The organism is Shinella sp. WSC3-e, from assembly GCF_945994535.1.
Classification (GTDB): Bacteria; Pseudomonadota; Alphaproteobacteria; order Rhizobiales; family Rhizobiaceae; genus Shinella; species Shinella yambaruensis.
The window spans coordinates 113024-168270 of the sequence record NZ_OZ000531.1 but is presented as its reverse complement, the minus strand read 5'-3'; the positions used below and the strand labels follow the sequence as shown (position 1 = coordinate 168270).

Genomic DNA, 55247 nt, shown 5'->3' with positions numbered 1-55247 from the left:
GCGGCGAGCACGACGAGAAGCGCGGCGGCAAGGGCGAGGGCGATGCCCGCCGCAAGGGGCTTGCGGCTGCGGCGGGGCAGGGTCGCGACCGGGCGGGCCGGCCACAGGTCGACATGGCGCGGCCGCACCTCGCCGAGGGCGTCCCATGCCTTCAGCGCGTCGCGCCAGGCGGCGCGGTTGATCTCCGCGCGCGCGAGCCAGTCCTCCACGTCCCGGGCGGCCTGCGGACAATCGGGATCGGCCTTCAGCCGCAGCAGCCAGTCCATGGCCTCTTCGATCGCGCGGCGCTTTTCGCTGTCGTCCTGAATCAAGTTCTTACCCGTGCCCCGGCTCCCCATGCCGCGCATGGCGTTCTAGCCGAATATCAGATTGCTGCGTAGGGACGATTTGCGCGCGGATTTTTTTCACGGGGCGTCATTGCCGAGCCGAAGCGCGATCTCCACCAGCGCGGCGCGGACATGGCGGTGGGCGGTGGCGACGGAGATGCCGAGATGGGCGGCGACTTCCTCCAGCGTATAGCCACCGAAACGGTGCATCTCGAGCGCCACGCGCACGTCCAGCGGAAACCGGTCGAGCACCTCGGCGATCGCCCGCACCTCGTCGGAGACGAGCATGGTCTCCTCCGGTGTCTCGACGGCGCGGGGCATGGACCAGAACGGCGGCTCGTTGTCCTGTTCCCTCATCTCGATCCTGCGCCGCTTGATGAGGTCGAGGCAGAGATTGCGCACGATGCGGTAGAGATAGGCGAGCGTCTGGCCGGCGGAGGCGCCATAGGTGTTGGCCGGCGAAAAGCGCAGGAAGGCATCCTGCACGATATCCTCCGCCGCCTCGCGCGAGCCGAGGATCCGCGTCGCATAACGGACGAGGGCAGGGCGGTGGGCGGCGTAGAGCAGCGAGGTGGCATCTCCCTCCTTCACGGCGCGGCCTCTTCGATGCGGCTCCAGCGGGAGGCGGTGGGCGGAACGCCGGCCCGGCGTGTCACGCTGCGCGCCAGAACCTCTCCCGTCCGCCTTCCGGCATCGCCGCGCGTCGCCGCCATTGCCAACCCTTCAGAATCGCCGCGCCCCGGGCGGCGGCCGTGTGTCCATGAGACATAGCTTAACTTGATTTATCAGGTCAAGTTTATCGCCGGCAAGCGGCCGCCCGTCACGCCCGCCGATGCTTCGGCGTTACGCCATAGGCCTTCTTGAAGGCGGTGGTGAAGCTCGATGGGTTGCGGTAGCCGGCAAGGTAGGCGGCCTGCGAGATCGGAATGCCGTCCCGCTCCAGCGCGGCGCGTGCCGTTTCCAGCCGCTCCTGGCGGATGAAGTCCGACACGGTCGTGCCGAAATGCTCCTTGAAATGGCGCTGGATGGAGGAGGTGCTGATGCCGACCTCCCGCGCGATGCGGTCGAGCGTCAGGTCCTCGCAGACATGGGCGAGGATATAGTCGCGCACCTTCTCGCCCTGCCGGCGACTGAGCGCCGTCGGCTGGTGCGGTTCGGTCGCATCGGCCTCGACGAGAACCGAGCAGGCCTGGCACATGATGTCGAAGGCGTGCGAATTGCGGTAGAGCGTCAGGAGTTCGCCCGCCATCGTGCCCGGCGGCTTGAGGATGTGCTCGGCGATCTGGATGAGGTGGCGGTTCGGGGCGAAGCTGAATTCGGCGAGATGCCGGGTGAAGAAGGCGCGCAGCTTCGGCATGCTCGTCGGCTGCGAGCGTATCAGCCGGTCGACCCACGGCAGCGGCGCGGAGATCATCACCTTGCGCAGCGGCGTCGTGCTTTCGTTGACGAACTGCAGCTTGCAGTCTCGCCCGACATTCAGCATGAAGACGGTCGGCTCCGGGTTTGCCGCATCGCCCGCATCGATGCGGAAATGTTCCCCGTCCATCACGAAATGCTGCCGGCCCTGCAGGAGGACCATGATCAGGAATTTCGGCCAGACGTCGTAGAGATTGTCGTCCGGCGTGCAGCTTGCCGGGCCATCCATGGCGCCGACGAACAGGTGCTGGGGAACTTCCGGTTTGATCCTGATGTTCAAGACGCCGCCCTCTTGCATCGCCTTTTTCCGCGCGAACTGACCCCGGCTGCCGCTTCCGCAAAGTTTTCTGCGGTCTCCGCGAAAGTCTTTGCGGTCGACAGCCGATCCAAGCTACTGGCATAGTTGACTTCGTTAATCAAGTTTAATCGCCGGCCGTCGCGCCGGCCTTGTCGTATGTGGGTTCAGGAAATGTGGGGCACTCTTTCGCCGTCGATCGGACAACGTCGTATCATGCTGCTTGCCGCGGCCAGCGTCCTGGCGCTGAACGCGGCCGTCGCGCAGGAACAAGGGACCGGCCAGGCGACAGGCCAGGGCAGCACGGCGCTGGAAGCGATCGTCGTTGAGGGCGGCGCCGGCGAGCGGGGCGACGGGCCGGTTGACGGCTACGTCGCGAAGAAGAGCCTTGCCGGCACCAAGACGGATACGCCGGTTTCCAAAACGCCGCAGACCGTCAGCGTCGTCTCCAGGGAGCAGATCGAGGACCAGAGCGCCCAGTCCGTCGCCGAGGCGCTGCGCTATACGCCGGGCGTCCTCACCGAGTACCGCGGCGCCTCCAACCTGCGCGACGAGCTTTTCGTGCGCGGCTTCTACTACGTGCCGAAATATCTCGACGGCCTGTTCCTCGGCGGCGACCTCTCGTATGCGAAGATCGATCCCTATCTCCTGGAGCGCGTGGAGCTGATCTCGGGCCCCGCCTCGGTCCTTTATGGCCAGGCCAATCCCGGCGGCATCGTCAACATGGTCAGCAAGAAGCCGACCGATACGCCGCTGCGCGCGGTGGAGCTTTCGGTCGGTACGGACAAGTACCTTTCCGCCGGCTTCGACATCTCCGACACGTTCGACGACGTCTTCGGCTACCGCATCGCGGCGAAGGGCCTCCGGCGCGACCTGCAGGAGGACCATGCGAAGAACCGCTCCTTCGCCGTCGCGCCGTCCTTCACCTGGTCGCCGGACGAGGGCACCTCGCTGACCATCCTCGGCGGCTACCAGAACGAACCGGATGCAGGCTACCGCAACTTCCTCGATGCGGCCGGCACCGTCACGCCGATCCCGGGCTTCGGCTTCGTGCCGCGTGACTTCTTCGTGTCCGATCCGGATTTCGAGCGTTCGGAACGCAAGCAGGCCTGGATCGGCTACGAGTTCAGGCACGAGTTCAACGACAATCTCACCTTCCGCCAGAATGCCCGCTACCACCATGTCGACTGGCTGCACCATACGCTGGTCTATGGCAGCGCCAGCCCCGATCCGGTGACCGGGAACAACACGATCGTCAGCCGCTCGGCGAGCGGCGGCACGGACACCTGGAACCAGTTCACCATCGACAACCAGATCGAGGCGACATTCTCGACGGGCGCCGCCGAGCACACGCTGCTCGGCGGCGTGGACTACCAGTATCGCACCCGTGATTACAAATGGGGCCGCGCCGCCGGGCCGAGCATCGACCTTGCCGACCCGCGCTACGGCGACTTCGACTTCTCGTCGCTGGTGCTGGCAACCACCGACCTTCAGGACCTGACGGCCCGCCAGGTGGGTGTCTACCTGCAGGACCAGGTGGAGATCGGCGCCTTGAACCTTCTCGCCGGTATCCGCTACGACCGGGCCAAGACCGAGATAGACGACCGGCTGGGCACCAACGACCAGTCCTATGACGACGGCGCCTTCACTTGGCGGGCCGGGGCGCTCTACGCCTTCGACAACGGCCTGTCGCCCTATGTCAGCTATGCGACCTCCTTCGAGCCGGCGCTCTACCTGCCGCCGGCCGGCAGCCCGGCCTTCTCGCCCACGACGGCCGGGCAGTTCGAGGTCGGCGTCAAATATGCCCCGGAAGGCTCCGGCCTGCTGCTGACGGCCGCCTATTACGACCTGAGGCAGAAGGACGTGGTGGCCGGCGCCTGGGACCCGGACCTCGGCCAGGTGGTCTATTCGCAGGTCGGCAAGATCCACAACCGCGGCATCGAGCTTTCCGCCCGGGCGGAGGTGACGAACAACCTCTCGCTGATCGCCGGCTACAGCTATATCGACTCGATCGTCAAGGAATCCGTCAATACGAGCGAAGTCGGCAAGATGCCGGCCCGCATTCCGCAGCATCAGGCCTCGCTCTGGGCGACCTACACGGCCGATGAGGGCGCGCTGGAGGGGCTGACCGTCGGCGGGGGCCTGCGTTATATCGGCACAAGCTGGGGCGATGGCGGCAATTCGTTCAAGGTCGGCGCCGTCACGCTGTTCGACGCCATGGCCTCCTACGATTTCGGCGCGAAGAGCCCGGAGCTGAAGGGCCTGTCCCTGCAGCTCAACGTCAAGAATATCGGCGACGAGCGCTACGTCGCCTCCTGCGCCAGCGCCTATGCCTGCTTCTATGGCGAAGGCCGCAGCATCGTCGCGACGCTGAAGAAGGAATGGTGATGCGCAGGATGATCGGATCGGGCGTCATGGCCTTGATCCTCTCGATGACGCCGGCGCCTGCGGCGGAGACGACGCAAGCCGTGCCGCTCGCCGCCGGCACGGCGGTGACGGGGAAGGCTGCGACGGCCGGGGCAAGGGAGGCCTTCGATCCCCGGACGGCCGTCGGCGACTACTTCAAGGGGGCGTTTCGCGTCGAGGCCGGCACCTTCGATCTTGATCTCGTGGACAGCGAGGGCCGGCACCTGCGCCGGCTCGCCGAAGGGGCGGGGGGCGTCGCGGAGTTCCAGTTCGTTGCCGAAGGCTCCGGCGAGCGGCTGGTCGTCACGGCCGCACGCGCGGGCGCCTATGTGCTCGGCATCGAGCGCAAGGTCGGCCTTGCCGAGCAGCGGCCGGCGCCGACCGCCTATCTGAGCCCCGCCATCGCCGGGATCGCCACCGCGGTCGCGGCGGGCGGAACGACGGAGGCCTTCTGGGCGATGGTCGCGGACCGCGGCACGCCGCTCGTCGAGGACGGGCCGGCGGGGCACAGGATCGTCACCTTCCTGGGGCGCGGCGCGAAGCGCAACATCCGCCTGTTCGGCGCACCGAGCGGCGACCACGAGGAATTGCAGCGTCTCGGCGATTCGGACATCTGGTTCAGGAGCTTTCAGGTGCCGGAAGGCACGCGGCTGTCCTATCAGCTGGCCTTCGACGTGCCCGACGTGCCCGGCACCGCGCGCGACCGGCGCGTCGCCATCCTTTCGACGGCCAGGGCCGATCCGCTCAACCGGCACCGCTGGCCGGCGGAGGCGGTGGACGCCTATAATCAGGAGTCCGTGCTGGAACTGGCCGGTGCGCCGCCGCAGCCGTTTCTGGCGGAGAAGGGCAATCCCCAGGGCCGGTTGAGCCGGCTGTCGATCGAAAGCCGGCTGCTCGGCAACCGCCGCGACATCACGCTCTACTACCCGCCCGGTTTCGACCCGGCGCGCAAGGACACGGTCCTGCTCTTCGTCTTCGACGCCGACCAGTATCTCGACCGCGTGCCGGTGCCGCGCATCCTCGACAACATGATCGCCGCCGGCGCGGTGCCGCCGGTGGTCGCCGTCTTCGTCGCCAATCCCGACCGGGCGGCGCGGGCGCGCGAACTTCCGGCCAATCCGGCCTTCGCGGATTTCATGGCCACGGAGCTTTATCCGCGGGTGGCAAGGGAAACGGGGCTGGCGATCCCGGCCACGCGCACGGTGCTGGCCGGCTCCAGCTATGGCGGCCTTGCCTCGGCCACCGTCGCCATGCGGCATCCGGAGGTCTTCGGCAACGTGCTCTCCATGTCCGGTTCCTTCTGGTGGAGCCCGCCGGGCACGCCGGAGGACCGGCAGGAGCATGTGGCGGGGCTGATTGCCGCAGGCCCGGCGCTGCCGCTGCGCTTCTTCCTCTCGGCCGGCCTCTTCGAAACGGGCGCGCAGGGCTCGGCCGGCATCCTCGAAACCAGCCGGCATTTGCGGGACGTGCTGCAGGCCAAGGGCATTCCCGTCACCTATCGCGACTATGCCGGCGGCCACGACTATCTCGTCTGGCAGGGCGTCATCTCGGACGGGCTGATCGCGCTGTTCGGTGGGGATCGGCCCTGACGGCCGGCTTCCCTTGTCGGGAAAACATGAGTAAGGACGTTATGTTTTCGGCGCTGCCGGCAGGCAAGCCGGCCGCCGGACAAGGATGAAAGGGAAGGCCATGCTCGAATCCGTCGCCTATCTGGAGACCGCCCACGGCCGGAAATACCTGGCGCAGCTGTGCAAGCATTTCGCGCACAAGATCGAGGTCACCGCTTCGGAAAACCACGGCGAATGTCACTTTGCCTGCGGCCTCGGCATTCTCGATGCCGATGACTATGGCCTGCGCATGACCGCCCGGGCCGAAAACGGCGAGGACCTCGCCCAGACCCAGTCGGTGATCGAATCGCATCTCGCGCGCTTCGCCTTCCGTGAGGAGCTTCAACCGCTCGACTGGCAGTGGCAGAACAAGGCCGGCTGAGCGTTCGCATCCATCCAGAATGACAGGTAGACCATGAAACAGTTCCGCCCGCTTGCGGCCTTCGCCGCCCTTGCCCTTTCCATCCTGCCCGCCAGCGCCATGGACGTGACGACGGCGCGGGGAACGGTCGCGGTGGACGGCGTGCCGAAGACCATCGCCGTCTACGACATGGCCGCGCTCGACACGCTCGACCGCCTCGGCATCCGCCCGGCAGGCGTGCCGGACAAGCTCTACGTTCCCGCGCTGGAGCCGATCAAGGCGGGCGCGACGGCGGTCGGCACGCTCTTCGAGCCCGACCTCGAGGCGCTGAGCGCGCTCGGTCCTGATCTCGTCATCGTCGGCAGCCGGTCCGCCGCCAAGGCGGACGTCACCGCCAAGGTCGCGCCGACCATCGACATGACGATCGATGGCGACGATCTCTTCGGGCAGGCCAAGCTGCGTCTTGAGACCTATGGCGAGCTGTTCGGCAAGGCGGCGGAGGCAAAGGCCATTGCCGGTGAGCTGGACGCGAAGCTCGCGGCCGCCAGGGCCGCCGTTGCCGGCAAGGGCAAGGCGCTGATCGTCATGACCAACGGGCCGAAGGTCTCCACCTATGGCCCCGGCTCGCGCTTCGGCTGGGTGCATGCGGCGCTCGACCTGCCGCCGGCGATCGCCGAGATCGAGACGGCGACGCATGGCGAGGCGGTGTCCTTCGAGTTCATCCGCGAGGCGAACCCCGACTGGCTTCTGGTGCTCGACCGCGCCGCTGCCGTCGGCTCCAACGAGCAGGCCGCCAGGGTGACGCTCGACAACGAGCTCGTGGCGGAAACGACGGCGTGGAAGAAGGGCCAGGTCGTCTACCTGCCGGCGCCGGATTTCTACATCGCCGCCGGCGGCGTGCAGTCGCTCGAACGCGTGCTGGCGACGATCACGGAGGCCTTCGCCGCCGCGAAATGAGCGCCCGCGCCCTGCACCCCTCCTTGCGGATCGGAACGATCGCGGGCCTCGGGCTCGCGGTCCTTTTTGTGCTGAGCCTTGCCGTCGGCGTCAGCCCGATGCCGCTTGGCCGGGTGCTGAGCGATCCCGAAGCGCTGCAGCTGCTCCTCGTCAGCCGCCTGCCGCGCACGCTTGCCGCGATCCTCAGCGGCGCCGGGCTGGCGATCGCCGGCCTCATCATGCAGACGCTGGCCCGCAACCGCTTCGTCGAGCCCGCGACCGCCGGCACGGCGCAGAGCGCCGAACTCGGCATCCTCCTCGTCACGCTGCTCTTTCCCGCCGCCGCCCTGCCGGTGAAGACGCTCGTCGCCGGCGGCGCGGCCCTGCTCGGCACCTCGATCTTCCTGGCGACCGCCCATCGCCTGCCGCCCGCCCAGCCGTTCCTCGTGCCGCTCTTCGGCATCGTCTATGGCGGGGTCATCGGCGCGGCCGCGACCTATGCGGCCTGGCAGGCGGATCTCCTGCAGTTCCTCGCCGTCTGGACCAACGGCGACTTCTCCGGCGTGCTGCGCGGGCGCTACGAACTCTTGTGGATCGCCGCCGTGATGGTCGCCATCGCCTGGTTCGTCGCCGACCGGCTGACCATCATGGCGCTGGGGCGCGAGGCGAGCATCGGGCTCGGCATCGACTACGCCCGCATGATGCAGATCGGCCTCGTCCTCGTCTCCGTCATCACGGCGCTGGCCGTCGCCGTCGTCGGCATGATCCCCTTCGTCGGCCTTGCCGTGCCCAACATCGTCTCGCGCCTGATGGGCGACAATGTGCGCGGCACGCTGGGCTGGGTCGCCGCCGGCGGGGCGGGGCTTGTGCTCGCCTGCGACATCGCCGGGCGCCTTATCCGCTATCCTTACGAGATCCCCGTCGGCACGGTGATGGGCGTGGTCGGCGGCGCGATCTTCCTCTGGCTGCTCTTCCGGCGTGGCGCCCATGCCTGACCGCCGTCTTCTCGGCCTTGCCGCCGCGGCCCTTGCTGCCGCCGTCGCGTTCCTGGCGATCGGCCTCAAGGGCAACATCGCCTTCGTGCTGGAACTGCGCCTCGTGAAGCTTGCGGCGCTGGTGCAGGTGGGCGTGGCGATCGCCATTTCCACCGTGATCTTCCAGACCGTCACCGGCAACCGCATCCTGACGCCGTCGATCATGGGGCTCGATGCGCTCTATCTCTTCGGCCAGATGCTGATGGTCTTCCTGCTCGGCGGGGTGGGCTACGTGGCGCTCGATCCGCAGCTGAAGTTCGGCCTGGAGGTGCTGGTGCTGATGGCGCTCGCCTCGGCGCTGCTGCTGCCCATGCTGAGGAGCCGCCTCGACATGGGCCTGATGCTGCTGGCCGGCGTGGTCTTCGGCGTCCTGTTCCGCAGCCTGCATTCGCTGCTCGCCCGCCTCATCGACCCAAACGAGTTCTCCGTCGTGCAATCGGCGAGCTTCGCCAATTTCAATGCCGTGCGCACCGACCTCCTGGTCTTCGCCGCCATCGTCACGGTCATCGCCGCCGTGATCGCCTGGCGGGCGCGCCACGTGCTCGATGTCATCTCGCTGGGGCCGGATACCGCGACGGGCCTCGGCGTCGGCTGGACGGGCACGGTGACGGGCCTGCTGCTGCTCGTCTCAGCGCTGGTCGCCGTCTCCACGGCGCTCGTCGGGCCGGTCGCCTTCTTCGGGCTTCTGGTGGCGGCGCTGGCCGAGCGCATCGTCGATACCCGCCGCCACGGCGTTCTGCTGCCGGCGGCCGCCCTTGCCGGCATCGTCGTGCTCGTCGGCGGGCAGACGCTGTTCCAGCATGCGCTCGGCAACGCGACGGCGCTCGGCGTCGTCATCGAATTCGTTGGCGGGCTCGTCTTCCTCCTGCTGCTGGTCCTCGGGAGCCGCAAATGATCCGGATAGAAAACGTCTCCTTCAAGCACCGGACGACGCCGATCCTCACGGATGTCAGCCTGACGATCCCGAAGGGCGGCGTCGTGGCGCTGATCGGGCCGAACGGCGCGGGAAAGTCCTCGCTTCTTTCGCTCGTCGCGCGGCTGCAGCCGCTCCAGACGGGCGCCATCGATATCGACGGCCTGCCGGTGGATAGCACGCCCGGCCGGGAGCTCGCCCGCGTCATTGCCATCCTGCGGCAGGACACCACGGTGGCAAGCCGCCTCAAGGTGCGCGAGCTCGTCGGCTTCGGCCGTTTTCCCCATGGCCGCGGCCGCCTCACCGCGGCCGACCACGCCATTATCGATGCGGCCATCGCCCGGTTCGATCTCGCCGACCTTGCCGACCGCTTCATCGAGACGCTCTCCGGCGGCCAGCGCCAGCGCGCGCTTGTCGCCATGGCCTTCGCGCAGGGCACGGATTACCTCTTGCTCGACGAGCCGCTGAACAATCTCGACATGTATTACGCCCGCGAACTGATGCGCTCGCTGCGCAGCATCGCCGACGGCAAGGGCAAGACGGTCGTCATCGTGCTGCACGACATCAACCAGGCAAGCGCCCACGCCGACCGCATCGTCGCGATGAAGGGCGGCCGTATCGTCGCGGACGGCACGCCGGCGGAAATCCTGACGCCGGAAACGCTGGAGGCCGTCTTCGGCTTTAACATGCGGGTGGAGACGATCGAGGGCAAGCCCTTCGTGCTGCATCAGCTCTAAGGCCGATTGACGAGCGGGGAGCGGATGCGCATCAGTCCACCCATCGCATGCCGAGGGGGAGCAGCATGGTCTATCCGGATACCTATTACCGCCGCACCATGACGGACCGGGCGGCGCGCCCCGCGCTCGCCGGCACCGTCGACTGCGACGCGGTGATCATCGGCGGCGGCCTTGCCGGCCTCTCGACGGCCCTTCAGCTCGCGCGGGCTGGCCGGAGCGTGGCGGTGCTGGAAGCGGAGAGCATCGGCTTCGGCGCCTCCGGGCGCAATGGCGGCTTCGTCAGCGCCGGCTATGCGACGGGGGAGGGCAATATCGCCCGCATGGCCGGCCCGGCGTCGGCGCACGAGTTGCATCTCCTGTCGATGGAGGGCGTCGAGTTCGTCCGCGACAACATCCGGACCCTTGGCCTTGAGGATGCAAAGCTCCGGCCGGGCCTGATGAGCGTGCTGCGCTACGATGACGGCGCGCGCCTCAAGGCCGACGTGGAGGACGCACGCCGGCGCTATGGCGAAGACGCCAGCTACATGGACCGCGATGCGGTGCGCGCGGTGCTGAAATCGGACCGCTACCATCAGGCGGTACGCCACGGGGATGCCTTCCACATGCACCCCTTGAATTATCTGTGCGGCATCGCCCGGGAAATCGAGCGCCTCGGCGGGTGCATCTTCGAGCAGTCCGCGGCAACGGGGACGGATCTGGAGGGCGCGGAGAAGCGGGTGAAGACGGCAGGCGGCACGGTGACGGCGCGGGACGTCGTCTTCGCCACCGGCGGGTACACCGGGGCGCTGAATGCGCGGCTCCGGCGCGCCTTCCTGCCGATCGCCACCTATGTGATGGTCAGCGAGGAGGCGCCTGACCTTCTCGCTGCGGCGATTGCCACGGGCGACGCCATCGGCGACAACCGCCGGGCGGGCGACTATTACCGCCTCGTCGATGATGGCCGGAGGCTGCTCTGGGGCGGGCGCATCACCACCCGCGCCGCCTCGGCCGAGCGGCTGGTGCGCGAACTGCGCGCTGAGATGGTCGGCACCTACCCGCAGCTTGCCGGCCTCAGGACGGAGCTCGCCTGGTCGGGCCTGATGTCCTATGCCCGCCACCTGATGCCCCAGATCGGGCGCATGGCCCCCGGCGTCTGGCACTGCACCGCCTTCGGCGGCCACGGCCTCAACACGACGGCGATCGGCGGCAAGGTCGTCGCCGAGGGCATCCTGGGGGAAAGCGAGCGCTACAGGCTCTTTGCGCCTTTCGGCCTGGTCTGGGCCGGCGGCCTCGCGGGGCTGGCGGTTGCGCAATTGACCTACTGGAAGCTGCAGGTGCAGGACCGGTGGCGCGAGCGCGCCGCCTGAGGCGGCCGCCACTGAGCGGTGGGTTGCCCGAACTGCGGTGTTGACTATCGCCGTCGCGCGCCATCCTTTTCATGAAAGGACATCGCATCGAGGCAGGGGAAACCATGACCGACCAGACCCGAGTAGCGCTCATTGCCGGCGGGGCCGGCGGCATGGGGACGGCGATCGCCGCGCGGCTTTCCGCCGATGGTTATGCCGTCGTCCTTGCCGACCTTGAATCCGAACGCCTGACGGCGGCGGTGGAGGCGGTACGAGCCAGGGGCGGTGCGGCGCTTGCGGTGCCGCTCGACATGCGCAAGGTCGCCTCCTGCGCTTCCGCCGTTGAGACGGCGCTCGCCTGGCATGGACGCCTCGACGCCGTCGTCAATGCCGCCGGCGTCTGGCGCGAGGGCGCGGCCGGGACGATGACGGAAGAGGACTGGGACATCGTCCTCGACGTCAACCTCAAGGGGGCGTTCTTCCTCATCCAGGCCGCCATCCCGCATCTTGGGAACGACGCCTCCATCGTCAACATCGCCTCGGATGCCGGTCTCGTCGGCAACAACGGCGCTTCGATCTACTGCGCCTCGAAGGGCGGGCTGGTGCTGCTGACCAAGGCGCTGGCGCTGGAACTCGCGCCGCGCCGGATCCGCGTCAATGCCGTCTGCCCCGGCGACGTCGCGACGCCGATGATCGAGTTCCAGGCGGAACGCTATGGCGGCGGCGACCCGGACGGCTACAAGGCGAAGCTCCTGTCCAACTACCCCCAGCAGACGGCGGCGCGCTTCATCCGGCCGGAGGAGATCGCCCGCATGGTCGCCTATCTCTGCGAGCCGGACGCCGCGCCCATCACGGGGGCCGCCCTTTCCATCGATTTCGGCGTGACGGCCGGTTACTGAGGAGGGGCGGATGCAGCGCAAGACGGCGATCATCACCGGGGCAGGGGCGGAGGACGGCATCGGCTTCGCCTGTGCACGGAGCCTGGCGGAGGAGGGCTATGCCGTCCACCTCGTGGCGACCAGCGCGCGGATCTTGACCCGCGCCGAGGAATTGCGGCGCGACGGGTTTTCCGCGACCGGCCATGTCTGCGACCTCACCGTCAGGGCCGAGGTCGAAACGCTGCGGCGGGCGACGGGGCCGGCCGCGGTGCTCGTCAACAATGCCGGCATGGGCAGCCTCGCACAGCCGGCGCTGCAGCGGGATTTCGCCATGCTGGAGGAGGCGGACTGGGACCGCGGCATCTCCGTCACCCTCAAGACGACGTTCCTTTCGACCCGCCTCTACCTGCCGGACATGCTGGCGGACGGTTACGGCCGCATCGTCAACGTGGCGTCGGTGACGGGACCCTATGTCGCCAATCCCGGCGAGACGGCCTATTCCGCCGCCAAGGCCGGCATGGTGGGCCTGACGCATGCGCTCGCCCTTGAAGCCGGCCCGCATGGCGTCACGATCAATGCCGTGGCGCCCGGCTGGATCGACACGGGCGCCTCCACGGAGGAGGAGCGCCGCGCCGCCATGGCGACGCCCTGCGGCCGCGCGGGCCGGCCGGACGAGGTGGCCGCCGCCGTCGCCTTCCTCGCCTCTCCGAAGGCGAGCTATATCAACGGCGCCGTGCTGGTGGTCGATGGCGGCAACATCCTCCAGGAGCGCAAGGCCTGAATCCCGCCCAAGACGGGGGCGAGGATTTCTGTTTCGTCCCGAAGCCATTCATACCATAGTGACCGCAACCCAACGGGCGCCGCGGGCGCCAAGACTGGAAGGCTTTCCATGACCTATCCCTGGCCCGACGCCGGCACGCCGCTCGAAGACGTCCCCACCCCCATGCCCGTCATCGACGAGAACCGGCTGGCGGCGAACATCGCCCGCGCGCAGGCCTATTTCGACGGGCACGGCATGGCTTTCCGCCCGCACATCAAGACCCACAAGATCATCGCGGTCGCCGAGGCGCAGCGGGCGGCCGGCGCCGTCGGGCTCAACTGCCAGAAGATCAGCGAGGCCGAGGTTTTCGCCGATGCCGGCTTTGAGGACATCCTGATCACCTACAACATTCTCGGCGCGGCGAAGCTCAGGCGCCTGCGCGCGCTGCACGATCGGGTGCCGCGCCTTGCAGTGGTCGCCGACAGCGCCGCGACCGTGGACGGCCTTGCCGGCGCCTTCGATGCCGCCCGTCCGCTGACCGTGCTCGTGGAATGCGATACGGGCGGGCGCCGGTGCGGCGTGCAGACGCCGGAGGCGGCGACGGACCTCGCGGTCCGGATCGCCGCGGCGCCCGCCCTCCGCTTCGGCGGCATCCTCACCTATCCGGCGACCGGCGGGGCGAGCGCGGTGGAGGCTTTCATCGCCAGAACCATGACCTTGCTTGCGGCCCGCGGCCTCGATTGCCCGGTGCGCTCCAGCGGCGGTTCGCCGGACCTTTGGAAGGCCCATCTCGTGCCCTCCGCCACGGAACACCGCGCGGGAACCTATGTCTACAACGACCGCAGCATGGTGCGCGCCGGCCATTGCAAGCGGCAGGACCTTGCCATGCACATCCTTGCGACCGTCGTCTCGCGCCCGGCGGAGGACCGCGCGGTGCTGGATGCCGGTTCCAAGGCGCTGACCTCCGACCTGCTCGGCTTTGCCGACTACGGCGAGATCGAAGGCCACGAGGGCGCGCGCATCGTCTCCCTCTCGGAGGAGCATTCGGTCGTCGATCTCAAGGATTGCCGGGGCGCGTTTCCCGCCATCGGCAGCGTGGTGCACATCGTGCCGAACCACACCTGCGTCGTCAGCAACCTGTTCGACCGCATGGTCTTCCATCGCGGCGGCATCGTCACCAGGGTTGAAGAGGTCGCCGCGCGCGGCACGGTCTGGTGAGCCCGGATTTCGGTTGACGGAACGCGGCAAAGCCGCTCGTGCTGACCGGCAAACGCATTCAAGGAGAATCGGCCATGGCTGAAAACGACGCCCCCTTCTTCATCGAGGACACCGACGAGACGGAGATCTCGTCCGACACCGCCGGCCTCGGCGACCTCCTCGTCACCACGCATATCCCGCTGCGCGCCGACGGATCGCTGGAGACCGGCGATATCACGACGCAGAGCGTGGCGACGCTGGAAAGCCTGAAGGCCTCGCTGGAAAAGGCCGGCAGCAGCCTTGCCGACGTGGTCCATTTGACGATCTACCTCACCGACATCACCGAGCGCCCGGCCTTCAACGAGGTCTACTGCGCCTATTTCAAGAAGCCCTATCCGGTGCGCTGCGCCGTGGGCGTCGCCGCGCTCGCCGATCCCGGCATGCGTGTCGAGGTGACGGCGATGGCGGCGCGGCGCGGGCGCGCCTGAGATCGTGCCGAACCCTGGGTCCTGGCGCGCTCGGCCCATCTTTTCCCCGGCGGCAAACGCTCTCGCAGGCGTCGCGCAATCGAAATTCATATTTTCTATAAAAATAGTGAAATAAGAAATGGCGTGCCTGCTGCCCCAGGCTTCCGCTTGTTATCCCTATCACCATCAGGGGTCTCAAGCGGAGCGGGAACGATGAACGCCCATGTCGAAAACACACGTTTCAACATTCGCGGCACCACGGCGATCGAGCAGCCGGCCGACGCCGACGCGTTGAAGGCGGCGCTGCGCACGCTCGGCGGCGGTGTCAGCATCATCACGGCCGGCGAGGGCGAGGCCCGCACCGGCGCGACCGTCACCTCGGCGACGGCGCTTTCCGTCGAGCCGGCACGCATGCTGGTTTCCCTCAACCGCTCCTCCTCCACCTGGCCCGTCGTCGAGCGCTACGGCCATCTCGGCATCAACATCGTCGGCAGCACTCACGAGGTCCTTGCCAACCAGTTCGCCGGCCGCGGCGGCCTGCGCGGCGCCGATCGCTATCGCGGGGCGGACTGGACCACCGCCGTCAGCGGTGCGCCGCTGCTGGTCGATGCCGTCGCCGCGATCGACTGCGTCGTCGAGGAAGCCATCGAACGGCACAGCCACGTCATCGTCATCGGCAAGGTTCTGGCGATCCGCCTCGGCGCCGGCCATTCGCTGCTCTACCAGGACGGCCGCTACCATGCCCTGTCCTGAAACCTGCTGAGCGGCGCCGCCGCACCGGCATCTCCATCCATGCACTGCCATACCCCGCCGCGGGCGGGATCGAGACCCCGTGGCCGACGCGGCCCTTTCCAGACGATACGAAAGGAAACACGATGACACGCAAGATCAGGCTTGGCGCCTTCCTTCCCGGCGGCGGCCAGCACGTCGCTTCCTGGCGCCACCCGGACCAGCCGGCGGACGGCGCCACCAGCTTCGAATTCCACAAGCAGCTTGCCCAGACCGCCGAGCGCGGCCTGTTCGACGCCTACTTCCTGGCGGACAACCTCGCCATCGGTTTCGGCGGCGCGCGGGAAGGCGGCAATGCCCGCGTTGCGGGCTTCGAGCCGGTGACGCTCTTCTCCGCCCTCGCGCCCTTCACGAAGAACCTCGGCTTCATCGCCACCGCCTCGACGACCTACGAGGAACCCTACAACACGGCGCGCAAATTCGCCTCGCTCGATCTCATTTCCGGCGGCCGTGCCGGCTGGAACGTCGTCACCACGACGGGCGATCCGACCGCGCAGAACTTCAACCGCGAGACCCAGCTGCCTCATGCCGCGCGCTACCGCCGTGCCGCCGAGCATGTCGAGGTGGTCAAGAAGCTCTGGGACAGTTTCGAGGACGACGCCTTCCTGCGCGACAAGGAGCGCGGCGTCTTCTACGATCCGGAAAAGCTGCATGAGAGCGACCATCGCGGCGAGCATTTCCAGGTGCGCGGACCGCTCAACGTCTCCCGTTCGCCGCAGGGCCATCCCGTCATCGTGCAGGCCGGCCAGTCGGATGACGGCCGCGGGCTTGCCGCCGCCACGGCGGAGGTGATCTTCACCGCCCACCAGCACATCGGGACGGCGCAGGAATTCTACCGTGACATCAAGGCGCGCGCCCGCGGCCTCGGCCGCAATCCGGACCATATCCTCGTCATGCCCGGCGTCTCGCCCTTCGTCGGCCGGACGCTGGAGGAGGCGCGGGAGAAATACGACCGCCTGACCGCGCTGATCGTCGAAGAGGACGGTGTCGGTCTCCTCAACGGGCTCACCGGAGGCACGCTGGACCTCAGGGGCTACGACCTCGACGGCCCGCTGCCGCCCGCCCCGCCGACCGAGGGCATGAAGAGCCGCCAGGCGCTGATCCGCCAGATCGCCGACGAGAACAATTTCACGATCCGCCAGCTCTACCAGTGGATCGCCTCCGCCCGTGGCCACTACACCATCGTCGGCACGCCCGAGACGATCGTCGACACCCTGCAGGAATGGTTCGAGAACGAGGCCGCCGACGGCTTCAACATCCTGCCGCCGTGGCTGCCCACCGCGCTCGACGATTTCGTCGACCTGGTCATCCCCGAGCTCCAGCGCCGCGGCCTGTTCCGCACCGAATACGAGGGCACGACGCTGCGCGAAAACCTCGGCCTGCCTTTCCCCGTCAACCGCTGGGCCGGCGCGCGCGCCGCCGTCCAGGCCGCCGAATAGGAGACGACCATGTCCTATGAGAACGTCAACTCCACCCTCGGCGCGGATTTTCGCCTGGCCAGCCGCCCACCGGCGACACCCAGGGTAACGGCGCGGCTGAATGCGCTTTTGCCGTCGTTCCTCGCCCGCTACGGCCTGGTGCTGGCCTTCCTGGCGCTCTGGCAGATTTCGAGCACGCAGGGCTGGGTCAATCCCGCCGTCTTCCCGCCGCTCCACATCATCGTCGCGGCCCTCTGGGACAGCCTTGCCAGCGGCGCGCTCATCGACGACATCGCCATCAGCCTCCAGCGCTCCGGCATCGCCTTTGCTGCCGCCGTCGCGATCGGCATCCCGCTCGGCCTCGTCATGGGACAGGCCAAGATCGTCGAGCAGGCGCTCGATCCGCTGCTGCAGTTCTTCCGCCAGACCTCGGCGCTCGCGCTCTATCCCGTCTTCATCCTGTTGCTCGGGCTCGGCGAAACCTCGAAGGTCTTCGTCATCTTCTGGGCGACGCTCTTCCCGATCCTGCTCGCCACGATCGGCGGCGTGAAGGAGGTCGACGGCAAGCTTGTCGAGATGGCGCGGACCTATGGCGCAGGGCGCCTGACGATCTTCCGCCGCGTCATCCTGCCGGCCTCGGTTCCCGCGATCTTCGTGGGCCTGCGCCTCTCGGCCACCACGGCGCTGCTGCTGCTCATCGCCGCCGAGATGATCGGTGCCAACAAGGGCATCGGCTTTCAGGTGATGAACGCCCAGTACAATTTCCAGATCCCGCTGATGTTCGCCGCCATCCTGCTTCTCGCCCTGCTCGGCCTCATCGCCAATGCGGTGCTGGTCCTCCTCCAGAAGAAGCTTTGCCGCTGGTCGCAGCCGAACGCCTGAACTCCTCATCCTCTTTGTCAAAGGACACCGTCATGACCTTCCATTCGAAGAAGCTTCTCCTCTCCGCCGCCTTCGCGCTCGGCCTTGCCGGCACGGCTTCCGCGGAAGACGTCAACCTGCGTTACCTCGCCAGCCAGGGCGGCCTGACCGCCCATGAGCTTGCCGCCGAACTCGGCTATTTCGAGGGAACCGGCATCACCATCGAGAATGTCGGCTATGCCGCCGGCGGCCCGGCCTCGCTGATCGCGCTCGCTTCCGGCGACGTGGAGCTCGGCAGCGCGGCCACCTCCGCCGTGCTGAACTCGATCATCAGCGGCAACGACTTCGTCGCCGCCTATCCTTCGAACGGCATCAATGCCGAGGTCCAGTCGATCTTCTACGTGCTGGAGGACAGCCCGATCAGGGAGATCAAGGACATTGCCGGCAAGAGCATCGCCGTCAACACGCTCGGCGCCCATCTCGACTACACGATCCGCGAGGCGCTGCATTCGGCCGGCCTGCCGACGGATGCGGCCAACCAGGTCGTCGTGCCCGGCCCGCAGCTCGAGCAGGTGCTGCGCTCCGGCCAGGTCGACATCTCGGCCTTCGGCTACTGGCAGACGACCTTCGAGGGCGCGGCGAGCAAGAACGGCGGCCTGCGCGCGATCTTCGGCGACACGGACGTGCTCGGCGAGATCGCCGGCGGCTTCGTGGTGCTGCGCCGCGATTTCGTCAAGGCGCATCCCGAGGCGGCGAAGACCTTCGTGGAACAGTCCGCCCGCGCGCTCGACTATGCCCGCGAACATCCCGAGGAAACCCGCAAGATCCTCGCAAAGGCCTTGCAGGAACGCGGCGAGAACCCTGACATCGCACAGTATTTCCGCGGTTACGGCGTTCGTGCCGGCGGCCTTCCGGTCGAGCGGGACGTACAGTTCTGGATCGACGTGCTGGTGCGCGAGGGCAAGCTGGAGGACGGCCAGCTCGCGGCCAAGGACGTGCTCTATTCGCCCGATGCGGCGACGAACTGAGGTCCGTCATGAGCCTTGCCCCCGCAGCGATCCGTGGAGAGGTGACGATCCGCCACCTCTCGAAATCCTACACCCTCGATGGCCGGCCGCTGCCGGTTCTCGACAACATCAACCTGAAGATCCGCTCGGGCGAGAGCCTCGCCATCGTCGGCGCCAGCGGCTCCGGCAAGACGACGCTGCTGCGCATCCTCGCCGGGCTGGAGGATGCCGACGGCGGCGAGGTGCTGATCGACGGCAAGGCCGTCTCGGGCGTCGGCGCGGAACGCGCCGTCATCTTCCAGGAGCCGCGCCTGCTGCCTTGGCTGACGGTGCTCGAAAACGTCGCCTTCGGCCTCGATACGCGCGGTGTTTCCCGCGAGGAGGCGAAAGCCCGCGCGCGGCGCTATGTCCAGCTCGTTGGCCTGCAATCCTTCGAGAACGCCTATCCGCGCCAGCTTTCCGGCGGCATGGCGCAGCGCGTCGGTATTGCCCGGGCGCTTGCCGTCCAGCCGGAGATCCTGCTGCTCGACGAACCGCTCGGCGCGCTCGATGCCATGACGAAGATCGGCATGCAGCAGGAGCTGACGCGCATCTGGCGCGACGAGGACGTGACGACCATCCTCGTGACGCACGACCTGGAGGAGGCGATCTACCTTGCCGACCGCATCCTCATCCTGCCGCGCGAGAAGAACGCCGCGCCGCGGTTGATCGAGATCGACCTGCCGCGCCCGCGCGACCGCAGCGCGCCGGAATTCGTGCGCCATCGCGAGGAACTGCTGACCCTCTTCGGCCTGCACTGACCGCGATCGCGCACGATTGCCTTTGACCCCGCCTGCTCCGGCCGATAGACGAACGTCATCCGGCCGGGCAGGCGGGCTTTTGCGTCAGGCCGCCGGGTTGGACAGGACCGTTCGAGACCGGAGGATGCCATGACCGATCTTTTCGACGCCGCGCCGCGCCCCGGCGCCATGCCGCTCGCCGCGGAGCTGCGCCCGGCGAGCCTGGACGACGTGATCGGCCAGGAGAGGATCATCGGCGAGGGCACCATGCTGCGCCGGCGCATCGCGGCCGGAAGGCTCGGCAGCATCGTGCTCTACGGCCCGCCCGGCCTCGGCAAGACGTCGATCGCGCGCGCCATCGGCAACATGCTCGGCAAGAACTTCCGCCCGCTGCATGCCGCGCACAACAACGTGGCCGACATCCGCAAGATCGCCGACGAGGCGCGCATGCGGCCGACCCTGCTCTTCGCGGACGAGGTGCATCGCTTCAGCGCGACGCAGCAGGACCATCTCCTTGCGCTCTGCGAGGAGGGCGTCGCCGACTTCATCGGCGCGACGACCGGCAATCCCTACCATACGCTGACGCCCGCGCTGATCTCCCGCTCCACCATATTGAAGCTGGAGCCGCTGATGCTGGAGGAGATGGAGGAAGTGGTGCGGCGGGGGCTTCGCCACCTTGCGGCGCGGGGCATCGCGGTGGAGCTGGAACCCGACCAACTGCGCCGCATCGCCGGCCGCTCCGGCGGCGATGCGCGTCGCGCGCTGACGGTTCTTGAAAGTCTTGCCGTCGGGCACGCGCCGGGAAAACCCGTCGTCATCACCGAGGCGATGGTCGATGAGGCCTATGCCGCCGCGCCCGTCAACCACGACCGGTCGGGCGATGCGCATTACGACGTGGTCTCGGCCTTCGTGAAATCGATGCGCGGCTCCGATCCCGATGCGACGCTCTACTGGCTTGCCCGGCTGATCCATGGCGGCGAGGACCCGCGCTACATCGCGCGCCGCATCATGATCCACGCGTCCGAGGATGTCGGCCTTGCCGACAACACGGCACTGCAGACGGCGGTGGCCGCGCTGCATGCGGTGGAGAAGATCGGCTATCCCGAGGCGCAGATCATCCTCGCCCATGCCGCCCTGCACGTCGCCCGGGCGCCGAAGTCGAACTCCGCCTGCCGCGGCATTTCGCTTGCGCTCGCCCATGTGGCGAAAGAGGCGCCGTCGGCGGTGCCGATGCATCTGCGCGACGCGCATTACAAAGGGGCGGCGGCGCTCGGCCATGTCGGTTATGCCTTCCCGCATGACGACGGACGGGGCTGGAGCGAGCAGGTCTACGCGCCGGACGTTCCGCGCGGCGCCTTCTACCAGAGCGACGCCCGCGAGGCGGGGACCTTCGAGCGGCGGGCCGACGAGCATTGGGACCAGATCACCGGCCGGCCGACGCCGCGCCGCTTCGGCGAGAAACGCTAACGGCTAAGGTCCGGTGAGGCCGGCCCGGACGCGGTTGACGACCGTCCAGGCGAGCAGCACACAGGCCATCGGCTGGATGTGCCATGTCCAGGCCGGCAGCGTGCCGAAACCGGCGACGAGCGCGCCGAGGGCGCCGAAGAGGAGGGCCCGGTCGCTCTTGCCCATCGGCCCCTCGTAGCTGCGGCCGTTGCCATGGGCGACGCCGAGCACGCCGGCGAACTCCGTCAGCGCCGAAAGGAAGACGATGGCCGTGAACCACGGCAGGGAAAACGGCGCCACCAGCGCGAAGGGCAGGTAGAGCGCGGCATCGGAGACGACATCGGTGATCTCGTTGAGATAGCCGCCGAGCGGGCTCTTCTGGCCGTGTTCGCGGGCGAGCATGCCGTCGATGGCGTTGAGCCCCATGCGCAGCAGCATCCAGACGGGAACGAGCGCGAAAAGGGCGGGCGTCGGATTGACGAGGAGCAGCGCGCCGATCCCCACCGAGACGAGCGCGGCGATCAGCGTCACCTGGTTGGCCGTGACACCCATGGCCGCAAGCCGTCCCACCAGGGGACGAAGCAGGTTCTGGAAGGATGATTTCAGTTTATAGATCGACATGTCAGCTCGAATCCGCTCGATTGCGTGCAACAAAAGAGGATGCAAACGGCATGAAATCAACTGCAAACATGCGTCCTCATCCGTATAGGTGCTGAGGTTTCCGCAGGAGAGATGACAGCATGATCGAATCCGCCTTTGCGAGCCATGACGGCGTGGAGCTTTTCTACCGTGCCTGGCCCGCCCGGTCCGGCGCGGCGAAGGGCGCGGTCGTTCTGCTGCACCGCGGCCATGAGCACAGCGGCCGGGTGGCGCATATTGTCGAGGAGCTCGGGCTCGACGACTTCGCCTTCTACGCGTGGGATGCGCGCGGCCATGGCCGGTCGCCCGGCGAGCGCGGCCATTCGCCGTCCTTCGCCCATTCGGTGCGCGATCTCGATTGCTTCGTCCGCCATATAAGCGAGACCGGCGGCTTTTCCATGGACCAGGTCGCCGTCGTCGCCCAGAGCGTCGGCGCCGTGCTGGCCTCCACCTGGGTTCATGACTATGCGCCTAATATCCGTGCGCTGGTGCTGGCCTCGCCGGCCTTCGACGTGAAGCTCTACGTACCCTTCGCCAAGGAGGGCATCGCGCTCTCGCAAAAGCTCAAGGGCACGTTCTTCGTCAATTCCTACGTCAAGGCCCGTTTCCTGACGCATGATCCGCAGCGCATCGCCTCCTTCGAGGCCGATCCGCTGATCACCCGCCCCATCGCCTCCAACATCCTCCTGGAACTCTACGAGGCGGCGGATCGGGTGGTCGCCGATGCGCGCGCCATCACGGTGCCGACGCAGCTTCTCGTCTCCGGCAGCGATTTCGTCGTGCGCCATGCACCGCAGCACCGCTTCTTCGAAAATCTCGGCAGCACGATCAAGGAGCGCCATGTGCTGCCCGGCTTCTACCACGACACGCTCGGCGAGCGGGACCGGGCGAAGGCGCTCGAAAAGGTGCGGACCTTCCTCCTCCAGCGTTTCGCCGAACCGCCCGTTGTGGCCGACCTGCGGCGCGCGCATCTTTCCGGCCATACCCGCGACGAGGCCGACCGGCTGGCGACGCCGCTCTCGCTGTTTTCCCCGCGCGGGCTCTACTGGGCGCTGACGCGCGCCTCGATCCGCCTCGGCGGCCTCTTTTCCAGGGGCATCGAGACGGGTTTGCGCACCGGCTTCGATTCCGGCTCCACGCTCGACTATGTCTATGAGGACGAGGCCCGGGGCCTTGGCCCCGGCGGGCGGCTGATCGACCGGCAGTTCCTCGATGCGATCGGCTGGCGCGGCATCCGCCAGCGCAAGGTCCATCTGGAGGCGCTGATCGGCAAGGCGCTGGCGCGCCTGAAGGCCGAGGGGCGGCCTCTGCGCGTGCTCGACATCGCCGCCGGCCACGGGCGCTACGTACTCGATGCGGTCGCGGCGTCCGAGGTAAAGCCGGAGAGCATCCGCCTGCAGGACTATTCGCCGATCAACGTGGAGAAGGGCACGGCGCTGATCACTGATCGCGGCCTCTCGGACGTGGCGGAGTTCCACCGGGCGGACGCCTTCGACACGGAAGGGCTTGCCGCGATCGCCCCGCGGCCGACGCTTGCGATCGTTTCCGGCCTCTACGAACTCTTCCCGGACAATGCCCTGATCGAGGCCTCGCTGGCCGGCCTCGCGCGGGCGATGGAGCCGGGGGCGCTGCTCCTCTATACCGGCCAGCCCTGGCATCCGCAGCTTGAGATGATCGCCCGGGCGCTGACCTCGCATCGCGGCGGCGAGGCCTGGATCATGCGCCGGCGCACCCAGCAGGAGATGGACCAGCTCGTGGCGGCCGCCGGCTTCCGCAAGGTCGAGCAGCGTATCGACAAATGGGGCATCTTCACCGTCTCGCTGGCCGAGCGCATCTGAGGCGGCCATGGGGGAGGGCGTCGCATCTTTCCTTGCCGTCGATCGCCGCGCGGTTTTTCGCGCGGCAGCGCTCTGGCTCGCCGTCCTGGCGCCGTTCTTCTACCTGACCTACGGCTTTTCCAACTGGCTGGCCGCGCAGCGGGCGGACGTGCCGAATGTCGCGTTCGGCTGGGAGCGGCACATCCCCTTCCTCGCCTGGACGATCCTGCCCTACTGGTCGATCAACGCCTTCTATGCGCTCTCGCTCTTCGTCAACGAGACGCCGGCGGAGGTCGGCCGGCTGGCGCGGCGCTACCTCACGGCACAGGTCGTCGCCGTCCTCTGCTTCATCGCCTTTCCGCTGCAGGCGATCTTCGTGCGGCCGGAGACGCATGGTCTGCCGGGCTTCCTGTTCGACGTGCTCGGCGGCTTCGACAAGCCGTTCAACCAGGCCCCCTCGCTGCATGTCGCCCTGCTGGTGATCATCTGGGATCACTGGCGCGGGCGACTGCGGGGAATGACGCTGGCGGTCTGGCATGCCTGGAGCTTTCTGATCGGCGTCTCTGTCCTCACCACCTGGCAGCATCACAGCATCGATATCCCGACCGGCGCGCTGCTCGGCCTCTTCGCCCTCTGGCTGTTTCCGGCCGGCCGGCCGTCGCCGCTGGCAGGGTTTCGCCTGACGGTCGATCCGAAGGCGCGGCGGCTCGCCGTCTGTTATGGCGCCGGTGCGCTGGTCTTCCTGTTCCTTGCGGTGTGGACGACGTTCGGCTCCGGGGCGGGGTTGCTGCTGCTCTGGCCGGCGCTTGCCCTCGCCATCGTCGCGCTCGCCTATGCCGGCGCCGGGCCGGATGTGTTCCAGAAAAGGGGCGATGGCCGCATCAGCTTCGCAAGCCGCTGGCTGCTGATGCCCTACAGGCTGGGGGCGCGGGTGAATGCCTGGTGGTGGACGCGGCGCCTGCCTGATGCCGTCGAGATCGCCGACGGCGTCTTTCTCGGCCGGGTGCCGACGCGGCGTGCCCTTTCGACCTATGCCGCCGTCATCGACATGACGGCAGAGCTGCCGGGCCTTGCCGTTCCCGGCCTTTCCTGGCGCGCCTTCCCGGCGCTCGATCTGCTGCCCCTCTCCGCCGCCCGCATCCGCGAGGCGGCGCTCGCCGCGGAGGAGGCGGGGCGGCATGGGCCGGTCCTCGTCTGCTGCGCGCTCGGCTTCCAGCGCAGCGCGCTCGTCGCCGCCTGCGTCCTGATGCGGACGGGGCTTGCCACCAGCGCCGCCGCGGCCGTCGTCCAGATCAAGGCGAAGGGGCGGCCGGTGCATCTTGCGCTGGAAACCTATGCCGCGATCGAGGAGGCGGCGCGATGACGGACTGGCGGGCGATCGTCGCGGATGCCATCCGGCGCCTCCGGCGCAACGGCCTTGCCGGCGGCGCGGCGGCGCTGCTGATCCTCGCCGCCGCGCCGCCGACGGCCGGCGCCCATGGTTTTTCCGGGCCGCTCGCCTGGGGGCTGCTGCTCGCCTCCTGCCTCGTGCCGCTGGCGTTTTCGGTGCATCTCCTGTTCGATGCCGCGCTGTTCCGGCTTGCCGCCTCCCATGACGGGGAAGCGGTGGGCCTTGCGGCCATCGACGACGTTCTGGCGCGCATGGGGCTTCGCGCCCGGGGCGGCGTTTCGGCAACGCTGCCGGAGCGCCTCCGGGGATGCCGGCGGCTCCTCTGGCTGCAGCGGATCGCATTGGCGGTCGCCGTCGCGCTCTACCTCATCCTGCTCCTTGACGGGATGGAGGGAGGCGGGGCATGAGCGCGAACGGCGCATCCCTGTTGCAGACGGTATCCGGCGCGGTGCTCGCCGGCCTTTCGCGCGCTGTCACCGGCGTGCGGCCGATCTGGGCCGGCTCGGCGCCCTACGGCCGGCAACGCATCTATTTCGCCAACCATGCGAGCCATGGCGATTTCATCCTGGTCTCCACCTGCCTGCCCTTTGCCGAACGCCGCCGCACGGCCGCCGTCGCCGGGGCGGACTACTGGAATGCCGGCCCGATCCGCCGCTTCATTTCCGGCAGGATGCTGCGCACGGTGCTCGTCGAGCGCAACTGGGTGGAGCGCACCGCCGATCCGATGCAGGTGATGCTCGCCGCGCTCGATGCGGGCCAGTCCCTGATCTTCTTTCCCGAGGGCACGCGCAACATGACGGAGGAGCCGCTCCTGCGCTTCCGCTCCGGCCTCTACAATCTCGCGGCGCTTCGCCCGGATGTCGAGCTGGTGCCCTGCTGGATCGAGAACATGTCGCGCGTCCTGCCGAAGGGTGCGCTCCTGCCGGTCCCGCTGCTCTGCCGCGTCGTCTTCGGCGCCCCGCTGGTGCTTCAGGCCGGGGAGGAGCGGAAGGCCTTCCTCGAGCGCGCCCGCGCGGCGCTTCTTGCCCTTGCGCCCCGAAAGGATGGAACCCGCTGATGAGCGACGACACGCGTCTTTTCCTCGGCCTCGTCTCGGTGCTCGTCATCGCGAGCCTCGTTGCCGGCGTGCTTTCCTGGCGCAGCGAGAAACCGCTGCCGGCGACGCTCGAAAACCTCAATGCCCGCATCAAGGCCTGGTGGATCATGGTGGCAGGCATCAGTGTCGCCTTCCTGTTCGGCACGGGCGGCGTGATCCTGCTTTTCGCTTTCGTCTCCTTCGCGGCGCTGCGCGAATACGTCACCCTCACCAACACGCGCCACGCCGACCGCTGGACGCTGCTCGGCATGTTCCTGATCATCGTGCCGGCACAGTACTACCTGATCTGGATCGACTGGTACGGGCTCTATTCGATCTTCATCCCCGTCTACTGCTTCCTCGCCATGCCGGCGCTGACGGCCATGCGCGGCGACACGTCCCGCTTCCTCGAACGGGTCAGCGAGCAGCAATGGGGCATCATGCTGTCGGTCTATTGCATCAGCCATGTGCCGGCGCTGGTCACGCTGCCCATTCCCGGCAACGAGGGGCGGGGCCTGCTGCTCATCGCCTTCCTCATCGCCACCGTGCAGGGCAGCGACGTGCTGCAGTACATTTTCGGAAAGCTCTTCGGCAGGCACAAGGTCGCGCCGAGCATTTCGCCGTCGAAGACCTGGGAAGGGCTGGTCGGCGGCATTGCCAGCGCCTCGCTGCTCGGTGCCGGGCTCTACTGGCTGACGCCGTTCTCGCCGCTCGAAGCCGGCGGGCTCGCGGCGCTCGCCTGCATCATGGGCTTCTTCGGCGGCCTCGTCGCCTCCGCCATCAAGCGCGACCGCGGGGTGAAGGACTGGGGCCACATGATCGAGGGCCATGGCGGCATGCTCGACCGCGCCGACAGCCTCGTCTTCGCCGCCCCCGTCTTCTTTCACATCGTGCGTTACGCCTGGACGTAACCAGCGGCGTCTGCCCATCGGCGGGAGCCTGCCGAGACGGGCCGAGGCGCCGAGGCCGCGGGAAAACGTCGCGCTCAGCCGGTACGCGCAGCCTTCATGCGCCGGCGGCCACCGACATGTCCGGCGGCATCGGTGGCAGCACGGCGCGCCAGCCCCGGCCGGCAGTGGAAATGGCGGCGCTCGGCGGCAAGTTGCGCTCGCCCGGCGTTTCGGGCATTGATGCCGCGCTGCCATCGCCGATCGGCGCGGAACGCGCCGGTTTCATCCTCTCGGCTTTCGGCAAAACCAATCTGTGATCAACACCATGGGAGATTTTTCATGATCCAGCGTATCAAGCCCGGCAAGCGCTTCTGCCAGGCCGTCGTCGTCAACGGCGTCGTCACCACGGCCGGCGTCACCGGCAGCGGTGCCGACACGACCGCCCAGACCCGCGACATCCTGGCCACGATCGACGGCCTTCTGGCCGAGGCCGGTACTTCCAAGGCCAAGCTGATCAGCGCCAACATCTGGCTGCGCGACATCGCCCATTTCGCCCAGATGAACGACGTCTGGGACCAGTGGGTCGACCCGGACAACCTGCCGGTCCGCGCAACGGTCGAGGCCCGCCTCGCCGCGCCGGAACTGCTGGTCGAAATCCAGGTCACCGCACTCGTCTGAACCGCGCGGCGACCCGTTCGCGGGTGAAGACGTGGGGGCCGCGCGCATGCGGCCCTTGCAACTTTGACGATGCTCTTCAAGCCGGGGTCTGGCAACGGACTGGCCCGAAGGCGCGGCTGGGCACCATCGCCCCGGCGGTGGACAACCCACGCTACGCCCTACCGGCGCCAGGCCCGCCACCGACCTCAACCGCCCGCTGGTCTCCAGCAGGCGCGCCCGGTCTACGGGTGCGAACCCCAAGCGTGCCACGAAAGCCCGCCACGTTCGCACGACCCCTTTGGCGTTGAAATTCCACGTTCTTCCGCTCCATGCTCCACACACGTCCGGACAATCCCGCCCGGTGTCACCCTTCCCGCACATCCAGGACTTCCAGCTCAGACAAATCCGTGGTTTACAAGAGGCTAGGTCACCTCCCTGCGGAGGTGTGGATTGAAACGACGAAGGTCACGCGATGGCGAAAGCGGCCGGGGGGCATCTCCCTGAGGAGGTGTGTATTGAAGCTGGGTGACGTCGAGATAGGCCTCGTCGAGCGACAGATCGCCTCCTTGCGGAGGGGCAGGGATTGAAACGTCTCGAGGAAGCGGGATTTGGCGTAGAGGTTCCTGCCGTCTCTGTATTGGAGCTGTCCGAAAACGGCGGAGCCGGAAATGTGCGCCGATGAAGGCGGCTGCCCTTTAGGCCGGAGCGGGCGGATGCGCGCTCCGGCGTGTCGGCCGTCAGGCCGGCTTCAGCACGTCGGCTAGCGCGTCCACCAGCATGTCGGCGTTCTCGCGGGAGAAGACGAGGGGCGGGCGGATTTTCAGGATGTTGGCGTTGGGGCCGGAGGCGCTGATCAGGACGCGGCGGGCGCGCAGGCCGTTGACGATGCGGGTCGTCAGGGCGGCATCGGGCTGTTTCGTCGCGGGGTCGGCGACGATCTCGACGCCGATGAAGAAGCCGGAGCCACGGATGTCGCCGAGGGCCGGGTGGAGGCGGGCGAGGCCTTTCAGGCCGTCCATCAGGTACTGGCCGACCTCCAGCGCGTTCTGCTGCAGGCCTTCCGTCCGGATCGTGTCGAGCACGGACTTGCCGGCGGCGGCCGCGACCGGATTGCCGCCGAAGGTGTTGAAGTAGCGGGCGCGGGGACCGAACTCGGCGACCACGTCCGGGCGCAGCACGATGCCGGCCATCGGGTAGCCGTTGCCCATCGGCTTGCCGATCGTCACCATGTCGGGGGAGACGCCGTGGCGCTCGAAGCCCCACATGGCCTCGCCGGTACGGCCGAAGCCGGGCTGCACCTCGTCGGCGACGAAGAGGCCGCCCGCGGCATGGATCGCATCCACCGCCGGCTTCAGGAAGCCTTTCGGACCGGCGAAGATGCCGTCGCTGGAAAAGATCGTGTCGGTGATCAGCATGGCCGGCTTGATGCCGTGGCGCTTCAGGTCGGCTATGGCGGCGCTGACGTCGCGGCCGAATTTCTCCATCATCTCTTCCGGCGAATGGCGGTAGCTGTCCGGCGCCGGCACGGTGCGCACATGGGTCCCGAGCGTCACCGCCTCGCCGAGCGAGGGGGAGAATTCGGCGACCGCGCTCGTCAGGCCGTGATAGGCGAGTTCCGTCGCGATGATGCCGGTGCCGCCGGTGACGAATCGGGCGATGCGCACGGCAAGGTCGTTGGCCTCGCTGCCGGTGCAGGTGAACATGGCCTGGCTGAGGTCGCCGGGGAAGGTGGCGGTCAGCGCCTCGGCATAGTCGACGATGCCTTCGTGCAGGTAGCGCGTATGGGTGTTGAGCACGGCGGTCTGGCGGGTGATCGCCTCCACGACGCGCGGATGGCAATGGCCGACCGAGGCGACGTTGTTGTAGGCGTCGAGATATCTTTCGCCCGCAGCGTCATAGAGGAAGACGCCTTCGCCGCGCACGAGGTGCAGCGGCTTTTCGTAGAACAGGCGATAGGCGGGGCCGAGCACCTTTTCCCGGCGGGCGATCAGCGCCCGTTCGGCCTCGCTGAGCCGTTCGAAATCCTCGCGCGAAAATGCATTCACCATCGACATGATCAGGCCTCGGAAAGGTTGGGCACGAGCCTCTTCAGCCCGGCGGGGGTGAAATCGCCTATGTTCTGCAGGCCGCGCCAGGCGGTGGCGTGGTTGCGCATGATGTAGTCCCGGTTTTCCGGGAAGCGGGCGGAGCGCCATTCGGCGATGATGACCGACATGGCCAGCCGGCAGCGCGTCAGGAGCGGCAGCAGTTCGATCTCGCCGGGCTCCAGCGCGCGCGCCGACAGGAAACCGGCGAGGAAGGCGCCGGTGCGCGCCGCCCAGTTGTCCGTCGCGAGATGGTAGGAGAGGGCGACGGCGAGGTCGTTGACCAGCGGCGCATGCACCATGTCGCCGAAATCGATGATGCCCACCACCCGCGTCGGCTCCGTCGGATCGAGCAGGATGTTGTGCGGGTTGAAGTCGTTGTGGATGATCTGCCGCCGCGTGAGGCCGGTGATGGCGGGAAGGGCGCGCTCGAATTCGGCGAGCACGGTTTCCACCTGTGCCCGCCGCTCGGGCGCGACATGGTCGACGACCGCGCAAAGGTCGAGCGTGTGGGAGATGTCCCACATCAGCTTTCCGGCCGGCGGGCGACCGTCGTAGTCCGCAAGGCCGAGGCCGAGTTCGGCGAGCGCGCGGCCGACATTGCGGCTCTGCGCCTCGGAGACGGGCGTGCGGTACTGCAATTCGCCGTCGAGGAAGGTGAGGAGGCGCATGATGCGCGGGCCGTCGGCGGTGGCAAGCGCATGGCTCGGCGCGCCCGCTTTCGTCGGAACGAGCCGCGGCACGGGCACGGCCGGGGCGGCGACGGCAAGGTGCAGCAGCGCGCCGTCCTGGAATTCCAGCGCCGCGGGGTCCTCCGCCGGGTTGGCGATCTTCAGGACGAAATCGGTGCCGTCCGACCTTGTGAAGAGGAACGTCTCGTCCCGTTCGCTGGAAAGCCGTTTCACTGCGCCGGAGAGGCCATAAACCGCGGCGACGGCGGCCTCGGCATCGGGGAGCGCCGTTATGCTCCAGGTTGCCGACATCGAATCCGTCTTCTTGGTTGCCGGCGCTGGCTGCGTCATGCTTGCTCCCTGGAGCATTTCCGCCTCTCTTCGAATCGCGAAAACGCTCTGTTTGTTTACGCAATTCCAGCCGCAAAACCGCTTCGCACTTTTGCTGGAATTGCTCCAGGCGCGGTTTCCCGCTGGTTTCGCCGCTCCTTCCGCGTCGCGTGGCCGATGGCGGCACCGGTGACATTGCCTCCATACGGCGTTTGGCGGATGATGCACGCGGCAGGTGATACTTGAAACACGTCAAAAAAGATGCATCAAGTATCTTGTTACTCGATTTTGCGGATCAGTGCCATGGCTGAATTCACGACACTGGAACACGAAAACCTCAACAGCGTCGTCTATGGCGCGCTGTGCGACGCGCTGATGCAGGGCCGGTTCCAGCCCGGCGACCGGCTGAAGATCCGGGACCTCGCAGAACAGTTCGGCACCAGCGTCACGCCGATCCGCGACGCCATCCTGCGGCTGGCCAATGACGAGGCGATCACCTTCCGCTCGCCGCGCGACATCCGCATTCCGGGCCTCAGCGAAAGCCGCTACCGGGAAATCCGGGCGATCCGCATCCGGCTGGAGGGGCTGGCGGCGGAAACCGCCGCGCAGGTGGCGACCAGCGCGGATATCCAGGCGCTGGAGCAGATCCTGCGGGAAAACGAGCAGGCAATCGCGGCCGGGGACCGGTTGAAGGGCACACAGCTCAACCAGGCCTTTCACTTCCTGCTGCCGCAGATCGCCGGGCTTCCGGTGCTGACGACCATCCTGCGGCGGCTCTGGCTGCAGATGGGGCCGCACATTTCGGACGCCTACATCGCCGGCGGCCGGGCGATGATCGATCATCACTATCCGGTCGTGGAAGCGCTGAAGCGCCACGATCCGGCGGCGGCCTCGATGGCGATCGTCGACGATATCCTGCTCGGCGGCAAGCCGATCCTGGAGCGCATCGAAGGGGTCGGGGCGCGGGAGGCGCGCCGGGCATAGCCTTTCACGCGGGAGGGCTTGCAATTCGGAAATGGCCTATTACGATGTATCAAGCATCAATGGAGATCGCTTATGACCGAAGAACGCCGCTACATGCTGCTGACGGGAGCGAGCCGCGGCATCGGCCATGCGACGGTCAAGCTTTTCCAGTCGAAGGGCTGGCGTATCCTGACCGTCTCCCGCCAGCCCTTTTCCGAGGAATGCGCCTGGCCGTCCGCCCGTGAAAGCCATATCCAGGCGGACCTTGCCGACCTTTCGCAGATCGACCGGCTGGCCGCCACGGTGCGCGAGCGGCTGCCGAACGGCCGGCTGCACGCGCTCGTCAACAATGCCGGCATTTCGCCGAAGGGGCCGGGCAGGAGCCGCCTCGGCGTGCTCGATACGGATGCCGACGTCTGGACGCAGGTGCTCAATGTCAACCTCGTCTCGACGGCGCTGATCGCCCGCGCGCTGATGCCGGAGCTGGAAGCGGCGAAGGGCTCGATCGTCAACGTCACGTCGATCGCGGGTTCCCGCGTGCATCCCTTCGCGGGCGTCGCCTATGCGGCCTCCAAGGCGGCGCTGGCCTCGCTGACGCGCGAGATGGCGCATGAATTCGGCCGCCGCGGCGTGCGGGCCAATGCGATTGCGCCGGGGGAGATCGAGACCTCGATCCTCTCGCCGGGAACCGACGAACTGGTGGCGGCGGAAGTGCCGATGCGGCGGCTCGGCGAGCCGCGGGAAGTCGCGGAAACCATCTATTTCCTCTGCACCGAGCCGTCCTCCTACATCAACGGCGCGGAAATCCACATCAACGGAGGGCAGCACGTCTGACGACCGTCAAGCGGGGAAAATATCCCGTTGACCAGGAAGACCCGGAATGCATCAATCGGCCGTAACGCCCAGGGGAAAGGGCGCGACGACCGGAGAGGCTGCAAGCACCGCCGACAGGCCAAAGGCCGGGGCGCGCCGGCAGTCCGACAAAGGATCGTCATCGGGGCCGGGCCATCCGGTTCCTTCACAAACGAAGAAAAGGGGAGTGCAATGAAGACTGTCTTTCAATCCGGAATGCTCACGGCCGCGGCCATCGTGCTGTCGGCAGGCCTTGCCGCGCCGTCGCTCGCGCGCGACCTCACCATCGTCTCCTGGGGCGGCAACTACCAGGACGCGCAGCGCGACATCTACTTCAAGCCCTTCGCCGAAAAGTCCGGCAAGCCGGTGCTCGACGAAGCCTGGGACGGCGGCATCGGCGTCATCCAGTCGAAGGTCAAGGCCGGCGCGCCGAACTGGGATGCCGTGCAGGTGGAGGCGGAAGAGCTGGCGCTCGGCTGTGCCGACGGCCTCTACGAGAAGATCGACTGGGACAAGATGGGCGGCAAGGACAGGTTCCTCGACAGCGCGGTCAATGACTGTGGCGTCGGCGCGATCGTCTGGTCCACGGCGATCGCCTATGACGGCGACAAGCTGGCGGAAGGACCGACCTCCTGGGCGGACTTCTGGAACGTCGAAAAGTTCCCGGGCAAGCGCTCGCTGCGCAAGGGGCCGAAATACACGCTCGAATTCGCGCTGCTCGCCGATGGTGTCTCCAAGGACGAGCTCTATGACGTGCTCGGCACGGAAGAGGGCGTCGAACGTGCCTTCAAGAAGCTCGACGAATTGAAGGCGAACATCGTCTGGTGGGAATCGGGCGCCCAGCCGCTGCAGTTCCTCGCCTCCGGCGAAGTGGCGATGACGTCGGCCTATAACGGCCGCATCACCGGCATCAACCGCACGGAAGGCAAGAACTTCAAGGTCGTCTTCCCGGGCAGCATCTACGCCGTCGACAGCTGGGTCGTGCTGAAGGATGCGGAGAACAAGGACGCCGCGCAGGACTTCATCGCCTTTGCCAGCGAGCCCGACAACCAGGCGAAGCTGCCGGAATTCGTGGCCTACGGCCTGCCGGTCAAGGAAGCGGCGGCCAAGGTTCCGGCCGAGTTCGCCAAGGACCTGCCGACCGATCCGGCCAACATGACGGACTCGATCGCCCTCGATGTCGATTTCTGGATCGACAATGCGGAAACGCTGACCCAGCGCTTCAACGCCTGGCTGGCGCAGTAAGGCTGCTGCTTGCGGGGCGGAAATGCCCCTCATCCCGCTGCCGCGACTTTCTCCCCGCAGGCGGGGAGAAGGCAATTGCGGCAAGGCTCGGGCCTAAACAGGCGCGCAGGCATATGTTGAGGAAAACGGCGCAACATCCCCCTCTCCCCGCTTGCGGGGAGAAGGTCGCGGCAGGCGGATGAGGGGTGCTTGCCCGCCAGCGACCGTTCCGATGGAGAATGACCTTGGCCGAATTCATCCGTTTCGACCGCATCACCAAATTCTACGGCCCGCTCTGCGTGGTCGAAAATCTCGATCTCGGCATCGACAAGGGCGAGTTCGTCAGCCTGCTCGGCCCGTCCGGTTCCGGCAAGACGACGCTTTTGATGATGCTCGCCGGTTTCGAGCAGCCGACATCGGGCAACATCCTGCTCGATGGCACCGCGATCAACGACGTGCCGACCCACAGGCGGGACATGGGCGTCGTCTTCCAGAGCTACGCGCTCTTCCCGCACATGTCGGTCGGCGAGAACGTCGCCTTTCCGCTGCAGATGCGCGGCGTGGGCAGGGCGGAGATCGAGGGGCGCGTCAAGCGGGCGCTGGACATGGTACAGCTTTCGGCCTTCGCCGACCGGCGCCCCTCGCAGCTTTCCGGCGGCCAGCAGCAGCGCGTGGCGCTGTCGCGCGCGCTGGTCTTCGAGCCGCGCGTCGTGCTGATGGACGAGCCGCTCGGCGCGCTCGACAAGCAATTGCGCGAGCAGATGCAGCTCGATATCCGCGACCTGCACCGCCGCCTCGGCCTGACGATCGTCTTCGTCACGCACGACCAGTCGGAGGCGCTGACCATGTCGGACCGCGTCGCCGTCTTCAACAAGGGCAGGATCGAGCAGATCGGCACGCCCCGGCAGGTCTATGACGAGCCGGCGACGCGCTTCGTCGCCGAATTCATCGGCGAGACCAACCTGGTCGAGGGCGTCGTCGAGGCGGTCGAGGGGGAGGAGGCGACCGTGCGCCTGCCGTCCGGGGCGCAGATCGTCTCGGCGGTTTCCGGCAGCGTCTCCTCCGGCCAGCCCGTCTTCCTTTCCATCCGGCCGGAGCGGGTCGATCTCAGCGAGACGCGGGGCGATGCGCGCAACTGCCTGGAAACGGAGGTCACCGACAGCGTCTATCAGGGCGATCACCTGCGCGTGCAATTGCAGAACGCCGCCCATCCGCTGATCGCCAAGCTCGGCCGCCGGTCGCGTGAATTCCCGCCGGGCACGCGGGTCTATGCGGGCTTTTCGGCCGGTGACTGCCGGGTTATCGCGCCATGAGCGCGGGCTCCTCCCGGACCGGCCGGTCGCTCCTCCTGCTGGCGCCGCTGCTTCTCTTCCTCGTCGGCTTCTTCGTCTGGCCGCTGATCAGCATGATGTCGCAGGCCGTGTCGGATCCGGCCGTGCTGCGCCTCCTGCCGCGCAGCGCCGAGGTGCTGGCCGACTGGGATCGCGCCTCGCCGCCGACCATGCCCATGCAGGCGGCGCTGATGGAAGACCTCAAGGCCGTCGACGACGACCAGGCGCTCGGCGACATGGTGCGCCGCCTCAACAGCGCCCGCTCCGGCTTCCGCACGCTGATGGCGAAGACGACGAGCGCGCTGGACGACACGGCCAATCCGCCCGCCGACCTCGTCTCCATCGACCAGCGCTGGGAACGACCGGAATTCTGGCTGGCGATCGCCGATGCGCTGTCGCCCTATACCGACCGCAACCTGCTCGCCGCCGTCGATCTCGGCCGCAATGCCGCGGGCAGCATCGAGCATCTGCCGGCCGACCAGTCCGTCAACCGGGTTATCCTCGTGCGGACCTTCTGGATCGCCGCGCTCGTCACCTTCGCCTGCGCCTGCATCGGTTTTCCCTACGCGATCATCGCCGCCTCGCTGACCGGCTGGAAGCGCGACCTGATGCTCGGCGCCGTGCTGCTGCCGCTCTGGACCTCGCTCCTGGTGCGCACCGCCGCCTGGTTCATCCTCCTGCAGGAACAGGGGCTCATCAACGATCTCCTGCGCTGGCTGCGCATCATCGACGCGCCGCTGCCGCTGATCTTCAACCGCACCGGCGTCATCATCGCCATGACCCATGTGCTGCTGCCCTTCATGGTGCTGCCGATCTATTCCGTGCTGATCACCATTCCGAAGAACCTGATGCCGGCCGCCGCCTCGCTCGGCGCGCCGCCCTGGCGAGCGTTCCTGCGCGTGCTTCTGCCGCTCAGCCTGCGCGGCGTCGCCTCCGGCAGCCTGCTCGTCTTCATCTCGGCGATCGGCTACTACATCACGCCGGCGCTGATCGGCGGGCCGGGCGACCAGATGATCTCGTCCATCATCGCCTTCTACGCCACGGGCTCGGCGAACTGGGGCATGGCCGGCGCGCTCGGCGTCGTGCTGCTCGTCGCGACGCTGCTGCTCTACAGCGTCTATGCGCGGCTCTCCGCCGATGAACCGGGGAGGCGATAGGCCATGCCGATGAAGCTCGCCAAGTCCGTTTTCGCCGCGCTGACGATCCTCTTCCTCGTCGCGCCGCTCATCGCCATCCTGCCGCTCGCCTTCACCTCGAGCGTCATCCTCACCTATCCGGTCCCCTCCTGGTCGCTGCGCTGGTTCGAGGAGCTGTTCACCGCCGATGCCTGGCGGCGGGCGATCGTCAACAGCCTGATCATCGGCACCGGCACGACGCTGCTCGCCACGGTGCTCGGCACGGCAGCCTCGCTGGGGCTTCGCAACCGGCTCCTCTTCTTCCGCGGCTCCATGCGCACGCTCTTCCTGCTGCCGATGGTGGTGCCGGCGGTCGTGCTCGGCGTCGGCATGCAGGTGCTGCTCGCCGGCTTCGGCCTGACGAACAGTTATGCCGGCGTGATCATCGCCCATACGGTCGTCGCCGTGCCCTTCGTGGTGGTCAGCGTCACCGGCGCGCTCGCCGGCATCGACGAGCGGGTGGAGCTTGCGGCCCAAAGCCTGGGCGCATCGCCCGCCACGGTCTTCCGGCGCGTGACGCTGCCGCTCGCCATGCCGGGCGTGCTCTCGGGCGCGGTGCTCGCCTTCGCCACCTCGCTCGACGAGGTGGTGCTGACGCTCTTCGTCGCCGGTCCCAACCAGCGCACGCTGGCCCGGCAGATGTTCTCCAGCATCCGCGAGAACATCAGCCCCGCCATCGCCGCCGCCGCCTTCCTCTTCATCGCCGCGACCGTCGTGATCGGCCTCATCGTGGTGCTGTCGCGCTCCATGCTGGCGAAGCGGCGCTAGGCCGTTCGCTTCAGCGCATCGGCGAGGACCTGGTAGACGCGCGGTTCCAGCATGTGCGCCACGTTGAAGCGCATGAATCCGGCGGCGCTCTGCGACACGCTGAAGACGTTGCCGGGGGCGAGCACGAGGCCTTCGGCAAGGGCGGCCTGCGCGACCTCGCCGGAATCGAGCCCCTCCGGCAGCCGGCACCAGAGGTTGAAGCCGCCGCGCGGCTGGAGCCAGGGCGTGATGCCGAGTCGCGAAAGCCGCTCCGCCACCTCGCGCCGGGCGCGCACCAGCTTGCGGCGCAGCTCTTCCATGTGCTTGCGGTAGCCGCCGCCGGCGAGCATATGGGCGATGATCTCGCTGGAGATCGGGCTCGGCCCGCCGAAATTGGTGGCGATCTGCAGGTCGACCAGCCCCTCGACCCAATCCGGCCGCGCCGCGATATAGCCGCAGCGCGCGGAGGCGGAGAGCGTCTTGGAGAAGCTGCCGATGCGGATGACGCGGTCGAGCCCGTCGAGCGCGGCAAGCCGGGTGGAGGGCTCCGGCTCGAAATCGGCAAAGATGTCGTCCTCGACGATGATCGTCTCGCTGCCGGTGGCCGCGTTGAGCAGGCGGTGCGCCACCTGCGGCGACAGGGTCGCGCCCGTCGGGTTGTGGATGGCCGAGTTGGTCACGTAGAGCCGCGGCCGCTCCGCCGCGAGCACGGCCTCGAAGGTCGCGATGTCGGGGCCCGACGGCGTATAGGGCACGCCGACGACCGTCACCTGATGCGCCTTCAGCAGCGCCTGGAAATTGAAGTAGCAGGGATCGTCCACCAGCACCGTGTCGCCGGGGCGCAGCAGGAAGCGGCCGATCAGGTCGAGCGCCTGCGTGCCCGTGCTCGTCAGCATCAGGTGCTCCGGCCCGGCCGAAATGCCTTCCTCCGCGAGCCGCCCGAGCAGCAGCCGCCGCAGGAACGAGGAGCCGCGCGTGCTGCCGTAATAGGACAGGAGGTCGCCGTCGCTCTTCGCCAGGCTGCGCATCGCGCGGCGAAGCGCCGCGTCCGGCATCCAGTCCGCCGGCAGCCAGCCGCAGCCGGGTTTCAGCACCGCGGCATCGGCGTCGAGCGACTGGCGCGACACCCAGAACGGATCGACCGCCCGCGCCTTCGGCGTCTCCGCCGCGGCAAGCTTCAGCGGGGGCAGGGCGGTTTGCGAGACATAGAAGCCGGAGCCGCGTTGCGCCCGGATCAGCCCCTCCGCCGCAAGCCGGTCATAGGCCTCCACGACGGTGGAGGGCGAAACGCCCATCTTGGCGGCGAAGCGGCGGATCGAGGGCAGCCGATCGCCCGGCGCGAGCGCGCGGCTGGCGATGCGGTCGTTGATCGCCGCCATGACCTTGGAAGTCCGGCTTGTGCTTTCGGTCATGTTCTCTTTCCGCATCCAGGATTCTTCTTTGCCGGCAGGCGGATGAGGCGCTGGTCCTCCCCCTCATCCGCCTGCCGGCACCTTCTCCCCGCAAGCGGGGCGAAGGGATATGCCCGCGCCGGTTTCCCGACCGATCATCGTCGCGTGGGGCACGTCCCCTCTCCCCGCTTGCGGGGAGAGGGTTAGGGTGAAGGGCGGCCGCCTTGCCATAGGGATTGCCGCCTCTGTATTGCTAATTGAACCAGTACAGTTCTTTTAGATTGTATCGCTCCTTCCCTGTCTTCGCCAGCCCTGCCGCCGTAAAGAAGGATGAATGCGAGGACCAATGAAAACATCCATGGAAGGCTGGGGCAGCGGGCTTGCCGGCGTCATCATCTTCAGCGGCTCGCTGCCGGCGACCCGCGTGGCGGTGGCGGATTTCTCGCCGCTGTTCCTGACATCGGCCCGCGCGGTCATTGCCGCAATGCTGGGCGCGGCGCTGCTCCTTGCCCTGCGCCAGCCGAGGCCGTCGCGCGATACGCTTCTTTCGCTGGCAATCGTCGCGCTCGGCGTCGTCGTCGGCTTTCCCCTGCTGACGGCGCTGGCGCTGCAATATATCACCTCGGCCCATTCCATCGTCTTTGTCGGCCTTCTGCCGCTGGCGACCGCCATCTTCGGCGTGCTGCGCGGCGGGGAGCGGCCGAAGCCGCTGTTCTGGCTGTTCTCCGGCATCGGCAGCGCGACGGTGGTGGGCTTCGCGCTGAATTCGGGCGGCGAAGTCTCGCTCGTCGGCGATCTCCTGATGGTCGCGGCCATCGTCGCCTGCGGCCTTGGTTATGCGGAAGGCGCCAAGCTCTCGCGCACGCTCGGCGGCTGGCAGGTCATTTCCTGGGCGCTGATCCTCTCCCTGCCGCTGATGGCGATCATCGCGCTCGTCTCGCTGCCCAAGACCTTCGCCGGCATCGATGGCGGCGCCTGGGCCGGGCTCGCCTATGTCTCGGTCTTCAGCATGCTGATCGGCTTCGTCTTCTGGTATCGGGGCCTGGCGCTCGGCGGCATCGCGGCGGTGGGCCAGCTGCAACTGCTACAGCCCTTCTTCGGCCTGCTGCTCGCCGCCGTCCTGCTGCATGAGCGCGTGAGCCCGCTGATGCTGGCCACGACGCTCGCCATCGTGCTTTGTGTGGCCGGCGCCCGCAAATTTGCCCGCTGAAGCAATTCCAGCAAAAGTGTGAAGCGGTTTTGCGTAAGGCAATTCCGGCCGGCCTGCGCAGGACCGGCAGCCGGCGGCGTTCGGGGAATGGAGACGGCGCGCGAAATCTGCTATGGCTCTTGCCAGCGGTTCGTGCCTTCGACGATAGTGTCCGGCGGAACGGCCTGGGAGAGCTGGATGGCGGCAGATGTTCGCACGTCGAAAGAGATGAACGGTGCCCTGGCGCCGAAGGCGCTGCGGGTCGGCTTCATCCTGTCGAAAAGTTTCACGCTGTCGGCCTTCGCGCTGTTCGTCGATACGCTGCGGCTGGCCAGCGACAGCGAGGACCGCTCGCGCCGCGTCCACTGCGACTGGGACGTGCTGAGCAGCACGCGCAACTTCATCACCTCGTCGAGCGGCATCCAGGTCGCCCCGACCGCGCCCTTTGCCGATCCCGCCTGTTTCGACTACATCGCTGTCGTCGGCGGCCTCCTGTCGGTGGAGGAACCCATCGACAGCTATGCCCAGGCCTATCTGCGCAAGGCCGCCCAGGCCGGCGTCGGGCTGATCGGCCTCTGTACGGGCAGCTTCATCCTGGCCGAGGCGGGCCTTCTGAAGGGACACACGGCCTGCGTCAGCTGGCTGCACCACCGCGATTTCCGCGGCCGTTTTCCCGATATCGAGGCGACGTCGGAACAGATCTTCCGTTTCGACGGCAAGGTTGCCACCTGTGCCGGCGGCAGCAGCGTCGCCGATCTCGCCGCGACGCTCGTGCGCCACCATGTCGGCGAGGCGGCCGAGCGCAACGCGCTGGAAATCCTGCAGATCCGCCACCGGCGCGATGCGACCGACGTGCAGCCGCGCAATCCGCTCGGCCTCGAGGCCCGCGACCGCCGCGTGCACCTCGCCATCATGATGATGGAACAGCACACCGAGGACCTCCTGTCGATCGACAGCATTGCCACCATGACGGGTGTCTCCCGCCGCCAGCTCGAGCGACTGTTCGAGGGCGACATGGGCGCCTCGCCGAGCGCGATCTACATGAAGATCCGCATGGCCGCGGCGCTCACCATGGTGATGCGCACCAACAAGCCGCTGATCGAGATCGCGCTGGAGACCGGTTTCGAGAGCCTGTCGCACTTCACCCGCCGCTTCCGTGCCGCTTTCGGCGATACGCCCTCGCAGATCCGCCGCGACGGCCGCCGCCAGGCCGGCTGAAGGGCAAATCGCCCGGCCGTCGGGAACCAAGCCGCGCGAAAACCGTTCGGTCTCCATTGCTGACAAGGAGACCGCAATGGCAAGCAACGACGTCCAATCCCAGATTTCCGCCCTGCGCGCAGAGATCGCCCAGCTCCAGAAGGACCTTGGCGAACGCGGCAGCGAGGCCTACGAGACCATCCGCGATCGCGCCGGCAATGCCGTGGAGGCTGCCCGACCGGCCGTCCGCTCGGCAACGAAATATGTACGCAACGAAGGCGCCGCCGTCGCGCAGGCCGCGCGCGAACACCCGGCCGCGCTCTCGACGGTCGTCCTGACCGCAGGCCTTGCCGGCGTCGTCATCGGTTACCTGCTCGGCTCGCTCGAAAGCGAACCGCCCCGCCGCCAGCGCTGGTTCTGAACAGACGAAAGCCCGGCATCGCCGGGCTTTTTCATGCTGTGAGGAAACGGATGCAAGACGCGGGTTTCCTTGGTTTCTCCGTATCCCCGGGCCTGGCCCGGGGATACGCATGTCACCGATGGCGAAGGCCGAACAGATAGCCGATGAAGGCGGCGCCGGCCAGCGCGGCGAGCGGGTTGGCCTGGATCGTCTGGCGCACCTCGTCACGCAGCGATTCCGCCTTGGCGACCGCCAGCTGGCCGGTGCCTTCGGCGATCAGCCCCGCGGATTCCTTCAGCCGGCTGATTTCCGTCTTCAGCGCCTCGATCTGTTCGTTCACCGTTGCTTCGGCCGCAGCAGCACGGGCGTCTTCCGAAATGTTGTCGCGCCCCTCAACGACGCCGAGCGTGCGTTTGCCGGTGCTCTTTTCGTCAGCCATGGACATGTCTCCTGGATTTGATGGAATGGCGAAAGGAGAACTTTTGCCGCGCCACTTGGTTCCCGACGATGATTCAAACTGTGATCTTTCCGGCGTGACCGGGCGATTGACTCTTGCGGGTTTTGAGAACAAATAGAGAACATATTGTCTTTCAGCCGGGAGCCCGCCAAGCCGATGTCCGCCTCCGTCCATGCCGTTGTCGCCGATCTGCGCGACCGCATCCGGCAGTTCGACGGCCGCGCCCAGCGCGACCGGGCGGTGCTGCCCTTCGGCGTGCCGGAGATCGACGCGCGGCTGCCGGGCGGCGGGCTGGCGCTGGCCAGCCTGCACGAGATCTGCGGCGGCGGCAACGATGCCGTCGAGGCCAGCGCCGCAATGCTCTTTGCCGCCGGCATCGCCGCGCGCACGAAGGGGCAGGTGCTCTGGTGCCTCACGCGGCCCGATCTTTTCGCGCCGGCGCTGGCGCAGGCGGGGCTTGCGCCCGGCCGCGTCCTCTATGTGGAGGCGGGCGACGAGAAGAGCCTGCTGCTCTGTTTCGAGGAGGGGTTGCGCCATGGCGGGCTCGGCGCCGTCGTCGCCGAGGTGGCGCGCCTGTCGATGTCCGCCTCGCGCCGCCTGCAGCTCGCCGCGGAGGCCGGCGGCACGCTTGGCCTTGCCCTGCGCCGCTTCCGCCACCGGAAGGAGGCGGCTGCCCTTGCGCAGCCCTCCGCCGCAGTGACGCGCTGGCGGGTCCATGTGCGGCCCTCCGCACCCCTTCCCGTGCCCGGCATCGGCCGGGCGCAATGGCTGCTGGAGCTGGCCCGCTGCCGGGCCGGCGAGGCGGCGGACTTTGACGTGGAGGCCACCGATGCCGAGGGTCGTATCGCTTTTTCTTCCCGGCTGGCCGATCGATCGCCTGCGACGGGCGCTCGGCGCATCGGCGCCGCCGCCGGATAGCCGGCTCGTGCTCGTCGGCCGCGACGGCGCGCGCCGCATCCTGACGGCGGTGAGCCGGCCGGCCGAGCAGGCGGGCCTGCGCGTCGGCATGCCGCTCACCAAGGCCCATGCGCTGCTGCCGGACGTTACCACCATGCCGGCCGATCCCGCGGCCGATGCCGTCGCCCTGGGCCGCCTCGCGCTCTGGGCTCTGCAGCACTATGCGCCCATCGTCGCCCCGGACCCGCCCGATGGCCTCGTCATCGACACGACCGGCGCCGATCACCTGCACGGCGGCGAGGCGCGCATGCTGACCGGCCTCGTCAACCGTCTCTCCGCCTCCGGCATCTTTGCCCGTGCCGCCATCGCCGACAGCTGGGGTGCGGCCCATGCCGCCGCCCGCTTCCTCGCCGATCCCGTATGCGTCCTCCCGCCGGGCAAAGCCGGCGAGACCGTGTCGCCCCTGCCGGTCGCGGGATTGCGGATACCGCCGGAAACCGTGACGGGCCTTCATGTGCTCGGCTTCTCCACGATCGGGGATGTGCTGGCCGTGCCGCGCGCGCCGCTCGTCCTGCGCTTCGGCCCGCTTCTCGGCCGCCGGCTCGACCAGCTCCAGGGCACGATTTCCGAACCCGTCGATCCGCTGCGCGACCCGGAGCTCGTCACGGTCCGCAAGGTTTTCGGCGAGCCGATCGGCGCCCCCGAGACCATCGCGCGCTACACGGCCGGTCTCGTGCGCGATCTCTGCGCGGCGCTGGAAAAACGCGGCCTCGGCGCCCGCCGGCTCGATCTCCTCTTCCATCGTGTCGACAATTCCCTGCAGGCGATCCGCATCGGCACGGCGCGGCCCGCGCGCGACGAAAGACAGCTCATCCGGCTCCTGACAGACCGCATCGAGACGATCGATCCCGGCTTCGGCATCGAGATCATGGACCTGACCGCGACGCTGGCCGAACCGCTCGTCCTGCAACAGGCCGTCTCCTCCCTGATCGAGACGGAGGAAGCGGACCTTGCCGGCCTCGTCGACGTGATCGTCAACCGCATCGGTGCCGCGCGCCTCTACCGCATCGCTCCGGTCGAAAGCGACGTGCCGGAACGTTCCTTCCGCCGCATTCCGCCGCTTTCGCCCGAGACGGGAACGACCTGGCCAAGCCGCTGGCCGCGTCCCGCCCGTCTCCTGGCCCTGCCGGAGCCGGTGGAGGTCATGGCGCTCCTGCCGGACCATCCGCCCGCCTCCTTCACCTGGCGCGGCGTGCGGCGGCTGGTCAAGCGGGCCGATGGGCCTGAGCGCATCTTCGGCGAATGGTGGAAGCGCGATGCCGAGCTGGCGGCCGTGCGGGATTATTTCCAGGTCGAGGACACAGGGGGGGAGCGCTTCTGGCTCTTCCGTTCCGGCAACGAAGAGCAGGTGGCAAGCGGCATCGGTCGCTGGTTCCTGCACGGGATTTTCGCATGAATCCGCGCTACGCCGAGCTTCAGGTGACGTCCCACTTCTCGTTCCTGCGCGGGGCGAGCAGCTGTGCGGACCTGTTCGCGCAGGCGAGCGCCCTTGGCATCGAGGCGCTTGCCGTCGTCGATCGCAACAGCCTTGCCGGCGTCGTCCAGGCCTTCAAGGCGTCGCGGGAGCTTCCGGAGGATGCCCCGTCGGTGCGGCTGGTGGTCGGCTGCCGGCTCGACCTCGTCGATGGCATGTCGCTGCTCGTCTATCCGACCGACCGCGCCGCCTATGGCCGTCTCTGCCGCCTGCTCACCATCGGCAAGGAGAGGGCCGGCAAGGGCAAGTGCCATCTCGACTGGTCCGATGTCGTCGACTGGAGCGAGGGTCTCCTCGCCGTGCTGGTGCCGGACGAGGCGGACGAGACCGCCGCCTTCCAGCTGCGCCGCCTGCACACGCATTTCAAGGAGCGCTGCTATCTCGCCCTCACGCTCCGCCGCCGGCCGAACGACCAGTTGCGGCTGTTCGACCTCTCCAACCTCGCTGCCCGCCATGGCGTGCCCACCGTCGTCACCAACGACGTGCTCTACCACGCGCCCGCCCGGCGCATGCTGCAGGACGTCGTCACCTGCATCCGCCACAACGTCGCCATCGACACTGCCGGCTTCCTGCGCGAACGCCACGCCGACCGCTACCTCAAGCCCCCGGAGGAAATGCACCGTCTCTTCGCGCGTTACCCGGAGGCGCTGCGGCGGACGCTGGAGATCGTCGAGCGCTGCCGGTTCTCGCTGGACGAATTGATGTATCAGTATCCGGACGAGAAGGAGTATGCGCACCTCACGCCACAGGAGGCGCTGGAGAAATATACGTGGGAGGGAGCGGCCAGGCGCTATCCCGGCGGCGTGCCCGAGGAGGTGCGCAGTAAGCTCGTTTACGAATTGCGGCTCATCGAGAAGATGAAATACGCGCCGTATTTCCTCACCGTGAACTCCATCGTCCGCCATGCCCGCAACCTGCCTGTCCCGATCCTCTGCCAGGGCAGGGGATCGGCTGCAAACAGCGCCGTCTGCTTTGTCCTTGAGATCACGGCGATCGACCCGATGGAGAATGGCAGCCTCCTCTTCGAGCGCTTCGTCTCGGAGCAGCGCGGCGAGCCGCCCGATATCGACGTGGATTTCGAGCATGAGCGCCGGGAGGAGGTGATCCAGTGGATCTACGAGACCTACGGCAAGGATCGCTCGGCGCTCTGCGCCACCGTCATCCGTTATCGCTCGCGCGCGGCCATGCGGGATGTCGGACGTGCGCTCGGCATGCCGGAGGATGTGTTGAAGGCGCTGTCCTCGCAGGTCTGGGGCTGGTCCAACGACGTCCCGCAAAGCCATGCGAACGCGGCCGGGCTCAATGTGGATGACCGCCGCCTCCGGCTGCTGTTCGAGCTTGCCCGCCAGTTGATCAACGCGCCACGCCACCTCTCGCAGCACCCCGGCGGTTTCGTGCTGACGCGCGACCGGCTGGACGATCTCGTGCCGATCGAGCCGGCTGCCATGGATAAGCGTCAGGTGATCGAGTGGGACAAGGACGACATCGAGTACCTGAACTTCATGAAGGTCGACGTGCTGGCGCTCGGCATGCTCACCTGCATGCGCCGCGCCTTCGATTTCCTGCGGGAGCACAAGGGAGAGAGCCGTACGCTTGCCAGCATCCCCGCGGACGATCTGCCGACCTACGAGATGATCTCCAAGGCCGACACGATCGGCACCTTCCAGATCGAGAGCCGGGCGCAGATGTCCATGCTGCCGCGCCTCAGGCCGAAGGAATTTTACGACATCGTCATCCAGGTGGCTATCGTGCGGCCGGGGCCGATCCAGGGAGACATGGTGCACCCCTATCTGCGGCGGCGACAGGGATTGGAGAGCGTGGAATATCCCAAGCCTGCTTTCGAGAAGGTCCTGAAAAGAACCCTTGGCGTGCCGCTGTTCCAGGAGCAGGCGATGCAGGTGGCGATCGACTGTGCGGGTTTTGAGCCGGGACGGGCCGACCAGTTGCGCCGGGCAATGGCGACCTTCAAGCAGACCGGAGGGGTCGACAAATTCCGTGAGGAACTGATCGAAGGCATGGTCAGGAACGACTATGCCCGCGATTTCGCCGAACGTATCTGCCGCCAGCTCGAAGGGTTCGGCTCCTACGGTTTCCCGGAAAGCCACGCCTACAGTTTCGCGATCATCGCCTATGCCTCCGCCTGGATGAAATGCCATCACCCGGACGTCTTCTGCGCCGCCCTGCTCAATTCCCAGCCGATGGGGTTCTACGCCCCGGCACAGATCGTGCGCGATGCGCGCGAGCACGGGGTGGAGGTGCGTCCGGTCTGCATCAATGCCAGCCGCTGGGATTGCACGCTGGAGCCGACGGACGAGGCGGGGCGGCTTGCCGTGCGGCTCGGGCTGCGGATGGTCAAGGGCCTCGACAACAAGGAGATGGGCGGTTTTCTTGCAGCAAGGGGCGAGGCGCCGTTTGCCTCGGTCGATGACCTCTGGCGCCGCACGGAACTCGCATCCGACACGCTGGTGCGGCTTGCCGAGGCGGATGCCTTCCGGCCGTCGCTCGGGCTTTCCCGGCGCGAGGCCTTGTGGACGATCCGCGGCTTGCGGGACGAGCCGCTGCCGCTGTTTTCCGCGGCGGCCGAGCGGGAGGCCGCGGCCCTGCCGGAATTGACGGAACCGGTGGTGGCATTGCGACCCATGGCGACGGGCGGCGAGGTGGTGGAGGACTATGGCCGCGTCGGCCTGACGCTCCGGGCCCATCCGGTGAGCTTCCTGCGGGAGGGCCTCGCCCGCCGCCGCCTGCTTTCCTGCGCCGAAGCGACGCGGCTTCGCGATCGCCAGAAGGTCGAGACGGCCGGCATCGTGCTCGTCCGCCAGCAGCCGGGCTCGGCCAAGGGTGTCATCTTCGTGACGATCGAGGATGAGACGGGCATCGCCAACCTCGTCGTCTGGCGCAAGGTCTTCCTCGCCTATCGCCCCATCGTGATGGGCGCGCCAATGATCGGCGTCAAAGGTTACATCCAGCGGGAGGGCGAGGTGGTGCATATCGTCGTGCAGCACCTTACCGATCTTTCGGCCGACTTCGCCACCATCGGCCGGCGTGGCGATGCCGCGCAGCCGCAAGCCCGCGAGGCGGTGCAGACCATCCGCGTCAAATCCCGCGACTTCCATTGAGGTCCCCGAAGGCCGACCTTTGGGACGTCGATACGTTCCGGACGCGCTTGTCGCAGCTGCCGCCGAGGGCGACCGGCAGATGCGGTGGTCATCTCCCTCGAAGACGCGTTGAGGATGGCGACGGCAAACCCGAGCCGCCTGATGGGACTGGAGGAAAACGTCGGCTTCCTCCGGCCCGGCATGCCGGCCGATATCGGCCTGCTCGACGGTTTCGGGGACGATCCGGCTCAGTAATCCACGATCCGGTCGTCGGCCGGGTCGGCCCAGCGCGTGTTCGGCACGGTCGAGAACCAGCCGGGGCGGGCGGGGTCGCGGTCATAGGCGTAGCCGCCCAGCGACTTGTAGAGATCGGAATATTGGCCGAGCTTGTCGCGGTCGAGCGTGATGCCGAGGCCGGGGGCGGTGGGCACGGCGATCTTGCCGTCGACATAGCGCATCGGGCCGCCGACGATCACGTCGTCGACGAGCTGGTGGTAGTGCGCATCGCCGGTGAAGACGAGGTTCGGCAGCACCGCGCCGAGATGCAGCATGGTGGCGAGCTGGATGCCGAGCTCGCCGGAGGAGTGCACGGCGATGCCGAGCTGGAAGGTCTCGCAGACGGCGGCCGCCTTGATGCAGGGCCGGATGCCGCCCCAGAAGGTCGTGTCGAGCAGGATGACGTCGCAGGCCGGCGCCAGGACATTGGTGGCAAGCTGCTCGAAATTGACGACGATCGTGTTGGTGGCGAGCGGCATATGCGTGTTCTCGCGCACGCGGCGCATGCCGTTGAGGCCCCAGGTCGGGTCCTCGTAATAGTCGTTGTTGAGGTCCTCGATGCCCTTGGCGAAACGGATCGCCTCCTCCACCGTGAAGGCGGCATTGGGGTCGTAGCGCACGCTGTCGGTGCCGACGGCCTTGGCCAGCGCCCGGTAGACCTCCAGCTCGTAATCCGGTGGAAAGACACCGCTCTTCAGCTTGTGGGCGGTGAAGCCGTGCGTCTTCTTGAGGCTGAGCGCCTGGTCGATGAGCTGGTCGGCGGTGCGGATCTCGCCCGCGCCCGTCTCCTTGTTCGGCAGGCGGAAGAACAGGTAGCTGGCAAAGCCCACCGCATCGCGCATCCTGCCGCCGAGAAGATCGTAGACCGGCACGTCGAGGAACTTGCCCATGATGTCGAGGCAGGCGAACTCGATGGCCGCATGCATCTGCGTGCGGTTGTTGTAGAGGCTGGCGGTCGGATTGCAGATCTTGAAGCGGAGCTGCTCCAGCTCGAACGGATCGTGGCCGACGAGATAGGGCTTCAGCGCCCGGAAGGCGGCCTCGGCGCTTTCGCCGCCGCCGCCCATCTCGCCGAGCCCGACGAGGCCGACATCGGTCTCGACCTCCACGATGGTGCGCACGAAGCGTCCCCAATGGGCGCCGTTGGAATGGCGCAGCGGCGCCTCGAGCGGCACCGTCACGGTGGTGGCGCGGATGTCGGTGATGACGGGCCGTTTCATGGCGGGTCTCCGGTTCTCGTTCATTCGGGCAGGACGATGCCGAGCTTGGCCATCGTGCCGCCATCGATCTTGATGTCCGCGCCCGTGATGAAACGGGCCTTGTCGCTGGCGAGGAAGGCGACGAGATCGGCGATCTCGGAGGGTTTTCCCACCCGGCCGACCGGATGGCCCTTGCCCCACAGCGCGATCGTCTCGTCCTGGCTGTGCTCGCCCTTCCACAGGTCCGCCGCCCAGCGCAGCATCGGCGTGTCGACGGAGGCGGGGCAGACGGCGTTGACCGTGATGTTCTCCGCCGCATGGTCGAGCGCCATCGCACGCACCAAGGCGTTGATCGCGCCCTTGCTGGCCGTATAGGCCGCGACGCCCGCCTGCGAGGCATAGGCCTGCACGGAGGAGATCGCGACGATCGCCCCGCCGCCGCGCTTGCGCATTTCGGGGATGGCGAAGCGGGAGGCGAGGTAGATGCCCTTCAGGTTGATGTCGAAGACGTCGTCCCAGACATCTTCCGGCGTGTCGACGACCGTGCCGTAGCGCTGGATGCCGGCGCAGCAGGCGAGCACGTCGAGGCCGCCATGGCGCGCCACGGCCGTGGCGACGGCGCGCTCCATGTCGTCCGCCCGGCGCACGTCGCCGACGAAGCCGGAGGCGTTCGGCCCGATCGCCGCGACGGCCTCGTCCACCGATGCGGCATCGTTCGCGACGACGAGGACCCTGCCGCCGGCACCCGCGAACCGTTCCGCGCAGGCCCGGCCCATGCCGAGGCTGCCGCCGGTCACGATGATGCTCCTGCCGGAAAATTCATCCGCGCTCATGGTCGTTCTCCTTCCCGCTCGGCTTAACTAACATTCTACCATACCAGATTGTCAACCGGGATTTCTCGACGAGTGTCAGCCGGCGAATCTCGGTTCGGGAACGCCGGCGCCGGCCCCGTCAATCGCAACGAGGCTGCCCTCCGCCGGATTTGCGGCAAGGTGCTCGGCGCTCATCGTGAAGCGGGCGGAGGTGACGTAGAGGGTGGAGAGGTCCGGGCCGCCGAAGGTGCAGCTCGTCGGCCAGGTGACGGGCAGTTCCGCCAGCGCCAGCAGCGCGCCATCGGCGGTAAAGCGTGCGACCGAGGCGCCGCCGACCACGCGGCAGTTCCACAGCGTGTCCTCGGCATCCATGCAGGAGCCGTCCGGCAGGCCGCGCTCGAAGCCGCTGACGATGGTGCGCCGGTCGCTGATCGTCCTTGCGGCGGGGTCGTAGGCGAAGGCGTAGATTTCGTTTTCCGGCGTATCGGCGAAGAGGAAGCGTCCGTCGCGCGTCCAGCCCATCGTGTTGGTGATGCCGTATTCGCGCGGCGTGAGCTGCGTGACGGTGCCTGTGGGGTCGATCCGGTAGATGGCGCCGGACTTGCGGTCCATCGCCCGGGGCGAGCCGTCCGGGTTGAGATTGTTCTGCATGGTGGAGACCCAGAAGGAGCCGTCGGGCGCGACGCGGCCTTCGTTCAGCCGGTTGTCGGCAAGGTCCGGCTCTGGCACAGCAAAGGTCTCGAAGGCTTCGCCCGGCCGCCAGAAGGCGACCTCGCGGCGCAGCCCGACGATGAAGCCGCCGGAGGCGCGAAGGCCGATCGACGTCGGGAAATCCGGCGCCGGCCAGGCGGCATGCTCGCCGCTGCGCGGCTCATGGCGGTGGATGCGCTTGCCGCCGATATCCACCCAGTAGAGCGCCTCTTCCTCGCCGGACCAGATGATGCTTTCGCCGACGATGTCGCCCGCGGCGTATTCGATCCTTGCCTTCACGCGCAGCCCTCCCGCATCCGCCAAATTCACGTTGACAATAGCTGAGAGTGAATCTAATTCAAGGTCACTAAGTACCTATATGATAGGTAGGAGGCGACGGGATGGAATCGAAGTCGGAACCGGATGCGGCCGGCGGGCAGAAGGGTGGCGAAGGTCTGCTTGGCGGCGTCATGGATGCCGTCCGGATCCACATCCGCGAAAACGGCCTGCAGGTCGGCGACTGGCTGCCGAGCGAGGGCGCCTTTGCGGAAAAGCTCGGCGTTTCCCGCGGCATCGTGCGCGAGGCCTATCGTTCGCTGTCCGCGCTGACGCTGATCGATATCGGCAACGGCCGTCGTCCGCGGGTGGACGCGCCGAGGGCGGACGTGCTGGCGCTGGTCACCGACCATGCCGTGCACACCGACCAGGTGACGATCCAGCAGATTTTCGATGTCCGCCGCACGGTGGAGCGCCGGACGGTCGTGCTCGCCGCGATGCGCCGCACGGACCGCGAGGCCGCCGCGATCGTCGCGCTGGCCGAGGCGATGCAGCGGGATTTCGACGCGCCGCAAAAGGTGATGGAGCACGACATCGCCTTCCACGAGGCGATCGGCGCGGCGTCGCGCAATCCGATGTTCTCGCTGATCGTCGGCTCGTTCCATGTGGTGACGCGCCAGACCTGGCCGATCGGCTGGGCAAGCCGCGCCAGCAACGAGACGCGGCAGGAAAGCATCGACGGCCACATGACCATCGCCCGGGCCATCGCCAATGGCGACCCGACGACGGGCGAGCAGGCGATGGTCGAGCATTTCGATCTGACGGTGAAGGCGCTGCTGGCGGCGGGAGTGTATTGAGCATGAAGATCACCGCGTTCGAAACCGTCCGCGCCCGCGACTTTCCCAACATCCTCTGGGTGCGCATCCACACCGACGAGGGCCTTGTCGGGCTCGGCGAGACCTTCTTCATGGCCGCGACGGTGGAGGCCTACATCCACGAGGTCGTGGCGCCGAAGCTGCTCGGCCGCGATCCCCTGGAGATCGACCGCATCTCGAAGGACCTGACGGGCTATCTCGGCTTCCGCTCGACGGGGGCGGAGATGCGCGGCAATTCAGCCGTGGATATCGGCCTGTGGGACCTCTTCGGCAAGGCGACGAACCTGCCGATCGCCCAGTTGCTCGGCGGTTTCTCGCGGCGCGAGATCCGCACCTACAACACCTGCGCCGGCAATACCTACATGCGCGAGGCGAAGGGCCAGCAGACCGGCAATTACGGCATCGGCGGCCCGCGGCGCGACCATGACGACCTCAACGGCTTCCTGGAGCGGGCGGACGAGCTTGCCGAAGACCTCCTGTCGGAGGGCATCACGGCCATGAAGATCTGGCCGTTCGACATCGCGGCGGAAAAGAGCGGCGGCCAGTACATTTCCGGGCCGGACCTGCGCAAGGCGCTCGAACCCTTCGAGAAGATCCGCAAGCGCGTCGGCGACTGCATGGACATCATGGTCGAGTTCCACTCCATGTGGCAACTCACCCCGGCCATCCAGATCGCCCGGGCGCTCGAGCCCTACGCCACTTTCTGGCACGAGGACCCGATCAAGATGGATTCGCTCTCCAGCCTCAAGCGCTATGCGGCGGCGAGCCGCGCGCCGCTCTGCGCCTCGGAGACGCTCGCCACCCGCTGGGCCTTCCGCGACCTGATGGAGACGGATGCCGCCGGTGTCGTCATGCTCGACCTTTCCTGGTGCGGCGGCCTTTCCGAGGCCAAGAAGATCGCCACCATGGCGGAGGCCTGGCATCTGCCGGTCGCCCCGCATGACTGCACCGGTCCCGTCGTGCTCGCCGCCTCGACGCACCTGTCGCTGAACGCGCCGAACGCGCTCGTGCAGGAAAGCGTCCGCGCCTATTACAAGACCTGGTACGCCGAGCTGACGACGCAGCTGCCGACCGTGGCGAACGGCATGATCACCGTTCCCCCCGGGCCGGGCCACGGCGTCGATCTCGCGCCGGATCTCGACCGGAAATTCGACGTCTCGCGCCGGACTTCGGCACTGGAGTGATCTCGTAACGCTGACCACTTGACTTGTATGGTAGTAGGCTAGTAGCCTGTAACGGGATGGAGGAGGCCGGAATGCAGAACATCAAACCGCAGCGCGTTCTTTCGGCCGCCGAAGCCGTCGGACCTCAGGTCTACCGCATCCTGCGCGAGCAGATCATTCAGGCCGAGCTGACGCCGGGCGAGCGCATCTCCGAGGCCGAGATCGCCAAAAGCCTGTCGATCAGCCGCCAGCCGGTGCGCGAAGCCTTCATCAAGCTGTCGGAGGAGGGCCTTGTTCAGGTCCTGCCGCAGCGCGGCACCTATGTGACGCGGATCTCCACCGCCTCCGTGATGGACGTGCGCTTCGTGCGCGAGGCGATCGAGGCCGATATCGTGCGCCAGGTCGCCGGCGAGCACACGGCCGGGACCGTGCGGGAGCTGCGCGACCAGATCGCAAGGCAGAAGCAGGTGCCGCAGGACGACCGCGCCGCCTTCCTGCGGCTCGACGAACTCTTCCACCACACGCTCGCGGCGGCCGCGGGCCGCGCCTATGCCTGGAGCGTCATCGAAAGCGTCAAGGCGCAGATGGACCGCGTCCGCTTCCTCAGCGTCGACGACATCCAGATCGGCCGGCTGATCGACCAGCACGAACGCATCGTCGATGCGATCGCCGCCGGCGACGTCGGCAAGGCCGAGACGGCATTGCGCACGCATCTGCGCGAGATCCTCAAATCGCTGCCCGAGATCGCCCGGGCGCGCACGGAATTCTTCGACGGCGTGGCGTGACGCCGGGACGACAACGATTGATGTTCAACGGGAGGTACGCATCATGATGATCCGGAAATTTCTTGCAGGAACGGGCCTCGGGCTGGGGCTGATGGCCTCGGGCGCCAGCGCGGAAGGCCTCAATATCGCCTTCATCAGCCACTCGTCCGCCTCGAACACCTTCTGGCAATCGGTCAAGAAGGGCTATGACGACGCCTGCGGGAAGGTCGGGGCCTCGTGCCAGCTGATCCTCACGCAGACCGAAGGCTCGGTCGAGCAGGCCGTCGCCAATCTTCAGGCGGCCATCGCCTCCAGGCCGGATGCGATCTTCGTCGCGATCGTCGACAACAACGCCTATGACAATGTGATCAAGGAAGCCGTCGATTCCGGCATTCTCGTGCTCGCCGTCAATGTGGACGACAGCGAAGGCGCTAACGGCAACGCCCGCAAGGCCTTCATCGGCCAGGGCTTCACCGCGGCCGGCTATTCGCTCGCCAAGGCGCAGTCGGAGAATTTCCCCAAGGAAGGCCCGCTCAACCTGCTGGTCGGCGTCAATGCGCCGGGCCAGACCTGGTCCGAGCAGCGCGCCGGCGGCGTGATGAAGTTCCTGGAAGAGTACAAGGCCGAGCATGCCGACCGCGAGATCACCATCACGCGCATCGATTCGGCCACCGATCTCGCGCTGACCGCCGACCGCATCGGCGCCTATCTCAACGCCAACCCGGACACCACGGCCTATTTCGACACCGGCTACTGGCATGCCGGCGTCGCCAAGGTGCTGAAGGACCGCGGCATCGAGCCCGGCAAGGTGCTGCTCGGCGGCTTCGACCTCGTGCCGGAGGTCCTGCAGCAGATGGAGGCCGGCTATGTGCAGGTGCAGGTCGACCAGCAGCCCTACATGCAGGGCTTCATGCCGGTCATGCAGGCCTATCTGTGGAAGACTGCCGGCCTGACGCCGTCGGACATCGACACGGGGCAGGGCATCGTCACGCCCAAGGACGTGCCGACGATCCTGGAAATGGCAAAGCAGGGCCTGCGCTGATTCGGCGCTCCTATGGGAAACCGGTGCCTTGCCGCTCGGGCGGGGCACCGAAGCACGAGTGGAGCCCATGAAGCGGTTTCTGAAAATCTATCTCGACAAGCCGGAGCTTGCGGGCCTTGCCCTCCTGATCGTCCTCCTTGCCGTCTTCCAGGTGAAGTCGAACGGCGTGCTTCTCTCCTTCGAGAACGTGCGCGGCGTCATGGGCCTCCTGCCGGAAATGGCGCTCGTCGCCATCGGCGTGACGATCCTGATGATCTGCGGCGAATTCGACCTGTCGGTCGGCTCCGTCTTCGCGCTGATGCCGATGTCGATGGCGGTGATCCTCAATTCAGGCGTGCCCTTCACCGCCGCCGTGCTGCTCGGCCTTGCGATTTGCGCGGTGATCGGCTTCATCAACGGCTATGTGACGCTGCAATTCTCGATCCCGAGCTTCATCACCACGCTCGGCATGCTGTTCATCGCCCGCTCGCTCACCATCGTCATATCCGGCGGCTTTCCGCCGCTCCTGCCCTCCGACCTGCCGACCTGGCTCTTCACGGACTATATCTGGCAGGGCGCGCTCTTCCGCATGTCCTTCGTCTGGTTCGTCGGCATCGCCGTTCTTGCCGCGGCGCTCCTGTCGCTTACCAATTTCGGCAACTGGATCCGCGCCACCGGCGGCTTCAACGAGGCGGCGGCCTCGATGGGCATTCCCGTCAAGCGCGTGAAGATCGTCTGCTTCATGCTCTGCTCGGTGCTTGCCGGCTTTGCGGGCCTGCTCCAGGTGCTGCGCCTCGGCTCGCCGCTGCCCTCGATCGGCGAGGGGCTGGAGTTGCAGGCGGTTGCCGCCGCCGTCATCGGCGGCACGGCGCTTGCCGGCGGTATCGGCACGGTCTTCGGCGCCATCATCGGCACGCTGCTCATCCGCACCATCGACAACGGCCTCGTGCTGTCGCGCGTCGATGCCAACTGGTTCAAGTTCGCCATCGGCGTGCTCACCATGTTCGCGGTGATCGCCAATGCCTGGATGGGGAAGATGTCCCGCAAGATCAAGGTGGAGGCGCACAAGTGACGACACCGGTCATCGAATGCCGCAACCTGCAGAAATGGTACAGCGGCGTACACGCGCTGAAGAACGTCAACCTCATCATCCATCCCGGCGAGACCGTCGGCCTTGTCGGCGATAACGGCGCCGGCAAGTCGACGCT

General features: G+C 67.6%; 55 protein-coding genes (2 of these 55 running past the window's edge). 44 read left to right on the top strand and 11 right to left on the bottom strand.

The window, feature by feature from the left end; genetic code table 11:
- From AABF56_RS24015 to AABF56_RS24005, 3 genes are all read right to left on the bottom strand, one after another.
- Positions 1 to 311, bottom strand: partial view of a FecR family protein gene (locus tag AABF56_RS24015; RefSeq protein WP_272807897.1) — the 5' end (the start) only. Its footprint begins 661 nt before the window's first position; only the first 311 of its 972 coding nucleotides appear in the window; its start codon is at positions 309 to 311; its stop codon lies off the left edge, out of view.
- A gap of 93 nt (positions 312 to 404) precedes the next feature.
- Positions 405 to 917 carry an RNA polymerase sigma factor gene (locus AABF56_RS24010; protein ID WP_272807898.1) on the bottom strand — a complete coding sequence of 171 codons (513 nt, stop codon included), beginning with the start codon at positions 915 to 917 and terminating at the stop codon, positions 405 to 407.
- A 229-nt stretch (positions 918 to 1146) separates the two neighbouring features.
- Positions 1147 to 2022 (bottom strand): helix-turn-helix transcriptional regulator, encoded by an 876-nt coding sequence (locus tag AABF56_RS24005; protein ID WP_272807899.1) that lies wholly within the window; start codon positions 2020 to 2022, stop codon positions 1147 to 1149.
- Between the two features lie 231 nt (positions 2023 to 2253).
- Here AABF56_RS24005 and AABF56_RS24000 point away from each other — a divergent pair, with 231 nt between their 5' ends.
- The 18 genes from AABF56_RS24000 to AABF56_RS23915 all read left to right on the top strand — a co-directional run bounded on the left by AABF56_RS24000 (position 2254) and on the right by AABF56_RS23915 (position 20979).
- Positions 2254 to 4425, top strand: coding sequence for a TonB-dependent siderophore receptor (locus AABF56_RS24000; protein WP_272807900.1), 2172 nt, complete (start codon positions 2254 to 2256; stop codon positions 4423 to 4425).
- Entirely contained in the window at positions 4425 to 6032 is a 1608-nt protein-coding gene (locus AABF56_RS23995) for an alpha/beta hydrolase-fold protein (protein WP_272807901.1), read from the top strand. The genes AABF56_RS24000 and AABF56_RS23995 overlap by 1 nt, the downstream gene beginning before the upstream one ends.
- A gap of 100 nt (positions 6033 to 6132) precedes the next feature.
- Positions 6133 to 6432: a DUF2218 domain-containing protein gene (locus AABF56_RS23990; RefSeq protein ID WP_272807902.1), complete on the top strand. Its 300-nt coding sequence runs from the start codon at positions 6133 to 6135 to the stop codon at positions 6430 to 6432.
- Positions 6433 to 6465: 33 nt separating this feature from the next.
- Entirely contained in the window at positions 6466 to 7368 is a 903-nt protein-coding gene (locus tag AABF56_RS23985) for a siderophore ABC transporter substrate-binding protein (RefSeq protein WP_272807903.1), read from the top strand.
- Positions 7365 to 8342 (top strand): ABC transporter permease, encoded by a 978-nt coding sequence (locus tag AABF56_RS23980; protein ID WP_272807904.1) that lies wholly within the window; start codon positions 7365 to 7367, stop codon positions 8340 to 8342. Before AABF56_RS23985 ends, AABF56_RS23980 begins: the two co-directional genes overlap by 4 nt.
- Positions 8335 to 9276 (top strand): iron chelate uptake ABC transporter family permease subunit, encoded by a 942-nt coding sequence (locus AABF56_RS23975; protein ID WP_272807905.1) that lies wholly within the window; start codon positions 8335 to 8337, stop codon positions 9274 to 9276. Before AABF56_RS23980 ends, AABF56_RS23975 begins: the two co-directional genes overlap by 8 nt.
- Positions 9273 to 10031, top strand: a complete 759-nt coding sequence (locus tag AABF56_RS23970; RefSeq protein WP_272807906.1) for an iron ABC transporter ATP-binding protein — start codon at positions 9273 to 9275, stop codon at positions 10029 to 10031. Before AABF56_RS23975 ends, AABF56_RS23970 begins: the two co-directional genes overlap by 4 nt.
- Before the next feature lie 65 nt (positions 10032 to 10096).
- Positions 10097 to 11377, top strand: coding sequence for an NAD(P)/FAD-dependent oxidoreductase (locus AABF56_RS23965; protein WP_272807907.1), 1281 nt, complete (start codon positions 10097 to 10099; stop codon positions 11375 to 11377).
- A 104-nt stretch (positions 11378 to 11481) separates the two neighbouring features.
- Positions 11482 to 12255, top strand: a complete 774-nt coding sequence (locus AABF56_RS23960) for an SDR family NAD(P)-dependent oxidoreductase (RefSeq protein WP_272807908.1) — start codon at positions 11482 to 11484, stop codon at positions 12253 to 12255.
- 10 nt (positions 12256 to 12265) lie between these two features.
- The gene (locus AABF56_RS23955) at positions 12266 to 13015 is read left to right on the top strand and encodes an SDR family NAD(P)-dependent oxidoreductase (protein ID WP_272807909.1); all 750 of its coding nucleotides are present in this window, start codon (positions 12266 to 12268) and stop codon (positions 13013 to 13015) included.
- Positions 13016 to 13123: 108 nt separating this feature from the next.
- Positions 13124 to 14212 carry a D-TA family PLP-dependent enzyme gene (locus AABF56_RS23950; RefSeq protein ID WP_272807910.1) on the top strand — a complete coding sequence of 363 codons (1089 nt, stop codon included), beginning with the start codon at positions 13124 to 13126 and terminating at the stop codon, positions 14210 to 14212.
- Positions 14213 to 14286: 74 nt separating this feature from the next.
- A complete protein-coding gene (locus AABF56_RS23945; protein WP_272807911.1) occupies positions 14287 to 14679 on the top strand; it encodes a RidA family protein in 393 nt (130 codons plus the stop codon).
- A 192-nt stretch (positions 14680 to 14871) separates the two neighbouring features.
- Positions 14872 to 15411, top strand: a complete 540-nt coding sequence (locus AABF56_RS23940) for a flavin reductase family protein (RefSeq protein ID WP_272807912.1) — start codon at positions 14872 to 14874, stop codon at positions 15409 to 15411.
- Positions 15412 to 15533: 122 nt separating this feature from the next.
- Complete coding sequence (locus tag AABF56_RS23935; RefSeq protein WP_244766570.1) at positions 15534 to 16886, top strand: LLM class flavin-dependent oxidoreductase; 1353 nt, start codon at positions 15534 to 15536, stop codon at positions 16884 to 16886.
- A gap of 9 nt (positions 16887 to 16895) precedes the next feature.
- Positions 16896 to 17747, top strand: coding sequence for an ABC transporter permease (locus tag AABF56_RS23930; RefSeq protein WP_272807913.1), 852 nt, complete (start codon positions 16896 to 16898; stop codon positions 17745 to 17747).
- Positions 17748 to 17779: 32 nt separating this feature from the next.
- Positions 17780 to 18754, top strand: a complete 975-nt coding sequence (locus AABF56_RS23925) for an ABC transporter substrate-binding protein (protein ID WP_272807914.1) — start codon at positions 17780 to 17782, stop codon at positions 18752 to 18754.
- An 8-nt stretch (positions 18755 to 18762) separates the two neighbouring features.
- Positions 18763 to 19533 carry an ABC transporter ATP-binding protein gene (locus AABF56_RS23920; protein WP_244766573.1) on the top strand — a complete coding sequence of 257 codons (771 nt, stop codon included), beginning with the start codon at positions 18763 to 18765 and terminating at the stop codon, positions 19531 to 19533.
- Between the two features lie 129 nt (positions 19534 to 19662).
- Positions 19663 to 20979 (top strand): replication-associated recombination protein A, encoded by a 1317-nt coding sequence (locus AABF56_RS23915; protein WP_272807915.1) that lies wholly within the window; start codon positions 19663 to 19665, stop codon positions 20977 to 20979.
- A gap of 3 nt (positions 20980 to 20982) precedes the next feature.
- On the opposite strand, the gene AABF56_RS23910 is transcribed toward AABF56_RS23915, so the two are convergent.
- Complete coding sequence (locus tag AABF56_RS23910) at positions 20983 to 21579, bottom strand: CDP-alcohol phosphatidyltransferase family protein (protein ID WP_272807916.1); 597 nt, start codon at positions 21577 to 21579, stop codon at positions 20983 to 20985.
- A 119-nt stretch (positions 21580 to 21698) separates the two neighbouring features.
- Between AABF56_RS23910 and AABF56_RS23905 the strand changes: the two genes are divergently transcribed.
- From AABF56_RS23905 to AABF56_RS23875, 7 genes are all read left to right on the top strand, one after another.
- Positions 21699 to 23435: a bifunctional alpha/beta hydrolase/class I SAM-dependent methyltransferase gene (locus tag AABF56_RS23905; protein WP_272807917.1), complete on the top strand. Its 1737-nt coding sequence runs from the start codon at positions 21699 to 21701 to the stop codon at positions 23433 to 23435.
- A gap of 7 nt (positions 23436 to 23442) precedes the next feature.
- Positions 23443 to 24777 (top strand): phosphatase PAP2/dual specificity phosphatase family protein, encoded by a 1335-nt coding sequence (locus tag AABF56_RS23900; RefSeq protein ID WP_272807918.1) that lies wholly within the window; start codon positions 23443 to 23445, stop codon positions 24775 to 24777.
- Positions 24774 to 25211, top strand: a complete 438-nt coding sequence (locus tag AABF56_RS23895; protein ID WP_272807919.1) for a hypothetical protein — start codon at positions 24774 to 24776, stop codon at positions 25209 to 25211. Before AABF56_RS23900 ends, AABF56_RS23895 begins: the two co-directional genes overlap by 4 nt.
- Positions 25208 to 25861, top strand: coding sequence for a lysophospholipid acyltransferase family protein (locus tag AABF56_RS23890; protein WP_244766579.1), 654 nt, complete (start codon positions 25208 to 25210; stop codon positions 25859 to 25861). Before AABF56_RS23895 ends, AABF56_RS23890 begins: the two co-directional genes overlap by 4 nt.
- The gene (locus AABF56_RS23885) at positions 25861 to 26790 is read left to right on the top strand and encodes a phosphatidate cytidylyltransferase (protein WP_272807920.1); all 930 of its coding nucleotides are present in this window, start codon (positions 25861 to 25863) and stop codon (positions 26788 to 26790) included. Before AABF56_RS23890 ends, AABF56_RS23885 begins: the two co-directional genes overlap by 1 nt.
- Before the next feature lie 116 nt (positions 26791 to 26906).
- The gene (locus AABF56_RS23880) at positions 26907 to 27086 is read left to right on the top strand and encodes a hypothetical protein (protein ID WP_272807921.1); all 180 of its coding nucleotides are present in this window, start codon (positions 26907 to 26909) and stop codon (positions 27084 to 27086) included.
- A gap of 22 nt (positions 27087 to 27108) precedes the next feature.
- Entirely contained in the window at positions 27109 to 27447 is a 339-nt protein-coding gene (locus tag AABF56_RS23875; RefSeq protein WP_272807922.1) for a RidA family protein, read from the top strand.
- A gap of 716 nt (positions 27448 to 28163) precedes the next feature.
- Here the strand turns inward: AABF56_RS23875 and AABF56_RS23870 are convergent.
- Positions 28164 to 29480 (bottom strand): aspartate aminotransferase family protein, encoded by a 1317-nt coding sequence (locus tag AABF56_RS23870; RefSeq protein WP_272807923.1) that lies wholly within the window; start codon positions 29478 to 29480, stop codon positions 28164 to 28166.
- Positions 29481 to 29482: 2 nt separating this feature from the next.
- The gene (locus AABF56_RS23865) at positions 29483 to 30532 is read right to left on the bottom strand and encodes a phosphotransferase (protein ID WP_272807924.1); all 1050 of its coding nucleotides are present in this window, start codon (positions 30530 to 30532) and stop codon (positions 29483 to 29485) included.
- Between the two features lie 282 nt (positions 30533 to 30814).
- Between AABF56_RS23865 and AABF56_RS23860 the strand changes: the two genes are divergently transcribed.
- The 6 genes from AABF56_RS23860 to AABF56_RS23835 all read left to right on the top strand — a co-directional run bounded on the left by AABF56_RS23860 (position 30815) and on the right by AABF56_RS23835 (position 36824).
- The gene (locus AABF56_RS23860) at positions 30815 to 31495 is read left to right on the top strand and encodes a GntR family transcriptional regulator (RefSeq protein WP_272807925.1); all 681 of its coding nucleotides are present in this window, start codon (positions 30815 to 30817) and stop codon (positions 31493 to 31495) included.
- A gap of 72 nt (positions 31496 to 31567) precedes the next feature.
- The gene (locus AABF56_RS23855) at positions 31568 to 32308 is read left to right on the top strand and encodes an SDR family NAD(P)-dependent oxidoreductase (protein ID WP_244766586.1); all 741 of its coding nucleotides are present in this window, start codon (positions 31568 to 31570) and stop codon (positions 32306 to 32308) included.
- 234 nt (positions 32309 to 32542) lie between these two features.
- Positions 32543 to 33571 carry an ABC transporter substrate-binding protein gene (locus tag AABF56_RS23850; RefSeq protein WP_244766658.1) on the top strand — a complete coding sequence of 343 codons (1029 nt, stop codon included), beginning with the start codon at positions 32543 to 32545 and terminating at the stop codon, positions 33569 to 33571.
- Between the two features lie 218 nt (positions 33572 to 33789).
- The gene (locus tag AABF56_RS23845) at positions 33790 to 34863 is read left to right on the top strand and encodes an ABC transporter ATP-binding protein (RefSeq protein WP_443021176.1); all 1074 of its coding nucleotides are present in this window, start codon (positions 33790 to 33792) and stop codon (positions 34861 to 34863) included.
- Complete coding sequence (locus AABF56_RS23840) at positions 34860 to 36038, top strand: ABC transporter permease (RefSeq protein WP_272807927.1); 1179 nt, start codon at positions 34860 to 34862, stop codon at positions 36036 to 36038. Before AABF56_RS23845 ends, AABF56_RS23840 begins: the two co-directional genes overlap by 4 nt.
- 3 nt (positions 36039 to 36041) lie before the next feature.
- Entirely contained in the window at positions 36042 to 36824 is a 783-nt protein-coding gene (locus tag AABF56_RS23835) for an ABC transporter permease (RefSeq protein ID WP_272807928.1), read from the top strand.
- Here AABF56_RS23835 and AABF56_RS23830 read toward each other — a convergent pair.
- Positions 36821 to 38215 (bottom strand): aminotransferase-like domain-containing protein, encoded by a 1395-nt coding sequence (locus AABF56_RS23830; RefSeq protein WP_272807929.1) that lies wholly within the window; start codon positions 38213 to 38215, stop codon positions 36821 to 36823. The two genes, AABF56_RS23835 and AABF56_RS23830, sit on opposite strands and share 4 nt — an antisense overlap.
- Positions 38216 to 38540: 325 nt before the next feature.
- On the opposite strand from AABF56_RS23830, the gene AABF56_RS23825 reads away from it, so the two are divergent.
- The 3 genes from AABF56_RS23825 to AABF56_RS23815 all read left to right on the top strand — a co-directional run bounded on the left by AABF56_RS23825 (position 38541) and on the right by AABF56_RS23815 (position 41001).
- Positions 38541 to 39404, top strand: a complete 864-nt coding sequence (locus AABF56_RS23825; RefSeq protein ID WP_272807930.1) for a DMT family transporter — start codon at positions 38541 to 38543, stop codon at positions 39402 to 39404.
- 177 nt (positions 39405 to 39581) lie between these two features.
- Positions 39582 to 40601: a GlxA family transcriptional regulator gene (locus tag AABF56_RS23820; protein WP_064333285.1), complete on the top strand. Its 1020-nt coding sequence runs from the start codon at positions 39582 to 39584 to the stop codon at positions 40599 to 40601.
- 76 nt (positions 40602 to 40677) lie between these two features.
- On the top strand, positions 40678 to 41001 hold the full coding sequence (locus AABF56_RS23815; RefSeq protein WP_244766592.1) for a hypothetical protein: 324 nt from the start codon (positions 40678 to 40680) through the stop codon (positions 40999 to 41001).
- A gap of 112 nt (positions 41002 to 41113) precedes the next feature.
- On the opposite strand, the gene AABF56_RS23810 is transcribed toward AABF56_RS23815, so the two are convergent.
- A complete protein-coding gene (locus AABF56_RS23810) occupies positions 41114 to 41419 on the bottom strand; it encodes a hypothetical protein (protein ID WP_244766593.1) in 306 nt (101 codons plus the stop codon).
- A gap of 174 nt (positions 41420 to 41593) precedes the next feature.
- Here AABF56_RS23810 and AABF56_RS23805 point away from each other — a divergent pair, with 174 nt between their 5' ends.
- The 4 genes from AABF56_RS23805 to AABF56_RS23790 all read left to right on the top strand — a co-directional run bounded on the left by AABF56_RS23805 (position 41594) and on the right by AABF56_RS23790 (position 47218).
- Positions 41594 to 42355, top strand: coding sequence for an ImuA family protein (locus AABF56_RS23805; protein WP_272807931.1), 762 nt, complete (start codon positions 41594 to 41596; stop codon positions 42353 to 42355).
- On the top strand, positions 42267 to 43790 hold the full coding sequence (locus AABF56_RS23800; RefSeq protein ID WP_272807932.1) for a DUF6504 family protein: 1524 nt from the start codon (positions 42267 to 42269) through the stop codon (positions 43788 to 43790). Before AABF56_RS23805 ends, AABF56_RS23800 begins: the two co-directional genes overlap by 89 nt.
- Positions 43787 to 46984, top strand: coding sequence for an error-prone DNA polymerase (locus AABF56_RS23795; RefSeq protein WP_272807933.1), 3198 nt, complete (start codon positions 43787 to 43789; stop codon positions 46982 to 46984). The genes AABF56_RS23800 and AABF56_RS23795 overlap by 4 nt, the downstream gene beginning before the upstream one ends.
- An 84-nt stretch (positions 46985 to 47068) precedes the next feature.
- A complete protein-coding gene (locus tag AABF56_RS23790; protein WP_336314398.1) occupies positions 47069 to 47218 on the top strand; it encodes an amidohydrolase family protein in 150 nt (49 codons plus the stop codon).
- On the opposite strand, the gene AABF56_RS23785 is transcribed toward AABF56_RS23790, so the two are convergent.
- The 3 genes from AABF56_RS23785 to AABF56_RS23775 form a co-directional block, all read right to left on the bottom strand.
- Positions 47212 to 48459, bottom strand: a complete 1248-nt coding sequence (locus AABF56_RS23785) for an enolase C-terminal domain-like protein (RefSeq protein ID WP_272807934.1) — start codon at positions 48457 to 48459, stop codon at positions 47212 to 47214. The genes AABF56_RS23790 and AABF56_RS23785 overlap by 7 nt on opposite strands.
- A gap of 20 nt (positions 48460 to 48479) precedes the next feature.
- Positions 48480 to 49271, bottom strand: a complete 792-nt coding sequence (locus tag AABF56_RS23780; RefSeq protein ID WP_272807935.1) for an SDR family NAD(P)-dependent oxidoreductase — start codon at positions 49269 to 49271, stop codon at positions 48480 to 48482.
- Between the two features lie 75 nt (positions 49272 to 49346).
- Positions 49347 to 50240: an SMP-30/gluconolactonase/LRE family protein gene (locus tag AABF56_RS23775; protein ID WP_272807936.1), complete on the bottom strand. Its 894-nt coding sequence runs from the start codon at positions 50238 to 50240 to the stop codon at positions 49347 to 49349.
- Positions 50241 to 50341: 101 nt separating this feature from the next.
- Here AABF56_RS23775 and AABF56_RS23770 point away from each other — a divergent pair, with 101 nt between their 5' ends.
- From AABF56_RS23770 to AABF56_RS23745, 6 genes are all read left to right on the top strand, one after another.
- Entirely contained in the window at positions 50342 to 51073 is a 732-nt protein-coding gene (locus AABF56_RS23770) for a FadR/GntR family transcriptional regulator (RefSeq protein WP_272807937.1), read from the top strand.
- 2 nt (positions 51074 to 51075) lie between these two features.
- Positions 51076 to 52275, top strand: coding sequence for a mandelate racemase/muconate lactonizing enzyme family protein (locus AABF56_RS23765; RefSeq protein WP_272807938.1), 1200 nt, complete (start codon positions 51076 to 51078; stop codon positions 52273 to 52275).
- 71 nt (positions 52276 to 52346) lie between these two features.
- Positions 52347 to 53039, top strand: a complete 693-nt coding sequence (locus AABF56_RS23760; protein ID WP_244766601.1) for a GntR family transcriptional regulator — start codon at positions 52347 to 52349, stop codon at positions 53037 to 53039.
- Between the two features lie 46 nt (positions 53040 to 53085).
- Positions 53086 to 54060, top strand: coding sequence for a sugar ABC transporter substrate-binding protein (locus AABF56_RS23755; protein WP_272808150.1), 975 nt, complete (start codon positions 53086 to 53088; stop codon positions 54058 to 54060).
- A 67-nt stretch (positions 54061 to 54127) separates the two neighbouring features.
- Positions 54128 to 55111, top strand: coding sequence for an ABC transporter permease (locus AABF56_RS23750; RefSeq protein WP_244766602.1), 984 nt, complete (start codon positions 54128 to 54130; stop codon positions 55109 to 55111).
- Positions 55108 to 55247 carry the 5' end (the start) of an ATP-binding cassette domain-containing protein gene (locus AABF56_RS23745; protein WP_272807939.1) on the top strand. It continues 592 nt past the right edge of the window, so the window shows 140 of its 732 coding nt (coding positions 1-140); its start codon is at positions 55108 to 55110; its stop codon lies beyond the right edge, outside the window. The genes AABF56_RS23750 and AABF56_RS23745 overlap by 4 nt, the downstream gene beginning before the upstream one ends.

What these genes read in the sequence shown, in the direction of transcription:
- AABF56_RS24000 (WP_272807900.1), top strand. Translation starts at nt 2,254, where the DNA reads ATGCTGCTTGCCGCGGCCAGCGTCCTGGCGCTGAACGCGGCCGTCGCG.
- AABF56_RS23995 (WP_272807901.1), top strand. Translation starts at nt 4,425, where the DNA reads ATGCGCAGGATGATCGGATCGGGCGTCATGGCCTTGATCCTCTCGATG.
- AABF56_RS23990 (WP_272807902.1), top strand. Translation starts at nt 6,133, where the DNA reads ATGCTCGAATCCGTCGCCTATCTGGAGACCGCCCACGGCCGGAAATAC.
- AABF56_RS23985 (WP_272807903.1), top strand. Translation starts at nt 6,466, where the DNA reads ATGAAACAGTTCCGCCCGCTTGCGGCCTTCGCCGCCCTTGCCCTTTCC.
- AABF56_RS23980 (WP_272807904.1), top strand. Translation starts at nt 7,365, where the DNA reads ATGAGCGCCCGCGCCCTGCACCCCTCCTTGCGGATCGGAACGATCGCG.
- AABF56_RS23975 (WP_272807905.1), top strand. Translation starts at nt 8,335, where the DNA reads ATGCCTGACCGCCGTCTTCTCGGCCTTGCCGCCGCGGCCCTTGCTGCC.
- AABF56_RS23970 (WP_272807906.1), top strand. Translation starts at nt 9,273, where the DNA reads ATGATCCGGATAGAAAACGTCTCCTTCAAGCACCGGACGACGCCGATC.
- AABF56_RS23965 (WP_272807907.1), top strand. Translation starts at nt 10,097, where the DNA reads ATGGTCTATCCGGATACCTATTACCGCCGCACCATGACGGACCGGGCG.
- AABF56_RS23960 (WP_272807908.1), top strand. Translation starts at nt 11,482, where the DNA reads ATGACCGACCAGACCCGAGTAGCGCTCATTGCCGGCGGGGCCGGCGGC.
- AABF56_RS23955 (WP_272807909.1), top strand. Translation starts at nt 12,266, where the DNA reads ATGCAGCGCAAGACGGCGATCATCACCGGGGCAGGGGCGGAGGACGGC.
- AABF56_RS23950 (WP_272807910.1), top strand. Translation starts at nt 13,124, where the DNA reads ATGACCTATCCCTGGCCCGACGCCGGCACGCCGCTCGAAGACGTCCCC.
- AABF56_RS23945 (WP_272807911.1), top strand. Translation starts at nt 14,287, where the DNA reads ATGGCTGAAAACGACGCCCCCTTCTTCATCGAGGACACCGACGAGACG.
- AABF56_RS23940 (WP_272807912.1), top strand. Translation starts at nt 14,872, where the DNA reads ATGAACGCCCATGTCGAAAACACACGTTTCAACATTCGCGGCACCACG.
- AABF56_RS23935 (WP_244766570.1), top strand. Translation starts at nt 15,534, where the DNA reads ATGACACGCAAGATCAGGCTTGGCGCCTTCCTTCCCGGCGGCGGCCAG.
- AABF56_RS23930 (WP_272807913.1), top strand. Translation starts at nt 16,896, where the DNA reads ATGTCCTATGAGAACGTCAACTCCACCCTCGGCGCGGATTTTCGCCTG.
- AABF56_RS23925 (WP_272807914.1), top strand. Translation starts at nt 17,780, where the DNA reads ATGACCTTCCATTCGAAGAAGCTTCTCCTCTCCGCCGCCTTCGCGCTC.
- AABF56_RS23920 (WP_244766573.1), top strand. Translation starts at nt 18,763, where the DNA reads ATGAGCCTTGCCCCCGCAGCGATCCGTGGAGAGGTGACGATCCGCCAC.
- AABF56_RS23915 (WP_272807915.1), top strand. Translation starts at nt 19,663, where the DNA reads ATGACCGATCTTTTCGACGCCGCGCCGCGCCCCGGCGCCATGCCGCTC.
- AABF56_RS23910 (WP_272807916.1), bottom strand. Translation starts at nt 21,579, where the DNA reads ATGTCGATCTATAAACTGAAATCATCCTTCCAGAACCTGCTTCGTCCC.
- AABF56_RS23905 (WP_272807917.1), top strand. Translation starts at nt 21,699, where the DNA reads ATGATCGAATCCGCCTTTGCGAGCCATGACGGCGTGGAGCTTTTCTAC.
- AABF56_RS23900 (WP_272807918.1), top strand. Translation starts at nt 23,443, where the DNA reads ATGGGGGAGGGCGTCGCATCTTTCCTTGCCGTCGATCGCCGCGCGGTT.
- AABF56_RS23895 (WP_272807919.1), top strand. Translation starts at nt 24,774, where the DNA reads ATGACGGACTGGCGGGCGATCGTCGCGGATGCCATCCGGCGCCTCCGG.
- AABF56_RS23890 (WP_244766579.1), top strand. Translation starts at nt 25,208, where the DNA reads ATGAGCGCGAACGGCGCATCCCTGTTGCAGACGGTATCCGGCGCGGTG.
- AABF56_RS23885 (WP_272807920.1), top strand. Translation starts at nt 25,861, where the DNA reads ATGAGCGACGACACGCGTCTTTTCCTCGGCCTCGTCTCGGTGCTCGTC.
- AABF56_RS23880 (WP_272807921.1), top strand. Translation starts at nt 26,907, where the DNA reads ATGTCCGGCGGCATCGGTGGCAGCACGGCGCGCCAGCCCCGGCCGGCA.
- AABF56_RS23875 (WP_272807922.1), top strand. Translation starts at nt 27,109, where the DNA reads ATGATCCAGCGTATCAAGCCCGGCAAGCGCTTCTGCCAGGCCGTCGTC.
- AABF56_RS23870 (WP_272807923.1), bottom strand. Translation starts at nt 29,480, where the DNA reads ATGTCGATGGTGAATGCATTTTCGCGCGAGGATTTCGAACGGCTCAGC.
- AABF56_RS23865 (WP_272807924.1), bottom strand. Translation starts at nt 30,532, where the DNA reads ATGACGCAGCCAGCGCCGGCAACCAAGAAGACGGATTCGATGTCGGCA.
- AABF56_RS23860 (WP_272807925.1), top strand. Translation starts at nt 30,815, where the DNA reads ATGGCTGAATTCACGACACTGGAACACGAAAACCTCAACAGCGTCGTC.
- AABF56_RS23855 (WP_244766586.1), top strand. Translation starts at nt 31,568, where the DNA reads ATGACCGAAGAACGCCGCTACATGCTGCTGACGGGAGCGAGCCGCGGC.
- AABF56_RS23850 (WP_244766658.1), top strand. Translation starts at nt 32,543, where the DNA reads ATGCTCACGGCCGCGGCCATCGTGCTGTCGGCAGGCCTTGCCGCGCCG.
- AABF56_RS23845 (WP_443021176.1), top strand. Translation starts at nt 33,790, where the DNA reads ATGACCTTGGCCGAATTCATCCGTTTCGACCGCATCACCAAATTCTAC.
- AABF56_RS23840 (WP_272807927.1), top strand. Translation starts at nt 34,860, where the DNA reads ATGAGCGCGGGCTCCTCCCGGACCGGCCGGTCGCTCCTCCTGCTGGCG.
- AABF56_RS23835 (WP_272807928.1), top strand. Translation starts at nt 36,042, where the DNA reads ATGCCGATGAAGCTCGCCAAGTCCGTTTTCGCCGCGCTGACGATCCTC.
- AABF56_RS23830 (WP_272807929.1), bottom strand. Translation starts at nt 38,215, where the DNA reads ATGACCGAAAGCACAAGCCGGACTTCCAAGGTCATGGCGGCGATCAAC.
- AABF56_RS23825 (WP_272807930.1), top strand. Translation starts at nt 38,541, where the DNA reads ATGAAAACATCCATGGAAGGCTGGGGCAGCGGGCTTGCCGGCGTCATC.
- AABF56_RS23820 (WP_064333285.1), top strand. Translation starts at nt 39,582, where the DNA reads ATGGCGGCAGATGTTCGCACGTCGAAAGAGATGAACGGTGCCCTGGCG.
- AABF56_RS23815 (WP_244766592.1), top strand. Translation starts at nt 40,678, where the DNA reads ATGGCAAGCAACGACGTCCAATCCCAGATTTCCGCCCTGCGCGCAGAG.
- AABF56_RS23810 (WP_244766593.1), bottom strand. Translation starts at nt 41,419, where the DNA reads ATGGCTGACGAAAAGAGCACCGGCAAACGCACGCTCGGCGTCGTTGAG.
- AABF56_RS23805 (WP_272807931.1), top strand. Translation starts at nt 41,594, where the DNA reads ATGTCCGCCTCCGTCCATGCCGTTGTCGCCGATCTGCGCGACCGCATC.
- AABF56_RS23800 (WP_272807932.1), top strand. Translation starts at nt 42,267, where the DNA reads ATGCCGAGGGTCGTATCGCTTTTTCTTCCCGGCTGGCCGATCGATCGC.
- AABF56_RS23795 (WP_272807933.1), top strand. Translation starts at nt 43,787, where the DNA reads ATGAATCCGCGCTACGCCGAGCTTCAGGTGACGTCCCACTTCTCGTTC.
- AABF56_RS23785 (WP_272807934.1), bottom strand. Translation starts at nt 48,459, where the DNA reads ATGAAACGGCCCGTCATCACCGACATCCGCGCCACCACCGTGACGGTG.
- AABF56_RS23780 (WP_272807935.1), bottom strand. Translation starts at nt 49,271, where the DNA reads ATGAGCGCGGATGAATTTTCCGGCAGGAGCATCATCGTGACCGGCGGC.
- AABF56_RS23770 (WP_272807937.1), top strand. Translation starts at nt 50,342, where the DNA reads ATGGAATCGAAGTCGGAACCGGATGCGGCCGGCGGGCAGAAGGGTGGC.
- AABF56_RS23765 (WP_272807938.1), top strand. Translation starts at nt 51,076, where the DNA reads ATGAAGATCACCGCGTTCGAAACCGTCCGCGCCCGCGACTTTCCCAAC.
- AABF56_RS23760 (WP_244766601.1), top strand. Translation starts at nt 52,347, where the DNA reads ATGCAGAACATCAAACCGCAGCGCGTTCTTTCGGCCGCCGAAGCCGTC.
- AABF56_RS23755 (WP_272808150.1), top strand. Translation starts at nt 53,086, where the DNA reads ATGATCCGGAAATTTCTTGCAGGAACGGGCCTCGGGCTGGGGCTGATG.
- AABF56_RS23750 (WP_244766602.1), top strand. Translation starts at nt 54,128, where the DNA reads ATGAAGCGGTTTCTGAAAATCTATCTCGACAAGCCGGAGCTTGCGGGC.